The sequence below is a fragment of the Streptomyces sp. NPDC101132 genome, from assembly GCF_044759225.1.
Taxonomy (GTDB): Bacteria; Actinomycetota; Actinomycetes; order Streptomycetales; family Streptomycetaceae; genus Streptomyces.
Genome location: NZ_JBIVYX010000004.1, coordinates 314885 through 371344 on the forward strand (window position 1 = coordinate 314885; position 56460 = coordinate 371344).

Here is a 56460-nt window from a genome sequence, read left to right on the forward strand (position 1 = left end):
GAGGGAATTCACTGGATCCGGAATCTGATGAAAGGTCTGGCGGCCGAAGGAAGGACGATCTTCGTTTCCAGCCATCTGATGAGTGAAATGGCACTTACGGCCGACCATTTGATCGTGATCGGACAGGGCCGGCTGCTCGCGGACACGAGCATGGCCGATTTCATCCGGCAGAACTCGCGCAGTTATGTCCGGGTCCGCTCTCCGCAGCAGGAACGGCTCCGGGACGTACTGGCCGGTAACGGAATTGCCGCCGTGAGCGCCGGCTCCGGCGCGCTGGAGATCGACGCGGTTTCGGCCGAGGATCTCGGAGAACTTGCGGCCAAACACCAGATCGTGCTGCACGAACTGAGCCCGCAGCGCGCGTCCCTGGAGGAGGCCTTCATGCGGATGACGGCGGGCACGGTCGAGTACCACGCCCACTCCCCCGGCGAGGACGCCTCGGGCCTGCCGGGGCCGGTGCCGCCCCTCCCGCCCGGCGGGGCGCCGGGTGCGGGCGGCGGATCCGGCTGGGGCGGCGACTGGACGTCCGCCAAGAAGAAGGGGGCCTGAGCCGTGGCCGCCGCACCCGCCGTGCTGAAGTCCGAGTGGACCAAGATCCGTACGGTCTCCTCGACCACCTGGACCCTGATCACCGCCCTCGTCGTGACCGTGGCGCTCAGCGCCGCCCTGTCGGCGCTGATGAAGTCGCAGTTCGAGAACCTGTCCGACCTGGAGCGGGCCACCTTCGACCCCACCCTGATCAGCTTCTCGGGCATGGTGCTCGGCCAGCTCGCCATGGTCGTCTTCGGCGTGATGGTCGTCGGCACCGAGTACAGCTCCGGCATGATCCGCACCTCGCTCGCCGCCGTGCCCCGGCGCGCCACCTTCCTCTTCAGCAAGATCGCGGTGGCCGGGGTGCTGGCCCTCGTGGTGGGCCTGGCCACCAGCTTCCTGTCGTTCTTCCTGGGGCAGGCACTGCTCGGCACGCACCACACCTCGATCGGCGAGCCCAACGTGCTGCGCGCGGTGATCGGCGCCGGGATCTACATGGCGCTGATCGCGGTCTTCTCGATGGGCGTGACCGCGATGCTGCGCAGCTCGATGCTCTCGCTGGGCATCCTGGTGCCGTTCTTCTTCCTGATCTCGCAGATCCTGTCGGCCGTGCCGAAGGCCAAGGAGGTCGCCCGGTACTTCCCCGACCAGGCCGGCGCCAAGATCATGCAGGTGGTGCCCAACGCCATGGGCGGCGACGAGGCGCCGTACGGACCCTGGGGCGGCCTCGGCATCATGCTGGTCTGGGTCGCGGCCGCCCTCCTCGGCGGCTACCTCGTGCTCAAGCGCCGGGACGCGTAGCCGCAGGTCGCCGGGGCCCGGGGCCGGGTGGGACAGGGGTCCCGGGGCCTAGGGGTTGTCCCTGATTCCTCCCTGAACCGGGGCCTCCGGAGCACCGAGGGCCCCGGGAACCGTCAACGCGCCGATATCCTCTTACTTCCTGCGGCGGGCGAGAGCCGTCCCGGCGGACGAGGGCGAGAGAGCATGATCGAGGCAGTCGGACTGACCAAGCGCTACGGCGCCAAGACCGCCGTCGACCAGCTCTCCTTCCAGGTCAGGCCCGGTGCCGTGACCGGATTCCTGGGCCCCAACGGCTCCGGCAAGTCCACCACCATGCGCATGATCGTCGGCCTGGACCGCCCCACGGCGGGCCGCGTGACGATCAACGGCCTGCCGTACGGCTCGCTGCCCAACGCCCAGCGGCTGGTCGGCGCCCTGCTCGACGCCAAGGCCCTGCACGGCGGCCGGCGCGCCCGGAACCACCTGCTCGCCCTCGCCCAGCTCTCCGGCATCCCCGAGCGCCGGGTGGACGAGGTGCTCGGCGTGGTCGGCCTCCAGGACGTGGCCGAGCAGCGTACGAAGGGCTTCTCGCTCGGCATGGGCCAGCGGCTCGGCATCGCCGCGGCCCTGCTCGGCGACCCCCAGGTGCTGCTCTTCGACGAGCCGGTCAACGGCCTGGACCCCGAGGGCATCCTCTGGGTGCGGAACCTCATGAAGCAGCTGGCCGCGGAGGGGCGTACGGTCTTCGTCTCCTCGCACCTCATGAGCGAGATGGCCCTGACCGCCGACCACCTCATCGTGATCGGCCGGGGCCGGCTGCTGGCGGACATGGGCGTCCAGGACTTCATCTCGCACAACTCGTCCGGATTCGCCCGCGTGCGCACGGCCGACACCGAGCCCGGCGCCGACGGCACCCTCGCCGCCGCCCTCTCCCGTGCCGGCGCCCGCGTCCTGCACGAGCCGGACGGCGCCCTGCGCGTGACCGGCCTGCCGCTCCCCCGCATCAGCGACCTGGCCCACGAGGCCGGCGTACGCCTGTGGGAGCTCTCGCCGCACCGGGCCTCGCTGGAGGAGGCGTACATGCGGATGACCCAGAGTTCGCTGGAGTTCACCTCCACCGACGACCCCAGGGCGGAGCTGCGCACCCCGGACCCGCACCCCGCGGACCCGTGGGCGGAGGCCGAGCCGGAGCGGATCCCCTCCGAGGGCTGGTACGCCCCGCCGCCGCCGGACGCGGGAGGCGCGCCCTTCCTGATGCCGGCCCAGCCCGCGGACCTCGCGACGGGGTGCGCGGACGGCCGGGAGTCCGGCCGCCGGCCGGGCTCCCCGGCCGGCCCGCAGCCGCAGAAGACGGAGGAGGCGCGATGAGCGGGACCCAGGCCCCGCAGGGGTACGTCTCCGACATCCCGATCGTCCGGCCGACCCTGGTCCACGCGCTCCAGTCGGAGTGGACCAAGGTGAAGACGGTCCGCTCGACGGTCTGGTCGCTGATCGCCACGGTCGGCGTGACGGTCGGCATCGGCCTGCTGATCGCGGCCAACACCGACGACACCGACTACTCGATGAACCCGTTCACGCTGCCCTCGCTGTTCGGGATCATGCTCGGCCAGGTCGGCGTGATCACGCTGGGCGTCCTGATGGTGGCCTCGGAGCACGGCACCGGGCTGATCCGCACCACCTTCACCGCCGCTCCCGAGCGGTACCGCGTGCTCACCGCGAAGTACCTGGTCTTCTCGGCACTGGCGTTCACCGTGACCTTCGGTTCCGTGACGCTGGTGACCCTGATGACGATGGTGCTGCGCGGCGGGCCGGGGGCCGGGCCGCACTCGCTGGGCTTCGCCGCGCGGGGCCTGCTCGGCGGCAGCCTGTACGTCACGCTGCTCGGCGTCCTGGCGCTGGCCGCCGGGGCGCTGCTGCGGCACTCGGTGGGCGCGGTGACCGCGATGCTGGGTGTGGTCACCATCCCCACGATCATGCCGACGATCCTGCTGATGTGGGAGACCACCACGGGCCTCGGCCGCTGGCTGATCGGGTACAGCGCGCCGGTCGCCATCTCCACGCTGTACGGCATGCCGACCGACGAGCTGAGCGCCTCGGGCCCCTGGCAGCTGCTGGTGCTGGTGGTGGTCACCGCGGCCGCGGTGTTCGCCTCGTACCGGACGGTCCGCAGCCGGGACGTCTGAGACCGGGCCGGCCCCGAGGCCGTGCGCCGGCGCCGCGGCCGGCTCAGTGCCGGGGAGCGTTGCGGGACCGCTGCACCCGCGAGGTGCGGCGGTCCTTCGCGTTCCAGCAGGCCTTGTGCCAGTGGCGCCGGTCGTCCACGCCGCCGTAGTCAGGCCAGGCCACCACGTGCGGGACGCCGGACGGGATCTCCTGGTCGCAGCCGGGGCAGCGGTACCGCTTGCCCTGCGCGCTCGCGCCGGCGACGTGGCGGACCCGCCACTCCTCGCCCTGCCATTCCTCGGTGCGCTCCAGGCCGTAGCGGTCGTACCCGGCGCTGGGGCGCTCGGCCGGACTCTCGCCGCCCCTGGGGCGGTTGTGGCGCGGTGACACGTATACCTCACGAAGCGGCGGGCGGACGGGACTTTCCCCCAGCCTACGCGCCGCGCCTGAGGGTACCCGCATGGTTGCGGACAGGGACCGGCGCGAACCCGGCTTCCACGGGAGTGATTCCCCGACAATCTCAATAACTTCTGTTCCTGCCCGTGCCTTTGGCACGTGTCAGACGTTGTTGCCATGGGGGAAGCCGCGTCAGCCGCAAGGAGGCAGAGGGCGATGCGTGTTGGAGCGTTTGTACTGGCGGCCCAGTTCCCGGGCCAGGGGCAGGGGGAGGCACTGCACCGGGCGGTGCGGACCGCCGAGGTGTCGGAGGAGGCAGGGCTCGATGCCGTCTGGCTCGCCGAGCACCACTTCGTGCCGTACGGGGTCTGCCCGTCGGCGGTGACCCTGGCGGCCGTGCTGCTGGGGCGGACCCGGCGGATCCGGGTGGGGACGGCGGTGAGCGTGCTCCCGAGCACCCACCCGGTGGCCCTCGGGGAGCAGGCCGCCCTGCTGCACATCACCTCGGGCGGGCGGTTCTCGCTCGGCGTGGGCAGGGGCGGCCCCTGGGTGGACCTGGAGGTGTTCGGCTCCGGACTGGAGGCGTACGAGCAGGGCTTCCCGGAGGCGCTCGACCTGCTGCGGCGCTGGCTGCGGGAGTCGCGGGTCGGGGCCGCCGGGGAGCGGTACGCGTTCCGCGAGGTGGCCGTCGTACCGCGGCCGGCGGAGACCCTGGAGGGCGATCCCGGCGGGCCCGAGGTGATCGTGGCGTGCACCTCGCCCGCCTCGGTGCGGCTGGCCGCGGAGCGGGGGCTGCCGATGCTGCTGGGCATGCACTGCGGGGACGAGGACAAGGCCGCGATGGTCGAGCTGTGGCGGCGCACGGCGCTGGAGGCCGGGCACGACGCGGACGCGGTGGCGGCGGCCGGCCACGTGTCGGCAGGAGTGGCGCAGCTGGCGGACCGCACCGAGGACGCGGCCGAGACGCTGGTGAAGGCGATGCCCGGCTGGCTGAAGCAGGGGCTGGACGCCCATGTGACGGTCGACGGGCGGACGCGGACCATGCGGGACCCCGTCGCGTACACGGAGCTGCTGTGCTCCCTGCACCCGGTGGGGACGCCCCGGCTGGCCGCGGACCGGCTGGCGGCGACGGCCGAGCGCACGGGCATCAGGCGCTTCGCGCTGCTCGTCGAGGGCTCCGGGGATCTCGCGGCGACCGAGGAGAACGTCCGCAGGCTCGGTGCCGAGGTCCTGCCCCACCTCGGGTGACCGTGCGCGCGTACGCCGCGTGCGCCGTGGACGACGCGTGGGGCTGCCGCTCCGGTATCAGTTGCACCTCCCGCGATACGGAGCGGCAGCGGAGCACTAGCAGTCCCGCAGCTCCGGCGACTGGTTGAGCAGCTGCCCCCTGATGGAGGTGAAGCGGGCCAGGCGCTCATCGGACGCGGGGTCGAGCGGGAAGACCGCCACACGGTGGCAGTTCTGGAACGCGAGGCGGACGCCGAAGTGCCGCTGGAGCGCACCCCGTATCGCGTCGCTCGCGAGGGCGCGGAGCAGCTGGCCACGCGCCTGCTCGTCCGGCGGCGGCGTCTGGTTGTCGGCGAACTCCCCGCCGTCCACCTTCAGCTGGGCCACCAGAGAGCTGATCATCTCCCATGCGTAGGGCAGGGAGGTCCGGACGCAGTCGACGAAAGCGGCTTCGTCGACCTCGCCTCGCTCGGCCTGTTCCAGTAGGGCCGGTGAGACGTCGAGCGACATGGGTTCTCCTCTCGCGACCCCGGGTGACCGAGGTCTTACGGGCAGGGAAGGAGGCCGCGACGCAGCGTGCACGTTCCGCAACCTCCCGCTAACACGGTAGGCGCCCACTGGGTAGCGCACCAGGAGAATGCGCATACAACGAGCCACTAACGAAGGGGGCTTTCGGGGGCGAATCGCGTACGGGCGCCCCGGTCGAGTAGCGTTGCGGACCATGCGTCTCGTCATCGCCCGCTGCTCCGTCGACTACGCGGGCCGGCTCACCGCCCACCTGCCCTCCGCACCCCGTCTGATCCTCGTGAAGGCCGACGGCAGTGTCTCGATCCACGCGGACGACCGGGCGTACAAACCCCTCAACTGGATGTCTCCCCCCTGCACCCTCAAGGAGGGGAGCGGTGATGAGACGGGCGTCTGGACCGTCATCAACAAGGCGGGCGAGAAGCTCATCATCACCATGGAAGAAGTCCTGCACGACTCCTCGCACGAGCTCGGCGTCGACCCCGGCCTCATCAAGGACGGCGTGGAAGCCCACCTCCAGGAGCTGCTCGCCGACCGGATCGAGACGCTCGGCGAGGGCTACAGCCTGATCCGCCGCGAGTACATGACCGCGATCGGGCCCGTGGACATCCTGTGCCGGGACGCCGACGGCGGCACCGTGGCGGTGGAGATCAAGCGGCGCGGTGAGATCGACGGCGTCGAGCAGCTGACCCGCTACCTGGAGCTGCTCAACCGCGACCCGCACCTGGCGCCGGTGAAGGGCGTGTTCGCCGCCCAGGAGATCAAGCCCCAGGCCCGGGTGCTCGCGACGGACCGCGGCATGGAGTGCGTGGTGCTGGACTACGACGCGCTGCGCGGCATCGAGGACGACAAGCTGCGGCTGTTCTGAGCCGGCCGGGGTACCCCGGGCCGGACATGACGGAGGGGCTGGATTTCTCCAGCCCCTCCGTCATGTCCGGGCCCGGTGCGGTGTGTCCGGATGTCCCGTGTGATCTAGCCCACGTCCCCGGGGGTGGTGCCGGTGGAACTCGCGTTGTTCGTGCCGCTGGTGGCCCCGCCCGTGGGCGTGGTCCCGGTGGGCGCGGTGGCCGTGGGTCCGGTCGGCGCCGTCTTGGTGGGCTCGGGCTCGCCCGTCGGGCCCGGCGAGCGGGTGGGCCGGGTGGGCGCCGGCGAGGAGGCCGGCGGGCGCGAGGCGGTCGGCTTGCGGGTGGCGGTGGGCGCGGGGGCCGACGGCGAGACCGTGGGGTCGGCGCTGCGGGTGCGGCCGGGCGTGGGTCCGCCGGTGGCCCCGGGGGCGCGCGTCCCGGGGGTGGTGCCGGGGTCCTGCGGGTCGGCCGACGCGCCCGGGTCCCCGTCCTCGGTGGGACCGCCGGGCTCGGCGTCGTCACCGGTGATCGACTGTTCCGTACGCGTCCGCTTCGCCGGGTCGTCCTCGGTGTTCGAGGTCAGGCCGAGGGTGACGACGGTGCCGAGCACGGCGACGAGTACGGCGCCGGCCGCGGCGGCCACGACGTTGCGCCGGGCACCGGTCAGCACGGCGCGCCGCGCGTCCCGGGCCGCCGGGCGCCGGGCCTGGTGCGGGCCCGTGGGCACGGACGGGGTCAGCGGGGGCAGCGGCACCGGCGGGGTGGCCGCGACGTCGCCGCGCGGCGGGGCGAGGGTCGGGAAGGCGGACTTGACCACTTCCGGCTCGGGTTCGGCGTCCGCCGTGGGGCGGAGCACCTCGGTGAGCGCCTCCGAGGCGGGGGTGGCGGCGGCCGCGGGTGCCGGGGCCTCCAGGACCAGCGGCGGCGAGACGGGCCCGCCGTCGCGGTCGGCGACCAGCGCCAGCGAGCGGCGGCCCGCCACGGTGCCCCGCTTGTCCGCGAGGGCGCCGCGCAGCCCGATCGAGGCCTCCAGCTCGGCGCGGGCCCGGTCGAGGTGACCGCGGCAGAGCGCGAGGATGCCGAGCTCGTGGTGGAAGTACGCCTCTTCCGCGACCTCCCCGGCGATCCGGGCGGCCTCCTGGCCGGCCCGCAGCACCCGCTCCCAGGCGCTCCAGTGCATCCCGCCCGCGAAGGCGGGGGCGGCCGTACGGGCGAGCAGCACGGCCGCGCTCTGCTGGCCGTCCCGCGCGCCGGAGGACACCAGCGCGGCCAGGGCGGCCAGTACGGCGTCGGCCTCGGCGGCGGCGCGCTCGGGGCTGACCGAGGGGTGCCCGGTCCACCAGGCGTAGTGCTGGGCGGCCGTCAGGGCGTGCGTGGCGGCCTCGTCCGCGTACCCGGCCTGCTCCAGCTGGCGCTGGACGCCGGGGGCCAGCCGGTAGCGGGCTCCCGTGACGCTGAGCAGGCCGCAGGCCAGCAGCTCGCCGACGGCGGTGTCGGCGTGGGTGTCGCCCACGAGGGCCGGCAGGTGGGCCTGGTGGGGCATCTCGCCGCCGAGCGCCACCGCGAAGCGGAGGGCGGCCCGGGCGGACTCGCCGAGGCGGGAGGCCAGCAGTTCGGCGGGGGCGGCGCTCTCGGCGAGACCCGGCAGTGCGATCTTCCGGGCCCGCTCCTCGAAGACCCCGGGCTCCTCGTCGGACTCCTCGGTGACCTCGGGGGCGGCGGTGGCACCGCTCAGCTCGTCCCGCTGGCGCAGCAGGGCGCCGGCCTGGACGAAGCGCAGGGGCAGGCCCTCGGAGGCGAACCAGAGGTCGCCGGCCCAGGCGGTCTCCTCGTCGCTGAGGCTGCGTCCGACGGCCGCGGCGAGCAGCATGGCGCAGGCGGTGCGGCCGAGTCCGCCGAGGGTGACCTCTTCGAGGTGGGACTCCTCGGCCGGGGCGGGGGCGTCGGGGACGGCGGCGAGCAGGAAGGCGCACTCGGGGGTGGCGCCGAGCAGCTCGTCGAGCGCGGTGCCGCCGAACTCCAGGTCGTCGAGGAGGACGACGGCGCCGATCTCGCGGACCCGGGCGAGGAGTTCGGTGCGGTCCGGCCGGTGGCCGGCGGTGTCGTACACCGCGGCGTGCAGCGCGTACAGCAGGTCGGTGGGGCTCTGGCGGTGGCCGGAGAGGCGGACCACGCCGTCGGGGGCGAGGTCGGCGCAGGCGTCGGCGACGGCGTCGAGGAGGGCGGACCGGCCGGAGCCGGCGGGGCCGGTGAGGCGTACGGAGCGGCCTCGGCTCAGCAGCCGGACGAGGCGGTCGCGCTCCTCCTCGCGCTCCAGCAGCGGCAGGATGGGGGCGGGCGGGCCGGAGGGGACGGGCGGCTGGGCCGCCTTGCGTATCGCGGCGCGGGACCTGGCGTCCCGCTTCGTACGGGCCGGGGCCTCGGCGTCGGGGCGGCGGGCCTCTATCTCGCTGCCGTCGACGGGGTTGACGGTGAGCACGAAGTCGCCGGTGACGAGCCGGGTGATGCGGGCCGGGCCCGACTTCGTGGATCCCTTGACCAGCGAGTGGCGCACCGCGCCGGTGGCGTCCGCGCCCGTCTCCTGGGCGGCGTCGCCGGTCTCCTCCGGTCCGCCGTGTATCCGGTCCATTGGCCTGACCCCCCGATCGCGGCGTGCGCCGTCGTCCCTCCCGGCCTTCGCACACTCCGCTGTAGCTTCTGGTCCGGCGTCCGCCCCGCGGATGGACGGGGGCCGACGGCCGAAACCCTAGACGTTGGGCCAGTATCCAGGAACAGCCGGGGTGGTTTCCCCACCGGTTCATCACGTTCCGGCCTCAACACGGGGCACGGACCGCGGGGGGCAGGTGAACGGCGGGGGCGGCGGCGGTGGGAGCGCGGGGGCGCAGGTGACGGGGGTCCGGCGGGCGGGCGGCGGGTGTCCGGCGGCCGGCGGGCGTCCGGCGGCCGGCGGGCCTCAGACGCGCGGCAGCGACTCGGCGGCGAGGCCGCCCTCGATGGCCAGGATCCGGTGCAGCCGGGTGGCGACGAGCAGGCGCTGCATCTGCGGCGGCACCCCGCGCAGGACGAGCCGGCGGCCGGTGCGGCCGGCCCGGCGGTGGGCGCCCATGATCACGCCGAGACCGGTGGCGTCCCAGGAGTCCAGGCCCGTGAGGTCGAGGACGAGGTCGCCGGCGCCGTCGTCGAGCGCGCTGTGCAGGGCGGTGCGGGCGTCCGCCGCGCTGCGCACGTCGAGGCGGCCGCCGACTGCGAGTTCGGTGTGGTCGCCCCTGATGTGCATGTGTGCTCCCCGGCAGAACTGCGTGCGTGCGTATGGTCGGCAACTCTCACCGCTACTGACTGCCTCAGGTGGGGTGAAGTTGCCGACCGTGAGCGAACCGATACCGAATTCACCCTCAGGGGTGAGTCCGGTCGGTCGAACGGACCGGCGTGCGCCGGTCGTGCCCGGTGCGGCCGACGCCGGCCGCGGTCCGCGGACCGCTCAGTGCTTGTAGAAGCCCTGTCCGCTCTTGCGGCCGATGTCGCCCGCGTCGACCATGCGGCGCATGAGCTCCGGCGGCGCGAACTTCTCGTCCTGGCACTCGGTGTAGATGTTGCTGGTGGCGTGCAGCAGGATGTCGACGCCCGTCAGGTCGGCGGTCGCCAGCGGTCCCATCGCGTGCCCGAATCCCAGCTTGCAGGCGATGTCGATGTCCTCGGCGGACGCCACGCCCGATTCGTACAGCTTCGCCGCCTCGACGACGAGGGCGGAGATCAGACGGGTCGTCACGAAGCCGGCCACGTCGCGGTTGACGACGATGCAGGTCTTGCCGACCGACTCGGCGAACGCGCGGGTCGCGGCCAGGGTCTCGTCGCTCGTCTTGTAGCCGCGGACCAGCTCGCAGAGCTGCATCATCGGGACGGGGGAGAAGAAGTGGGCGCCGACGACGCGCTCGGGGCGCTTCGTCACCGCGGCGATCTTGGTGATCGGGATGGCGGAGGTATTGGAGGCCAGGACGGTGTCCTCGCGCACGATCTCGTCGAGGCTCCGGAAGATCTCGTGCTTGACCTCGAGCTTCTCGAAGACGGCCTCGACCACGATGTCGGCGTCGGCCACGTCGCCCAGGTCGGTGGTCGTGGTGATGCGGCCCAGGGCCGCCTCCGCGTCCTCCGCGGACAGCTTGCCCTTCGAGACGAACTTGTCGTACGAGGCCTTGATGCCGTCGGTGCCACGGGTCAGGGCCGCGTCGGTGACGTCACGCAGTACGACGTCCCAGCCCGCCTGAGCGGACACCTGCGCGATACCGGAACCCATGAGTCCGGCACCGATGACGGCGAGCTTCCCAGCCACTGCACACCCCTTGTTCTCTTGACGCAGGCACGCGTTCCACAACTGCTCTCCGGCGGAGATTAGCGCCCGTGAGGGGCCGTGTGACCCGGAAGTAATACGCGTCACGTCTCAAATGACGGACATCACACCGGGATGCCCCAGCGCGCGCCGGAGGCCCCGCAGTTGGGGCCCGGCGGCCGTCGCGCGCGGCCCGGGCGCGTCTACGCTGGCCGCATGGTGAATCTGACGCGCATCTACACCCGTACCGGCGACAAGGGCACCACCGCCCTCGGCGACATGAGCCGCACCGCCAAGACGGACCTGCGGATCTCGGCGTACGCGGACGCCAACGAGGCGAACGCCGTCATCGGCACCGCGATCGCCCTGGGGCAGCTGCCCGAGGAGGTGGTCGGCGTCCTGGTCCGCGTCCAGAACGACCTCTTCGACGTCGGCGCCGACCTGGCCACCCCGGTCGTGCCGGACCCGGAGTACCCGCCGCTGCGGGTCGAGCAGTTCTACGTGGACAAGCTGGAGGCGGACTGCGACCGCTTCAACGAGGAGCTGGAGAAGCTGCGCAGCTTCATCCTCCCCGGCGGCACGCCGGGCGCCGCCCTGCTGCACCAGGCCTGCACGGTGGTCCGGCGGGCCGAGCGGTCCACCTGGGCCGCGATGGAGGTGCACGGCGAGACGATGAACCCGCTCACCGCCACCTACCTGAACCGGCTCTCCGACCTGCTCTTCATCCTGGCCAGGACGGCCAACAAGGAGGTCGGCGACGTGCTGTGGGTGCCCGGCGGCGAGCGCTAGCACCCGGCTCCGGCCGCGGTTGCGGCCGGAGCGGGCGCGGGCTCAGTGGCGCGGCCGGGTCCCGGCCCGGTCCGCCTCCACCGCCCCGGTCCGCCCCGCTTCCGCCGCGGCCCCGTCGGTCCCCCCGGCCGCCGGCCCGGCGGGCTTCTTGGGGAAGAGGGTGTACGACAGGGCGATCACCAGGTTGATGCCGATCACCCAGAGCATCTTCTGCTGCCACATGCGCAGCGTCCCGGTCGCCGCGTCCCCGCCGACGTACCAGACGGCGGCCTGGAGCAGGGCGATGGCGACGCCCGCGGCGAGGACCCAGCGGCCGGCCGTCCGCCACTCGTGCACGGCGCGCTCGCGGGCGCCGGCCGGGGGCTTCGGCGGCTTCGGGCCGCCGGCGAAGCGGTGGGCGACGTGGGCGTCGACCCAGCGGATGGTGGCGCGGCCCAGGCCGACCGTGTAGCCGATGTAGACGGCCGCCAGCCCGTGCCTCCAGTCGGGCTCGGCGCCGTTCTTCAGGTCGACGGCGGTGGCCACCAGCAGCACCAGTTCCAGCACCGGCTCACACAGCAGTACGGCGGCCCCGGCCCTCGGCATCTTCGCGAGGTAGCGCAGGGCGAGCCCGCCGGCCAGCAGCAGCCAGAACGCGACCTCGCAGACGACGATCAGCGTGACGATCACGGTTGTCCCCTCTCAACTCCCTTCCAATCTGCGGCACGTTCCGGCCCGGATCGTCATCGCAGCAGGTGAATCCCGACTGCATCCTTCGATGTACTCGGTCTCCGCCATGGCGCCGAGGACGCCCGGCCCCGGACCCTGTTGGATGGCGGGGTGAGAATCCCGCGCCCCCACCGCCACGACGTCGTGATCGCCGTCGCCGGACTGCTGTGCGGCCTCGGCCTCTACGGCCTGGACCTGCACGTCAACGCGCGCCGCGACCTGCTGCCCGAGTGGGCGGTGCTGGTCCCCCTCGTCGTGACCGCCGGGCTGGAGCTGCTGCGGCGGACCGCGCCGCGGCCGGCGCTGATCGCCGGCACGGTGGCCGTCGTCGCGAACGAGTTCACGGTCGGCAGCCTGGTCACCATCGTGATGTTCACCGACCTGATGTACGCGGCCGTGGTGTACGGCAGGCCGGCGATGGCCCGGCGGCTGCCGTTCGTCACCGGAGCGCTCACGATCGCGGCGACCGTGGCCGCCGTGCTCTGGTGGCGCGACGCAGAGGCACTGATGGCGGGCGTGCTGGTCGGCATCGTCTGCTTCGGCCCGGCGGTCACCGGAGCCGCGGTGCGCAATCACCGGGAGGCCGCCGAGACCGCCCGGCTGCGGGCCGAGCAGACGGCGCTGCTGGCGGAGATGGACCGGGTGCAGGCCGTCACGGCGGAGCGCGCCCGGATGGCCAGGGAGCTGCACGACATGGTGGCCAACCACCTGTCGGCCATCGCGATCCACTCCACCGCCGCCCTGTCGATCGGCTCGGCGGACACCAGCCGCGAGGCGCTGACCGTGATCCGGGAGAACAGCGTGCAGGGGCTCGCCGAGATGCGGCGGCTGATCGGGCTGCTGCGGGCGACCACGGGGGACGCGGCGCCGGTGGCGGCACCCACGCTGGACGGCCTGGGGGCGCTGGTGGAGCAGGCGCGGGTGAACGGCGCGGCGAGCGGGCTGGAGGTCGTACTGGAGGACGCGCGGCCGGCGGACGGGCCGCGGCTGCCCGCCCCGGTCGGGCTGGCCGCGTACCGGATCGTCCAGGAGTCCCTGACCAACGCGGTGAAGCACGCCGCGCCGGGACGGGTGCGCGTGCGGTTGTCGCTGGACGGAGGGGTGCTCACGGTCGAGATCGACAGTCCGTACGGTGAGCAGCGCTCCGGTCCGAGAGCACCGGGCTCGGGAGCGGGCCTGGTCGGCATGCGGGAGCGGGTCGCCCTGCTGGGCGGGGAGTTCTCCGCGGGCGCGGAGACGGACGGAACGGCGGGCCGGGAGGCCCCCCGATGGCGGGTGCGGGCCCTGCTGCCCGCCGACGAGAAGGCGGTACGGGAATGACGATCCGGGTCCTGGTGGCCGAGGACCAGTCCGCCGTGCGCGCGGGTCTGGTGCTGATCCTGCGCAGCGCGGGCGACATCGAGGTGGCCGGCGAGGCCGCCGACGGGGAGGAGGCGGTGCGGCTGGCCCGCGAGCTGCGGCCCGACCTGGTCCTCATGGACGTGCAGATGCCGAAGCTGGACGGGGTGTCGGCCACCCGCCAGGTCGTCTCCGAGGGCCTGGCCGACGTCCTCGTGCTGACCACCTTCGACCTCGACGAGTACGTCTTCGGCGCCCTGCGCGCCGGCGCCGCGGGCTTCCTGCTGAAGAACGCGGAGGCTGCCGAGCTGATCGAGGCGGTGCGCACCGTCGCCCGCGGCGAGGGCCTGATCGCGCCGGCCGTCACCCGCCGCCTCATCGCCGAGTTCGCCTCGCCGGCCACGCCGGTACGCAGCGTGACCGGCCCCGAGCCGGACGGCCTGGACACCCTCACCCGCCGGGAGCGCGAGGTGCTGGGCTGCCTGGGCGAGGGACTGTCCAACGCGGAGATCGCCGTACGGCTGGACATGGCGGAGGCCACGGTGAAGACGCACGTCAGCCGACTGCTCGGGAAGCTCGGGCTGCGCAGCCGGGTGCAGGCGGCCGTGCTGGCCCAGGAGCGGGGCCTCTAGAGCACCGCTCGCACGAAGGTCTGGACCTCTTGACGCTTGGTCCAGACCTTTCTACGCTCGCCGCAACTGTGGTGAGCGTGCCATGACAAAGCGTGCTCACGGGCGGCGCAGGTCCCACCCCCATGTCGATGCCGTGCCCCGGCCCGACGGACCTACGGAGGAGCACCCTTGAGCACAGCACCCCCACGCAAGCGCCTGATGTCGAGAATCGCGGCCACGGTCGCCGCGTTCGCCCTCCCCCTCGCCGGCCTCGTCGGCCTCGCCTCCCCGGCGCAGGCCGCCACCTCGGCGACCGCGACGTACCAGAAGGTCTCGGACTGGGGCACCGGCTTCGAGGGCAAGTGGACGGTCAAGAACACCGGCACCACCACCATCACCAGCTGGACCGTGGAGTGGGACTACCCCACGGGCACCCGCGTCACCTCCGCCTGGGACGCCACCGTCACCAACTCCGGCAACCACTGGACCGGCAAGAACGTCGGCTGGAACGGCACCCTCTCCCCCGGCGCCAGCGTCAGCTTCGGCTTCAACGGCACCGGGGCCGGCGCCCCGAGCGGCTGCAAGATCAACGGCGCCTCCTGTGACGGCAGCCAGCCCGGCGACACCCCGCCCTCGGCCCCCGGCACCCCCACCGCGAGCAACGTCCAGGAGACCTCCCTCACCCTCTCCTGGGCCGCGGCCACGGACGACAAGGGCGTCAAGAACTACGACGTCTACCGCAACGGGTCGAAGATCGCGACGGTCACCGGGACGAGCCACCCCGACACCGGCCTGACCAAGGGCACCACGTACACCTACAGCGTCACCGCGCGCGACACCGCCGACCAGACCGGCCCCTCCTCCGGCGAGCTGTCCGTCACCACCCCCGGCGGCACGAACCCGCCCGACCCCGGCGGCAAGGTCAAGCTGGGCTACTTCACCGACTGGGGCGTCTACCAGCGCAACTACCACGTGAAGAACCTGGTCACCTCCGGTACGGCGGCCAAGATCACGCACATCAACTTCGCCTTCGGCAACGTCCAGGGCGGCCGGTGCACCGTCGGTGACTCGTACGCCGACTACGAGAAGGCCTACACCGCCGACCAGAGCGTCGACGGCGTCGCCGACACCTGGGACCAGCCCCTGCGCGGCAGCTTCAACCAGCTCCGCAAGCTGAAGAAGCAGTACCCGAACATCAAGGTGCTGTGGTCCTTCGGCGGCTGGACCTGGTCCGGCGGCTTCGGCCAGGCAGCCGCCAGCCCGGCCGCCTTCGCGGACTCCTGCTACGCCCTGGTCGAGGACCCCCGCTGGGCGGACGTCTTCGACGGCATCGACCTCGACTGGGAGTACCCGAACGCCTGCGGCCTGTCCTGCGACACCTCGGGTCCCGCCGCGTTCAAGAACCTGATGCAGGCGGTACGGGCCAAGTTCGGCTCGAACAACCTGGTCACCGCGGCCATCACCGCCGACGCCTCCAACGGCGGCAAGATCGACAAGGCCGACTACGCGGGCGCCGCCCAGTACGTCGACTTCTACAACGTGATGACGTACGACTTCTTCGGCGCCTGGGCCGCCCAGGGTCCGACCGCGCCGCACTCCCCGCTCACCGCGTACGCCGGCATCCCGCAGGAGGGCTTCAACTCCGAGGCCGCCATCACCAAGCTCAAGGGCAAGGGCGTCCCCGGCTCCAAGCTCAACCTCGGCATCGGCTTCTACGGCCGCGGCTGGACCGGCGTCACCCAGGCCGCCCCCGGCGGCACGGCCACCGGCCCGGCCCCCGGCACGTACGAGCAGGGCATCGAGGACTACAAGGTCCTCAAGGGCAGCTGCCCGGTCACCGGAACGGTCGCCGGCACCGCCTACGCCAAGTGCGGCAGCAACTGGTGGAGCTACGACACCCCGTCCACCATCGCCGGGAAGATGACCTGGGCCAAGCAGCAGGGCCTCAAGGGCGCGTTCTTCTGGGAGTTCAGCGGCGACACCGCCAACGGCGAGCTCGCCAACGCCATCCACACCGGGCTCCAGTAACCCCACGCACGGGGTCCCGGACAGACCGAAGCCGGGGAGAGGGGTCCGCCCCCCTCTCCCCGGCTTCTCCACGTCGTGGGAGCGGCCTCAGGCCACGTCCGGCCTCAGGCCACGTTCACCCGCTGCCCGGGCGGAGCCGCCTCCAGCCAGGCCAGGAAGCCCGTCAGCGCGTCCTCGCTCATCGCCAGCTCCAGGCGCGTCTTCTGGTGGAGACAGCCGAGCACGACGGCGTCGGACAGCAGCGCCAGCTCCTCCTCGCCCTCCGGGGCGCGGCGGGCCAGCACCTCGATGGAGGCCCGCTCCAGCAGCCGGCGCGGCCGGGGCGAGTACGAGAAGACGCGGAACCACTCCACGCGGTCACCGCTGTAGCGGGCCACGCCGTACACCCAGCCCTTGCCGGAGGCGTCGCCCTCCTCGGGCACGTCCCAGCGCAGGCTGCAGTCGAAGGTGCCGCCGGAACGCTGGATGAGGCGGCGGCGCAGGCCGAAGACGAAGAGCCCGATCACCACCAGGGCGACTACCAGGCCGCTCACAAGCAGAGCGAGGAGCATGTTCACCGACCTCCTCGCTCATCCACGTGAAGCAACGAATACAGCACAACGCACCTGCATCGCCTCAGCCGCGACCCGCTCCGGAAAATTCCGGTCGGGCCGCGGCTGAGGGGTAAAGCTCTGTCGGCGCGGGACTCAGTGTCCCGCGACCGCGCGCAGCCGGACATCGGCACGCCGCTCGGCGGCCGCGTCGGCCTCCGTCTTGGCGCGCTCCAGTGCCCGCTCCGCACGCTGGACATCGATCTCGTCCGCGAGCTCGGCGATCTCGGCGAGCAGGGAGAGCTTGTTGTCCGCGAAGGAAATGAATCCGCCGTGCACCGCGGCGACGACGGTTCCACCCTCGCTGGTACGGATGGTCACCGGGCCCGACTCCAGCACACCGAGCAGCGGCTGGTGACCGGGCATGACGCCGATGTCGCCGGACGTGGTGCGCGCGACAACGAGAGTGGCCTCGCCGGACCAGACACTGCGGTCCGCGGCGACCAGCTCGACGTGCAGCTCAGCAGCCAAGGTGGCTCCTCGGGTCTCCACCCGGCGGGTCGGCCGGGTGTTGGGTCAAATTCTAATGGGCGTGGGGAGGGGGACGGGACGCGCCCGTCCCCCTCCGTCAGGCAGCTGTGCTCAGTGAAGAGCCCGGCTTCAGGAGACGCCCAGCTCCTTGGCGTTGGCCTTCAGGTCCTCGAGGCCACCGCACATGAAGAACGCCTGCTCGGGGAAGTGGTCGTACTCACCGTCGCAGATCGCGTTGAACGCGGCGATCGACTCGTCGAGCGGGACGTCCGAACCGTCGACGCCGGTGAACTGCTTGGCGACGTGCGTGTTCTGCGACAGGAAGCGCTCGACGCGACGGGCACGGTGGACAACGAGCTTGTCCTCCTCGCCCAGCTCGTCGATACCGAGGATCGCGATGATGTCCTGGAGGTCCTTGTACTTCTGCAGGATTCCCTTGACGCGCATCGCGGCGTTGTAGTGGTCCTGCGCGATGTAGCGCGGGTCCAGGATCCGGGACGTGGAGTCCAGCGGGTCCACGGCCGGGTAGATGCCCTTCTCGGAGATCGGACGGGAGAGAACCGTCGTCGCGTCGAGGTGGGCGAAGGTGGTGGCCGGCGCCGGGTCGGTCAGGTCGTCCGCGGGGACGTAGATCGCCTGCATCGAGGTGATCGAGTGACCACGGGTCGAGGTGATGCGCTCCTGCAGCAGACCCATCTCGTCAGCCAGGTTCGGCTGGTAACCCACGGCGGACGGCATGCGGCCCAGAAGGGTCGACACCTCGGAACCGGCCTGGGTGTAACGGAAGATGTTGTCGATGAAGAAGAGCACGTCCTGCTTCTGAACATCGCGGAAGTACTCCGCCATGGTCAGACCCGCCAGGGCGACGCGCAGACGGGTGCCCGGGGGCTCGTCCATCTGGCCGAAGACCAGCGCGGTCTTGTCGATGACGCCGGAGTCCGTCATCTCCTCGATGAGGTCGTTGCCCTCACGGGTGCGCTCACCGACGCCCGCGAACACCGACACACCGTCGTGGTTGTTGGCGACGCGGTAGATCATCTCCTGGATCAGAACGGTCTTGCCGACACCGGCACCACCGAACAGACCGATCTTTCCACCCTTGACGTACGGGGTGAGGAGGTCGATGACCTTGACGCCCGTCTCGAACATCTCGGTCTTGGACTCGAGCTCGTCGAAGTTCGGGGCCTTGCGGTGGATCGCCCAGCGCTCGGTCACCTCGGAGTTGGCCTCCGGGTAGTTGAGCACCTCACCCAGGGTGTTGAAGACCTTGCCCTTGGTGAAGTCGCCGACCGGGACGGTGATGCCCGCGCCCGTGTCGGTCACCGCGGCCTGGCGGACCAGACCGTCGGTGGGCTGCATGGAGATGGTGCGGACCAGGCCGTCACCGAGGTGCTGCGCGACCTCGAGGGTCAGCGTCTTCAGCGCGCCGTCCTCGGCCGGGTCGGCGACCTGCACGGTCAGCGCGTTGTAGATGTCGGGCATCGCGTCGACGGGGAACTCCACGTCGACGACCGGGCCGATGACCCGGGCGACGCGGCCCGTGGCGGCGGCCGTCTCAACAGAGGTCGTCATTACTTGTCACTCCCCGCGGTCGCGTCGGCCAGGGCGCTGGCGCCACCGACGATCTCGCTGATTTCCTGGGTGATTTCGGCCTGGCGGGCCGCGTTGGCAAGCCGGGAGAGGCTCTTGATGAGCTCACCGGCATTGTCGGTCGCCGACTTCATCGCGCGGCGGCGGGCAGCGTGCTCGGAAGCAGCGGCCTGCAGCAGCGCGTTGTAGATGCGGCTCTCGACGTAGCGCGGCAGCAGGGCGTCGAGGACGTCCTCCGCCGACGGCTCGAAGTCGAACAGGGGAAGGATCTCGCCCTTCGTCCCCGCCTCCTCCACAGCCTTGTCGAGGCTGAGCGGCAGCATCCGGTCGTCCACCGGGTTCTGCGTCATCATCGACACGAACTCCGTGTAGACGATGTGCAGCTCGTCGACCCCGCCCTCGGCCGTCTCCGTGGAGACGGCCTCGATCAGGGGCGCCGCGACCGCCTTGGCGTTCGCGTAGGCGGGGCTGTCGGTGAACCCGGTCCAGCTGTCCGCGACCTTGCGCTCGCGGAAGCCGTAGTAGGACACACCCTTGCGGCCGACGATGTAGGTGTCGACCTCCTTGCCCTCGCCACGCAGCCGCTCGGTGAGGCGCTCCGCGGCCTTGATGGCGTTGGAGGAGTAGCCGCCGGCCAGACCGCGGTCGCTCGTGATGAGCAGGATCGCGGCGCGGGCCGGGGCGTCAGCCTCGGTGGTCAGCGGGTGCTTGGTGTTGGATCCGGTCGCCACCGCGGTCACCGCGCGGGTGAGCTCGGTCGCGTACGGCGTGGAGGCCGCCACCTGGCGCTGCGCCTTGACGATGCGCGAGGCGGCGATCATCTCCATCGCCTTGGTGATCTTCTTGGTCGCGGTGACGGATCGGATGCGACGCTTGTAGACCCGGAGCTGAGCTCCCATGAGTCAGGTCCCTTCCGTCGTCACTTCGAGACGTTGACGGCCGCCGGAGCGTCCTCGCCCAGGAGCTTGCCGTCCGAGGTCTCGAACTGCTTCTTGAAGCCGGCGATGGCGTCGGCCACGGACTGCAGGGTGTCGTCGGACATCTTGCCGCCCTCGCGGATCGAGGTGAGGAGGTCCTTGCGCTCGCGGCGAAGGTGCTCCAGCAGCTCGGACTCGAAGCGACGGATGTCGGCGACCGGGACGTCGTCCATCTTGCCGGTGGTGCCGGCCCAGACGGAGACGACCTGCTCCTCGACGGGCATGGGCTGGTACTGGCCCTGCTTCAGCAGCTCGACCATGCGCTTGCCACGCTCCAGCGAGGCCTTCGACGCGGCGTCCAGGTCGGAACCGAAGGCGGCGAACGCCTCCAGCTCGCGGTACTGGGCCAGGTCGACGCGGAGGCGGCCGGAGACCTGCTTCATGGCCTTGTGCTGGGCCGAACCACCGACGCGGGAGACCGAGATACCGACGTTCAGGGCCGGGCGCTGACCGGCGTTGAACAGGTCGGACTCCAGGAAGCACTGGCCGTCGGTGATGGAGATGACGTTGGTCGGGATGAACGCCGAGACGTCGTTGGCCTTGGTCTCGACGATCGGCAGACCGGTCATCGAGCCGGCGCCCATGTCGTCGGAGAGCTTGGCGCAGCGCTCCAGCAGACGCGAGTGCAGGTAGAAGACGTCACCCGGGTAGGCCTCACGGCCCGGCGGGCGGCGCAGCAGCAGCGACACGGCGCGGTAGGCGTCGGCCTGCTTCGACAGGTCGTCGAAGATGATCAGGACGTGCTTGCCCTGGTACATCCAGTGCTGGCCGATGGCGGAGCCGGTGTACGGCGCCAGGTACTTGAAGCCGGCCGGGTCGGACGCCGGGGCGGCGACGATCGTCGTGTACTCGAGCGCGCCGGCCTCCTCCAGGGCGCCGCGCACGGACGCGATGGTGGAGCCCTTCTGGCCGATGGCGACGTAGATGCAGCGGACCTGCTTGTTCACGTCGCCCGAGCGCCAGTTGTCGCGCTGGTTGATGATCGTGTCGACGGCCAGAGCGGTCTTGCCGGTCTGACGGTCACCAATGATCAGCTGACGCTGGCCGCGGCCGATCGGCACCATGGCGTCGACGGCCTTGTAGCCGGTCTGCATGGGCTCGTGCACCGACTTACGGACCATGACGCCCGGGGCCTGCAGCTCGAGGGCGCGGCGGCCGTCGGTCGCGATCTCGCCGAGACCGTCGATCGGGTTGCCGAGCGGGTCGACAACGCGGCCGAGGTAGCCCTCGCCGACGGCGACGGAGAGAACCTCACCGGTGCGCTGCACCGGCTGGCCCTCCTCGATGCCGCTGAACTCGCCGAGGACGATCGCACCGATCTCGCGCTCCTCGAGGTTGAGGGCGAGACCGAGGGTGCCGTCCTCGAACTTCAGCAGCTCGTTCGCCATGGTGGAGGGCAGGCCCTCCACCTTCGCGATGCCGTCGCCGGCAACGCTGACCGTTCCGACCTCCTCGCGCGAGGCCGCGTCCGGCTTGTACGACTGGACAAAGTTCTCCAGCGCGTCCCGGATCTCCTCCGGCCGGATCGTGAGCTCCGCCATCTGGGTTCCCTGCTCTCCTTGTTGGGCCCGAAGTTTCTTAGGGGTCTGGGGGCGACCCCCAGGAATCTTCTGCAAGTTCTGCACGGCCCAACCGGGCCGCTGGAAATGCTTCTTGAGTTGGTGGCTTGGTCAGCCGGCCATACGGCGGGACGCCTCTGCCAGGCGCTCCGCGATGCTGCCGTCGATGAGCTCGTCACCGACGCGCACCGAGATCCCGCCGAGGACCGCGGGGTCCACGTCGAGGTTCAGGTGCATCTGGCGGCCGTACAGCTTGGCCAGGACCGCACCGAGGCGCTGCTTCTGCACGTCGCTGAGCGGAACCGCGGTGGTCACGGTGGCGACCATGCGGTCACGGCGCTCGGCGGCGAGCTTGGAGAGGGACTCGAGTCCCGCTTCCAGGCTACGTCCACGCGGAACCGTCACCAGACGCGTCACCAGACGCTCGGTGACGGGGTTCGCCTTGCCGCCGAGCAGGCTGCGGAGCAGCTCGCCCTTGGCGGAGACGGCGGCCGTGCGGTCGGTCAGCGCGGCGCGCAGCTCGGTGTTCGAGGAGACGATCCGGCCGAACCGGAACAGCTCGTCCTCGACGTCGTCGAGCGCGTCACCCTGCTGAGCGGCGGTGAGGTCGGCGGTGTTCGCCAGCTCCTCCAGCGCGTCCACCAGGTCACGCGACTGCGACCAGCGGGAGCGCACCATGCCGGACACCAGGTCGACGGTCTCGCCGCTCACCTGGCCGCCCAGCAGGCGCCCGGCCAGCTCGGCCTTGGCCTCGCCGGACTGCGCCGGGTCGGTGATGACCCGACGCAGCGACACCTCGCGGTCGAGCAGCGCGGTGACGGCGGCCAGCTCACCGGCGAGCTTCGCCGCGTCGACGGACGTGTTGTCCGTCAGCGCGTCGAGACGCTCACGTGCGGCGGCCAGCGCCTCGCGGCTCGCTCCGTTCATCGCGCGGCCTCGGCCTTCTCCTCGAGCTCGTCGAGGAAGCGGTCGATGGTCCGGCTCTGCCGGGCGTGGTCCTCGAGGGACTCACCGACGAGCTTGCCGGCCAGGTCGGTGGCCAGCTTGCCGACGTCCTGGCGCAGCGCCTGGGACGCAGCGCGGCGGTCGGCCTCGATCTGGGCGTGACCGGCAGCGATGATCTCCTCACGCTGCCGCTGGCCCTCTGCGCGCAGCTCTTCCTTGAGCGCAGTGCCCTGCTCGAGCGCTTCCTGGCGCAGGCGCGCGGCCTCGTGACGGGCCTCGGCGAGCTGGGCCTTGTACTGCTCCAGCACGCTCTGGGCCTCGGTCTGAGCGGCCTCAGCCTTCTCGATACCGCCCTCGATGGCCGCGCGACGCTCGTCCAGAACCTTGTTGATGTTCGGGAGGAGCTTCTTCGCGAGGAAACCGAAGACGATGACGAAGGCGATCAGGCCGATGACCAGCTCGGGCCACGGCGGAATGAGGGGGTTTTCCTTACCCTCGGATGCGAGAACCAGGAGGTTCACATCAGTGCCTTTCGTCGAATCGGACTAGTGGTCGCGGTTCGTCAGCTGTAGACGAACGGCATAACCAGACCGATGAGGGCGAGCGCCTCACAGAAGGCGAAGCCGAGGATCTGGTTGGCGCGGATCAGACCGGCGGCCTCGGGCTGGCGGGCCAGGGCCTGGGTGCCGTTGCCGAAGATGATGCCGACGCCGACGCCGGGGCCGATGGCCGCGAGACCGTAGCCAACGGAGCTGAGGGAGCCGGTGACGGCGGCAAGGGTCTGGGACATGCCAGTTCTTCCTTCTCTTTCACGGACCGGTGGGGGTTGGCCACCGGACGAATCGGGGGGCTGAGCGGAGCGGGCCTGGCTCAGTGGTGCTCGGCGAGCGCGCCCTGGATGAAGCTGCAGGCCAGGAGCACGAAGACGTACGCCTGGACGGCCTGGATGAAGAGCTCGAAGGCGGTCATCACGATGACCATCACGAACGAGACGCCCGCGTAGGCGATGCCGATGCCGTTCAGCAGGTACCAGCTGGCGATCGTGAAGAGCAGCAGCAGGGTGTGACCCGCGAACATGTTGGCGAAGAGTCGGACCGCGTGGGTGAAGGGGCGGACCAGGACGTTCGAGAAGAACTCGATGACCATGACCAGCGGAAGGACGCCACCGAGCGACTTGTCGTAGCCGGTGAGGTTCTTCAGGCCGCCGACGAAGCCGTGGCGCTTGAAGGTGACCGACATCCAGATGAAGTAGACGATCGCGGCCAGCACGGCGGGGTACGCGATGATCGAGGTCACCGGGAACTGGGCGACCGGGATGATCGACCAGAGGTTCAGCATCCAGACGAAGAAGAACGTCGCGACCATGAAGGGGACGTACTTCTCGCCCTCCTTCTTGCCCAGCGTCTCGTAGACGATGCCGCGGCGGACGAAGTCGTAGCCGGCCTCGGCGACCATCTGGAGCTTGCCGGGGACGACCTTCGGCTTGCGGAAGGCGGCCCAGAAGAAGCCCACGATGATGACGGAGCCCAGGAGCGCCAGCAGCATCGGCTTGTTGAAGTACGCGCCGTTACCGTCGGCGTTTCCCCACAGCGGCTCGAAGAGGAACGAGTGCAGGCCCGGGCCGGGGAAGCCACATCCGTCGAAGATGTGACAGTCGGTCTCGAAAGCGAGCACCTGCGTCAGGTCAGCACTCACCGCGGGCTCCTTCAGCGTGGCGCATAGGTACGGCAACCTCGTTGTGTCGGCGCGGCGCGCAGCCGCGGTTCGGCACTGGACTGGTGTTACGGATGTGGGGGCGGCTGTCAGGCATTGAGCCTCGCGAATGAGCAGGCGTCAGCTCAGATGCCCGCGCCCGCAGTGCCGCAGTTGGCACCGGACGATAGCAGGATCCCGAACGCGCGCTTATCCCGGCCCTACCTTTCACGGCTTCGACCCCGAGTTTCCGGGCTTGTCAGCGTCGGAATCGGGTTCGACGTAAAGGATCTTGGCCTTCATGTGCGCCCGGGTCTGCGCGCCGATCCACACCAGGGTCGTGACCACCAGCGTGATCGCGAAGGCCTTGGGATGGAACAGCGTGGTGTTCTTGAACACGGCGACGAAGATGAACAGCAGCAGAATCTGGGCCGTGTAGAGCATGAGCCCCATGGCCTGGAAAAGGTGCGGCAGAGAACGTGCCGTGCGCTGGAGTACGACCAGCCCGAGACCCATGAACAGGATCACCACCAGGGTGGCGACGACGGCGCCGACCGCACCCTTGCCGCCGGCGACCACGCCGCTGACGATCGCGGCGATGGCGCCGGCGACAGCGGTGGGTACGGCGGCGTGCAGGAGAGATCGGGCGTCATTCGACCGCATGACGGGTTACTCCGCGTGGTGGTGGGGGTGGTGCACAGGGGGTCTCGTACAGGCACGAGCGTAAGCCCGGACCGAGGTCGAGCCTCGGGCCGATGGACCGTCGCACTACGGTCCTTCGGCTCTGTCGCCGGGTTTAGTGAACGGTATCACAAACTATTTGATGAGGTCTTTACCTGCTGGGTGTGCCGACTGTCACACATGAGAGTTAATCCGCGCGTCTGTGCAAGACAGGCCTTTGGTTTGTCTGGTATAGGGCGCGGATGTCCCTTACGTCAGCGCGCCGAACCGGCCTTACGCCGGTCGGGGAAGCGCGAACGGGGGCCCACGGCGGTCGCTCCGTTGACGCCCGAGACCCCGGCGACGACCGGCGTACGGACCGGCTCCTCGCCCGTGGTGTCCAGCGCGGCGGCCTCGGCGGCCGCCTCGGCCGCCCGCGCCGAGTGCCGGTAGCGGGGCGGGACCAGGCTCTCCGCCCAGCGCGGTGCACGCGGCGTGAAGCGCGGCAGGAGCAGCAGGACCAGGCCGACGGCACTCAGCGCGACGATCAGCAGCACGATCCACATCGAGGCGGAGTGCACCGAGTACGCCACCGCACCGAAGGCGATCAGCGCCGACCAGAAGTACATGATCAGCACCGCGCGGCTGTGCGAATGACCGATTTCCAGCAGCCGGTGGTGCAGGTGGCCGCGGTCGGCCGCGAAGGGCGACTGGCCGTTCCAGGTCCGCCGCACGATGGCCAGGATCAGGTCGGCCATCGGGATCGCGATGATGGTCAGCGGCAGCACCAGCGGGATGAAGACGGGCAGCATCGCGTGGGTCGCGTTCCGCTCGCCGCCGGCCCAGAGGGCCATGGCGTCGGGGTCGACCTGGCCGGTGATGGAGATGGCCGCCGCCGCCAGCACCAGGCCGATCAGCATCGACCCCGAGTCGCCCATGAAGATCCGGGCGGGGTGCATGTTGTGCGGCAGGAAGCCCAGGCACATGCCCATCAGGATGGCCGCGAAGAGGGTCGCGGGGGCCGCCGCCTCGATGCCGTAGCCGAACCAGATGCGGTATGCGTACAGGAAGAACGCCGCCGAGGCGATGCACACCATGCCGGCCGCGAGGCCGTCCAGGCCGTCCACGAAGTTCACCGCGTTGATGGTGATGACCACCAGCGCGACCGTCAGCAGGTTGCCCTGCCACTGGGTGAGCGAGACCGTCCCGACGAACGGGATGGGCAGCCACAGGATGGTCAGGCCCTGCATGACCATCACGCCCGCCGAGATCATCTGCGCGCCGAGCTTGATCAGCGCGTCGATCTCGAACTTGTCGTCGAGGACGCCCACCAGCCAGATCAGCGCCGCCCCGGAGAGCAGCGCCCGTGGTTCGTTCGACAGCTCGAAGACGCCGTTGAGGTTCTCCAGGTGGTCCGCCACCAGCAGACCCGCGCACAGCCCGCCGAACATGGCGATGCCGCCGAGGCGCGGAGTCGGTTCGCGGTGCACGTCGCGCGCCCGGATCTCCGGCATCGCCCCGGCCGCGATCGCGAACTTCCGCACGGGTCCGGTCAGCAGGTAGGTCACCGCGACCGTGACGCACAGCGTCAGCAGGTATTCACGCACGGGCTGCCCCAGATGTATCGCCGGCCATCTCAGCCCCACACATTAGCTGCGATGCCCCCCGAGGTGAGGACACACGTTCACCCCTGCCCGGTTGCGGACGGCTCAGTGCCCCTCCGGGACGGGATACGGGGGGAACGCCCCGGCCAGCTCCGCCGCCTCCTCGGGGCCGGTGCTCTCGCCCCGTACGGCCGCGCCGAAGAGGGCCGCGATCCGCTCCATCTCGGCCTCCGCCATCCCCTGGGTGGTGACCGCCGCCGTGCCGAGCCGGATGCCCCGCTGGTTCCCGTACGGCAGCGCGCAGGTGTCGAGGACCATCCCCGCGGCGGCCAGCCGGCCCCGGGCCGTCGGCCCGTCGACGCCCAGCGGCGCGGGATCCGCGGTGATCAGGTGGGTGTCGGTGCCGCCGGTGACGACCGACAGCCCCTCCCGCTCCAGGGCCGCCGCGAGAACCCTCGCATTGGTGACCACCTGATGGGCGTACGTGGCGAACGCGGGCGCCCCGGCCTCTCCGAACGCCACCGCCTTGGCCGCGATCGTGTGCATCTGCGCGCCGCCCTGCGTGAAGGGGAACACCGCGCGGTCGACCCGCTCCGCCAGGTTCGCGCCGCACAGGATCATGCCGCCGCGGGGGCCGCGCAGCACCTTGTGCGTGGTGGCGCAGACGACGTCGGCGTACGGGACGGGGCTGGGGGCCGCTCCGCCGGCCACCAGTCCGATCGGGTGCGCGGCGTCGGCGACCAGGTAGGCGCCCACCTCGTCGGCGATCTCGCGGAAGGCGAGGTAGTCCGGGTGCCGCGGGTACGAGATCGAGCCGACCACGATGGCCTTGGGGCGGTGCTTGTCGGCCAGCGCCCACACCTGCTCGTAGTCGATCAGCCCGGTCTCGGCGTCGACGCCGTACGGGACGAAGGAGAACCAGCGGCCGGAGAAGTTGGCGGGCGAGCCGTGGGTGAGGTGTCCGCCGAACGGGAGGCCCATCGCCAGCACGGTGTCCCCCGGCCGCAGCAGCGCGGCGTACACGGCCAGCACGGCCGCCGACCCGGAGTGCGGCTGGACGTTCGCGTGCTCGGCGCCGAACAGGGCGGTGGCCCGGTCGCAGGCGATGCGCTCGGCCACGTCCACGTACTCGCACCCGCCGTGGTGGCGCTTGCCGGGGTAGCCCTCGGCGTACTTGTTCGCCAGGGGCGAGCCCAGAGCGGCCAGCACCGCGGGGGAGTTGAAGTTCTCGGCGGCGATCAGCTGGAGCCCGCGCGCCTGCCGGCGGGTCTCCCCCAGCAGGACGTCGGCCAGCTCGGGATCCTGCCGGCGCAGGGCGTCGAAGTCGGCTGCCCAGGGGCGGTGAACCTGTGTGACGGTCATGGCGCGGCTCCGGCGCGTGGGGGTGCAGTACGGCCACTGTAGGCCGCACCCCTCCCAAACGCACCGGAAACGGACGGATTGCCCGCGAGCCGTGCCGTCCGGCCGGCGCCTCGGCAGCCCTCGGTGGCAGCGCCTCGGCGGCGGCGCCTCAGTGGCGGGCGCCGACCCCGGTCAGGGCGGTGACCACCGGATCGAGGGCCTGCTGGATCTCGTCGCCGATGGAGCGGAAGAACGAGATGGGTGCGCCGTACGGGTCGTACACCTCGTCCGCCTCCGCGCTGGGGGCCAGCAGCCACCCGCGCAGGGCCGCGGCGGCCCGTACGAGGGCCCTGGCGCGCTCCACCATGCCGTCGGTCCCCTCGTCCAGGGGCGGCAGCGTGGCGGGGTCTATGGCCCGCACCAGACGGGTGAACTCCTTCAGCGTGAAGGTGCGCAGACCCGCCGAGTGGCCCATGGAGATGACCTGCGCCCGGTGGTCCCGGGTGGCGGTCAGCACCAGGTCCGCCCGGATGACGTGTTCGTCCAGCAGCTCGCGCCCGGTGAACCCGGAGGCGTCGGCGCCGAAGTCGGCCAGGACCTCGGCGGCGTTGGCCTCCATCGGAGCACCCTCGTGCCCCCAGGTGCCCGCGCTCTCGACGATGAGGCCCCCGATGCGGTGGGCGCCGTCGGCGCCCGGGAGCGGCTCGCCGAGGCGCTCCACCAGGGCGTGCCGGGTCAGCCGCTCGGTGATCGGGGACCGGCAGACGTTGCCGGTGCTGACATGGAGGATGCGGAAGGCGGTCCCATCTATGCCACGGCCCTCAGGGCTCACGGCGCCACCTCGAGGTCGGGTACGACCTCCCGCAGCTGCTGCGCCGTCAGGGCGCCTTCCCGCAGCAGGACGGGCACCTTGCCGGTGACGTCGACGATCGAGGACGGCTGGATGCCGGGGGTCGGGCCGCCGTCGAGGTAGACGGAGACGGAGTCGCCGAGCATCTCGCGGGCCGCGTCGCAGTCCTCGGGCGCCGGGTGGCCGGAGAGGTTGGCCGAGGAGACCGCCATCGGGCCGACCTCGGTCAGCAGCTCGATCGCCACCGGGTGCAGCGGCATGCGCACGGCCACCGTGCCGCCGGTCTCGCCGAGGTCCCACTGGAGGGAGGGCTGGTGCCGCGCGACCAGCGTGAGGGCGCCCGGCCAGAAGGCGTCGACCAGCTCCCAGGCCTGCTCGGAGAAGTCCGTGACGAGGCCGTGGAGGGTGTTCGGGGAGCCGATCAGCACGGGGGTGGGCATGCTGCGGCCGCGGCCCTTGGCACGCAGCAGGTCGGCGACGGCCTCGGAGCTGAAGGCGTCGGCGCCGATCCCGTACAGGGTGTCCGTGGGGAGGACCACGAGCTCGCCGCGGCGCACGGCGGACGCGGCTTCGCGCAGGCCCGTCTTGCGGTCCGTCGCGTCGTTGCAGTCGTATCGCCGGGCCATCAGCGGGCCTCCTCGTGGAACGTGGTCGGGGCGGGGTCGGGGGTGATCACGGCAGCGCCTTGCGGGCGGTGGCGAAGCGCGGCCGGTTGTTCAGGTCCGGGTGGTCGGCGGCGTCGGCCCAGCCCCGCTCCTCGGCGAAGATCCACGGGACCTGGCCGCCCTGGGTGTCGGCGTGCTCGATCACGACGACGCCGCCGGGACGCAGCAGCCGGTGCGCGGTGCGCTCCAGGCCCCGGATGGTGTCGAGGCCGTCCTCGCCCGAGAACAGCGCCATCTCCGGGTCGTGGTCCCGGGCCTCGGGGGCGACGTACTCCCACTCGGTGAGCGGGATGTACGGCGGGTTGGAGATCACCAGGTCCACCTGGCCGTCCAGCTCGGGCAGCGCGGTGAGCGCGTCGCCCTGGTGGACGGTGACGCGCGAGCCGTCCGCGTTCTTGCGCGTCCAGACCAGGGCGTCCTCGGACAGCTCGACGGCGTGCACCCGGGAGCGCGGCACCTCCTGCGCCATGGCCAGCGCGATGGCGCCGGAGCCGGTGCACAGGTCCACGATCAGCGGCTCGACCACGTCCATCGCCCGTACGGCGTGTATGGCCCAGTCCACGACCGACTCGGTCTCGGGCCGCGGCACGAAGACGCCCGGCCCCACCTGGAGCTCCAGGTAGCGGAAGAAGGCGCGCCCGGTGATGTGCTGCAGCGGCTCGCGGGCCTCGCGGCGCGCCACGGCTTCCCAGTAGCGCGCGTCGAAGTCGGCGTCCTTGACGGTGTGCAGCTCTCCCCGTTTGACGCCGTGGACGAAGGCGGCGAGCTCCTCCGCGTCGAAGCGCGGTGAGGGCACGCCCGCGGCGGCCAGCCGCTGGGTGGCCTGGGCCACCTCCGCGAGCAGCAGGTTCACGCTTCCTCCAGCGAGTCCGTACGAGGTGTTACCGCGCGGTGTTACGGCGCGTCTTGCGTCTTACTGCGCGGCCGCGAGCTTCGCGGCGGAGTCGGCGTCGACGCAGGCCTGGATGACCGCGTCGAGGTCGCCGTCGAGGACCTGGTCCAGGTTGTACGCCTTGAACCCGACCCGGTGGTCCGAGATCCGGTTCTCCGGGAAGTTGTACGTACGGATCTTCTCGGACCGGTCGACGGTGCGCACCTGGCTGCGGCGGGCGTCGGCGGCCTCCTGCTCGGCGGCCTCCTGCGCGGCGGCCAGCAGCCGCGAGCGGAGGATGCGCATGGCCTGCTCCTTGTTCTGGAGCTGGCTCTTCTCGTTCTGGCAGGACGCCACGACGCCGGTCGGGAGGTGCGTGATGCGCACGGCGGAGTCGGTGGTGTTGACGGACTGGCCGCCGGGGCCGGAGGAGCGGTACACGTCGATGCGGAGGTCGTTCATGTTGATCTCGACGTCGACCTCCTCGGCCTCCGGGGTCACGAGGACGCCGGCGGCGGAGGTGTGGATCCGGCCCTGGGACTCGGTGGCCGGCACGCGCTGCACGCGGTGCACGCCGCCCTCGTACTTCAGGCGGGCCCAGACGCCCTGGCCGGGCTCGGTCGCGCCCTGGCCGCCCTTGGTCTTCACGGCGACCTGGACGTCCTTGTAGCCGCCGAGCTCGGACTCGGTGGAGTCGATGATCTCGGTCTTCCAGCCCACGCGCTCGGCGTAGCGCAGGTACATGCGCAGCAGGTCGCCGGCGAACAGGGCGGACTCGTCGCCGCCCGCGCCCGCCTTGATCTCCAGGAGGACGTCCTTGTCGTCGCTCGGGTCGCGCGGCACCAGCAGCAGGCGGAGCTTCTCGGTGAGCTCCTCGCGCTGCGCGGTGAGCTCCTTGACCTCGGCCGCGAAGTCCGGGTCGTCGGCCGCGAGCTCCTTGGCGGTGTCGATGTCGTCGCCGGTCTGCTTCCAGGCGCGGAAGGTGCCCACGATGGGGGTCAGCTCCGCGTAGCGCTTGTTCAGCTTGCGCGCGTTGGCCTGGTCGGAGTGGACCGACGGGTCGGCGAGCTGCTTCTCGAGGTCGGCGTGCTCGCCGACCAGTTCCTCGACCGCCTCGAACATCGGGGGACTCCTGGAGTGAATGAGCGAAAGGGCTGCGGGGGTGCGGGGGCCGCCGGCCGCCGGGGCGGCGTACGGGGCCACGCCCGCGGGACGACAAAGGCGCCGGTCGGGCCGCCCCCGGGAGACCGGGGGCAGCCGGCGACCGGCGCCGTGGCTCGCTACTTCTTGGAGCCGGCAGCCTTGCCGAAGCGGGCCTCGAAGCGGGCCACGCGGCCACCGGTGTCGAGGATCTTCTGCTTGCCCGTGTAGAACGGGTGGCACTCGGAGCAGACCTCGGCACGGATGGTGCCCTCGGTCAGGGTGCTGCGGGTGGTGAACGACGCGCCACAGGTGCAGCTGACCTGGGTCTCGACGTACTCGGGGTGGATCTCGCGCTTCAAGGTGTCTCCTAGTTTCGGGAGGGCGCCGGGTCGCAGGGGCGGAATTGCGCGCTGCGTGAACCGGGGCCGACGTACCAGTCTGCCAGGACCGGGACGCCTGTCAAAATTGCGGGACGCTGTGGTCAACCGACCCGGGTGCCGGTCTATTCCGGGGGCCTCCGGGTGCTACTTCAGGATCCCCTCGGCCTGGCCCTTCGCGCCCGTCTCCAGCGCCGCGGCCGGCAGCGGCCGGTCCCTGAGGAGCGCGGCCCAGATGAGCCCGGTCTCCTTCTCCAGCGGGACGACGCGGTTGGGGTCGGCGGCGTCGGCGCCCACCGGGAGGGTGACCATCTGCATCCCGGAGGGCTCGATGCCCTCCAGTCCGGCGGCGAAGCCCATCAGCGACTTCACGTCCCCGAGCTTGCGGTCGGTGGTGATGGCCTTGGTGGCGGTGTCCGCCACGTCGAGCAGGCGCTTGGGGTCGTCGAACACCCCGATGCTCTTGACCTGCTTGATGAGCGCCTTGATGAAGGCCTGCTGGAGCTGGATGCGGCCGAGGTCGCTGCCGTCGCCCACGCTCTTGCGGGTGCGGACCAGGCCCAGGGACTGCTCGCCGTCGAGCTTGTGGGTGCCGGCGGCGAGGTCGAGGTGGCTGGCCCCGTCCTTGATCGGCTTGGTGGTGGTGACCTCGACGCCGCCCAGCTTGTCGATGATCTTCTTGAAGCCGGTGAAGTCGACCTCGAGGTAGTGGTCCATGCGGATGCCGGACATCTTCTCGACGGTCTTCACCGCGCAGGCCGGGCCGCCCACGGTGAAGGACTCGTTGAACATCTGCCGCCGGCCGCCCGGGTCCGTGCCGCCGCCGTCGGTGGCGCAGGAGGGCCTCGTGACCAGGGTGTCCCGGGGTATGGATATGACCGCGGCCTTCTTGTGGCCCTCGTAGAGGTGGACGATCATCGCCGTGTCCGAGCGGGCGGAGCCGCCGTCGTCGGCGCCGTACTCCCCGTTGGCGCCGGAGCGGGAGTCGGAGCCCAGGACCAGGATGTCCATCGAGCCGTTGTCGACGTCGGCCGGGCGGTCGTCGCCGAGGGCCGCGTCGATGTCGACGCTCTTGAGGTTGCCGTTGAACTTCACGTACACGTAGCCGAGGCCCACGCCGCCGAGCGCCACCACGCCGGCGGCCGTCCACGCGGCGACGCCGAGCGCCCTGCGTCGCGTCGGCGGGCGCTTGCGCCGTCGGCCCTTGCCGTTCCCCGCACGCGTGCTCTGCTCGGTCATGCTCTCCTCGTCTCCGCGATCATCCCCGGGTCTGCCGCTTCCCCTCCCGCGTTCCGCCAGGAGAGACGGGGGATCCCGCCGAAGGGTTGCACGACGCGCCGTGCCCACCGCGTGGAGACGGTGGGCACGGCGTGACGGTGCGGAGGAGGTGGCGCCGGCCTGTCGTCCGGCGCTCACCTGGGCTTTAACCGAGCAGGTCGTATCCGCCGAAACCGGTTCCGAATGCGACACGTGTGGCGAACGTCGCACTCGGGGTGGCCGAACCGGTGCCCTTGTAGAGCCACAGGGCGCCGGCCGCGTCGCGGGCCAGCAGGTCGGCCCGGCCGTCGGTGTTCACGTCGCCGACGGCGACGATCCGGTTGTACGTGTTCCAGCCGCCGCCGATCTTGACGCGGGCGGCGAAGGCGGAGGTCCCGGCGGTGCCGGTGCCCTTGTACAGCCACAGGGCGCCGGCCGCGTCGCGGGCCACCAGGTCGGCCTTGCCGTCGCCGGTGAAGTCGCCGTGGCCGCGGACCATGCCGTACGCCTGCCAGCCGGGACCGACCAGGACCGAGGCGGCGAAGGTGCCGTCGCCCTTGCCCGGGTAGACGTAGAGGTTGCCGGACTCGGTGACGCTGAGCAGGTCCGGCACGTCGTCGCCGGTCACGTCGCCGGGGGCGACGATCTGGCGGCGGGTGCTCCAGTCGCTCACGACCTTGGTGTGCACCCAGCCGGTGCCGGAGACGTAGTGCGACCAGTACACGGCCCCGCCGGTGTCACGGCGGACGACGTCCTGGCGGCCGTCGCGGTCGAGGTCGGTCTGGGTGATCAGGTTGGCCGAGGCCAGCGTGGTCCAGGCGCTCTGCCGGCTGTAGCCGGAGACCCGGGAGTGGAAGGGGTACACCGACTTGCTGGAGCTGCCGCGGGCGAGCAGGTCGGCCGTGGAGTCACCGCTCCAGTTGGCGTCGTACACGCGGGCGCGGATCGGGCCGGCGTACGCGGTGACCTTGGCGTACACCCCGTACGAGCCCTCGTTCACGCAGGTGACGGAGCCCCAGGAGACGATGCCGATCAGCCGGCCGCTGCGGACCAGCGGGCCGCCGGAGTCGCCCATGCAGGACGAGGTGGTGCCGGCGTCCTTGCCGGAGGCCGGGGTGCCGGCGCAGAGCATGTGGCCCTTGACCAGCTGGTCTCCCCAGTAGTCGTCGCAGGTGGTGTCGGCGACGAGCGGGAGGTCGGCGCGCTTGAGGTACGGGGAGATGTCCTCGCTCGTCGAGCTGTAGCGGCCCCAGCCGTACACGCTGGCCGTGGCCCCCGTCTGGTAGAGCGAGGTGTCCGTGGAGCGGGCGATCGGCAGGTTCTTGACGGTCACCGGCGAGCTGAGCGTGAGGACGGCCACGTCGTTGTCGGTGGTGGCGACGTCGTACGACGGGTGCTTCCACTGGCGCTTCACGAAGCGGTACGTGCCGCCGTGCCAGTCGACCGAGTCGTCGTCGTTGACGGTCGGCAGCCGGCTGGTGCCGACGACGACGAAGCTGTCGAGGGTCCAGTCGAGGCCGTCGACGCAGTGGGCGGCAGTGACGATCTTCGTCGGGGTGACGACGGTGCCGCCGCAGAAGAACCCGAGGTCGTCCTCGGGGTCCTCGGTGTCCTGGTCGTCGAAGAAGTGGAGCTGTGCCATCCACGGGGCGTTGGCGATGCTCTCCGCGCCGCCGCCGATGATCATCGGCGCCGAGGGCTTCGCCCCCGACTCGGCGGCCTTGCGCCGGCGCGCGTCGAGGGAGCCGGCGACGCGCTCGGCGATGTCCCGGTCGTCCGTTACGGTCCCGGCCGCGGAGGTGCCGGCCGCCGGGGTGCCGGCCGTGTCCACCTCGGTGACGAGCGGGGACTCCACGGCCGCGGGCGCCGCCGCCTGGGCCGCGGTGGCGGTCAGTCCCGTACCGATCAGGGCGGTGACGGCCAGGGCCACGGAGACCACTGTTCCGGGCCTGCGCCACGGCCGGGCGGCACGAGTGCGTATCTGCACGCGCATTCCTTCGGTTCGGGCGGCGGCGGGGGCCGCCGCAGGGCAGGGGCAGCCGGTGGGCGACTGCCGCGCAACGATGTTCGCGTACGGGCCGTGCACCGCGTACACCGGGTGGAAGCCCGGCGTCCGCAACGGGGCGGGCCGGCGCGGCCGCGGGACCGTACCGGTGCCGAACTCCTCGGCGGTGTCGGGTGGTTCGGCCCCGCGCGCGCCTCGGGGAGCGATCCCCCGCAGACGCAGAACACCGCCCCCGTCACCGAAGTGACGAGGGCGGTGTCCTAGACGCCGGAGAAGCCCGTTCCGGTTCCGGCCGGGCCGCTCGTTCCGCGTCAGTCGTCGTTCTTGCCGGACGACGGGGTCGTCTTGGCGATCTGCATCAGGAACTCGGCGTTCGACTTCGTCTGCTTCATCTTGTCGAGCAGCAGCTCGATCGCCTGCTGCGAGTCGAGCGCGTGCAGCACCCGGCGCAGCTTCCAGACGATGCTGAGCTCCTCGCTGTTGAGGAGGATCTCCTCCTTGCGGGTGCCCGACGGGTCGACGTCGACGGCCGGGAAGATGCGCTTGTCGGCGAGCTTCCGGTCGAGCTTGAGCTCCATGTTGCCGGTGCCCTTGAACTCCTCGAAGATCACCTCGTCCATGCGCGAGCCGGTCTCGACCAGCGCGGTGGCCAGGATGGTCAGCGAGCCGCCGTCCTCGATGTTGCGCGCGGCACCGAAGAAGCGCTTCGGCGGGTAGAGCGCGGTCGAGTCGACACCACCGGACAGGATGCGGCCGGAGGCGGGCGCCGCGAGGTTGTACGCGCGGCCCAGACGGGTGATCGAGTCCAGCAGGACGACCACGTCGTGACCCAGCTCGACGAGGCGCTTGGCGCGCTCGATGGCCAGCTCGGCGACCGTGGTGTGGTCCTCGGCCGGGCGGTCGAAGGTCGAGGAGATGACCTCGCCCTTGACCGACCGCTGCATGTCGGTGACCTCTTCCGGACGCTCGTCGACCAGGACGACCATCAGGTGGCACTCGGGGTTGTTGCGGGTGATCGCGTTGGCGATCGCCTGCATGATCATGGTCTTACCGGTCTTCGGCGGGGCCACGATCAGACCGCGCTGGCCCTTTCCGATCGGCGACACGAGGTCGATGATGCGGGTGGTCAGCACGCCCGGGTCGGTCTCCAGACGGAGCCGGTCCTGCGGGTAGAGCGGGGTGAGCTTGTTGAACTCGGGGCGGCCGCGGCCGGACTCCGGCGCCATGCCGTTGACCGAGTCCAGGCGCACCAGCGCGTTGAACTTCTCGCGGCGCTCGCCCTCCTTCGGCTGGCGCACGGCACCGGTGACGTGGTCGCCCTTGCGCAGGCCGCTCTTGCGGACCTGGGCGAGGGAGACGTACACGTCGTTCGGGCCGGGCAGGTAGCCGGAGGTCCGGATGAAGGCGTAGTTGTCGAGGATGTCGAGGATGCCCGCGACGGGGATCAGCACGTCGTCGTCGGCGACCTGCGGCTCGCTCGCACCGAACTCGTCGCGGCCACGGCGGCCACGGCGGTCGCGGTAGCGGCCGCGACGGCCACGGCGGCCGCCCTCGTCGTCGAAGTCGTCCTGCGGCCCGGTGTTCTGCTGGCCGCGGCCGGCCTGCTGCTGGCGCTGGCCGCCCTGACCCTGCTGGCCACCCTGCTCGTCGCCCTTGCCGCGCTCGCGGCGGTCGCGCTGACCGCGCTCGCCACGCTCGCCGCGGTCACGGCGGTCCCGGCGGCCACGGCCCTCGGCACCGTCCTGCGGGGCGGAGACAGCGGTGGCCGCTTCGGCCTTGCCGTCGGTCTGGGCCTCGGCCTTGGCCTCGGCCTGCGCCGGCGCCTCGGCACCGGCGGGGCTGCCGGCGGCGGCGGTGGCACGGCGGCGGCGGCGCTCGCCGGCCGGGGCGTCGTCCGCCCCGCGCTCGGCGTCGCCCGTACGGGCGGTGCCCCCGGCCGGCTGGCCCGGGATGTCGATCTGCTGCTGGGCGGCCGGCTTCTCGGCACGCGCGGCGGCGGGGGCCTCGGCCGGCGCCTCGGCGGTCTCGCCGGTGCGGGCCTTGGAGGTGGCGCGGCGCTTGGGCTTGGTCTCGGCGGTCTCGCCGGCGCTCTTGGCGGGGGCGGCGCTGCCGCCTCCGGCCTGCGCCTCCTTGATGACCTCGATCAGCTGGCTCTTGCGCATGCGCGCGGTGCCCCTGATCCCGAGGCCCGAGGCGACCTGCTGGAGCTCGGCCAGGACCATGCCCTCGAGGCCGGTGCCGGCGCGGCGGCGCTTGGGGGTAGCAGCACCCGCGGGCGCGCTGGTGTCGACACTGGTGTCGGCAGCGCCCATCAGATCGGTGGTGTCGCTCACGAAGGGTCCTTCCCTGGAGCGGACGTCGGCCTGTCTGGCTCGGCGACCGGTTGTGCTGTCCGACCTCGGTCCCTGGTGTGCGGTCCGAGTCGGGGCGGTGGTCCGCCGGTAGAGGTACGGCGGAGGAATACGTGCATGGGTTCCGGCGAGAAGCCCCCCAGCTGGAAGCGTGGGAATGTCACGCCGATTCCGGAGCGTGCTCGAAACTGCCTGGCAGTGATCAAAGCAGTTGGGGAGGCTCCCGGAAGAAGGGTGGTCCCTGAAGGGGACACTGAGCACCGAGCCACGACGGCTTTGGATGCGTACTTGAGGTTAACACTACCGGATCCAACAGACATTCCCCCTCTCACTCACCGGCAATCGCGCCCTTCCGACAAGGGCGGTACCAGCAGGACCTAGCCAGCGAGCGGCAGCACGCTCGCACCCGCGGAGTCGAGGGCCAGCCGGTTGGCCGCCCATCCCTCGCCCGCGAGCAGCGCGACCTTGTCGGCCGTGCCGTTCTCGGCCAGCGCGAGGACGGTGGGTCCCGCGCCGGAGATGACCGCGGGGACTCCGTCCGCGCGCAGCCGGTTGACCAGTGCGACGCTCTCCGGCATCGCAGGGGCCCGGTATTCCTGGTGCAGCCGGTCCTCGGTGGCGGGCAGCAGCAGCTCGGGGCGCCTGGTGAGGGCCTCGACGAGCAGCGCGGCGCGGCCGGCGTTGACGGCGGCGTCGACGTGCGGGACGTTGCGCGGCAGCAGGCCGCGGGCGGTCTCGGTCAGCACGGGCTTGGAGGGGACGAAGACCACCGGAACGATGGAATCCGAGGGGTCCATCCTGATGGCCCTGGCGGCGCCCCCGTCCATCCAGGCCAGGGTGAAACCGCCGAGGAGGCAGGCCGCGACGTTGTCGGGGTGGCCCTCGATCTCGGTGGCCAGTTCCAGCAGCGCGGCGTCGTCGAGCTTGTTCTCCCCGCCTATGGTCACGGCGCGGGCGGCGACGATGCCGGCGCAGATGGCCGCGGAGGACGAGCCGAGGCCCCGGCCGTGGGGGATGCGGTTGGCGCAGACGACCTCCAGGCCGCGCGGCTGGCCGCCCAGCAGGTCGAAGGCGGTGCGCATGGAGCGTACGAGCAGGTGGCTCTCGTCGCGGGGCAGGCTGTCGGCGCCCTCTCCCGCGATGTCGATGTTCAGGCCGGAGTCGGCCACCCGGACGACCACGTCGTCGTAGAGCCCCAGGGCCAGGCCGAGGGCGTCGAAGCCCGGGCCGAGGTTGGCGCTGGAGGCGGGGACGCGCACCCGTACGGCGGCGGCGCGGAACGCTGGACCGGCCATCGCTCGATGACACTCCTTGTGACTGTGCGAGATGTTCGCGGTGAATGTACTTGACTTCGTACGACATCCGAAGGCCCCGGGGGCAGCACCATGGGCATATGCGGCGGGTCGGATGTAAGTACAGCCTATCGAAGGAAGGTTCTGTCGCGACATAGGGCGCACAGGAGGCGCACGATGCGTGTCGCGGCGACCCTCGCCCGTTTGTCTGCGTACGGCCCGTCTTGCCGGTTTGCGCCGTCCGGCGCGGCGACCCGTTCACGGTTCTGGCCAACGGCCGAACCGGGGGTCCGGTTACGCGGGAGCCTCCCGTACGGGCGTACGGGAGGCCCCTCCGGCGTCCTAGACCAGGCCCAGCCGCACCGCGGCGGCCTCGGCGTCGACCGGGACGGTGACCGGCTGCGGGGCGCCGGCGATCGCCCAGTCGGGGTCCTTCAGGCCGTTGCCGGTGACGGTGCACACGATCTTCTGGCCCGGGTCGACCTTGCCCTGCTCGGCGGCCTTCAGCAGGCCGGCCACGGAGGCGGCGGAGGCGGGCTCCACGAAGACGCCCTCCTGCGAGGCCAACAGGCGGTAGGCGGCCAGGATCTGACGGTCAGTCACCTCGTCGATGAAGCCGCCCGACTCGTCGCGGGCCGCGAGGGCGTAGTCCCAGGAGGCCGGGTTGCCGATGCGGATCGCGGTGGCGATGGTGTGCGGCTCCTTCACCGGCTCGCCGCGCACGATGGGCGCCGAGCCGGAGGCCTGGAAGCCCCAGACCCGCGGGGTGCGGGTGGCGAGGCCGTCGGCCGCGTACTCCTTGAAGCCCTTCCAGTACGCGGTGATGTTGCCCGCGTTGCCGACCGGCAGGACGTGGATGTCGGGGGCGTCGCCGAGCGCGTCGACGATCTCGAACGCGGCCGTCTTCTGGCCCTCGATGCGCACCGGGTTCACCGAATTGACCAGCGCCACCGGGTAGTTGTCGGAGAGCCGGCGGGCGAGGGTGAGGCAGTCGTCGAAGTTGCCGTCCACCTGGAGGATCTTGGCGCCGTGCACCAGCGCCTGACCCATCTTGCCCAGCGCGATCTTGCCCTGCGGTACGAGGACGGCGCTGACCATCCCGGCGCGCACCGCGTACGCGGCGGCGGAGGCGGAGGTGTTGCCGGTGGAGGCGCAGATGACCGCCTTGGCGCCCTCCTCCTTCGCCTTCGTGATCGCCATGGTCATGCCGCGGTCCTTGAAGGAACCCGTCGGGTTCGCGCCCTCCACCTTGAGGTGGACCTCACAGCCCGTGCGCTCGGAGAGGACCTGGGCCGGGACGAGCGGGGTGCCACCCTCGCGGAGAGTGACCACGGGAGTCGTCTCCGTGACCGGAAGCCGGTCCCGGTACTCCTCGATGATCCCTCGCCACTGATGGGTGCGATTGCTGCTCATGGGTCCTTTACTCCCCTTCAACACGCATGATGCTGGCGACACCGCGCACGGTGTCGAGCTTGCGCAGCGCCTCGACGGTCCCCGAGAGGGCCGCGTCGGCCGCGCGGTGGGTGACGACGACGAGGCTGGCCTCGCCGTCCTTGCCCTGCTGGCGGACGGTGTCGATGGACACGCCGTGCTCCGAGAACACCGTGGCCACCTGCGCGAGGACACCCGGCTTGTCCGCCACATCGAGGCTGATGTGGTAGCGGGTGACGACCTCGCCCATCGGGCTGACCGGCAGCTGGGTGTACGCCGACTCGCCCGGCCCCGTTGCCTCGGCGAGCTTGTTCCGGCAGACGGCGACCAGGTCGCCGAGGACCGCGGAGGCGGTCGGCGAGCCGCCCGCGCCGGGCCCGTAGAACATCAGCCGGCCGGCCGCCTCCGCCTCGACGAAGACGGCGTTGTACGCCTCGCGGACGGAGGCGAGCGGGTGGCTGAGCGGGATCATCGCCGGGTGGACACGGGCGGTGACGGACTGGCCGTCCGCCGCGCGCTCCAGGATGGCGAGGAGCTTGATGGTGCACCCCATCCGCTTGGCGGATGCGAAGTCCGCGGCGCTGACCTCGGTCATGCCCTCGCGGTACACGTCGTCGAGGCGGACGCGGGTGTGGAAGGCGATGCCGGCGAGGATCGCGGCCTTGGCGGCGGCGTCGTACCCCTCGACGTCGGCGGTCGGGTCGGCCTCCGCGTAACCGAGGGCGGTGGCCTCGTCGAGGGCCTCCTGGTACCCGGCGCCGGTGGAGTCCATCTTGTCGAGGATGAAGTTCGTCGTGCCGTTGACGATGCCCATCACGCGGTTGATCTTGTCGCCCGCGAGGGACTCGCGCATCGGGCGGACCAGCGGGATGGCGCCGGCCACGGCGGCCTCGTAGTACAGGTCGAGCCCCGCCTGCTCGGCGGCCGCGTGCAGCGCGGCGCCGTCCTGGGCCAGCAGCGCCTTGTTCGCCGAGACGACGGAGATGCCGTGCTCGAAGGCGGTGGTGATCAGGGTGCGGGCGGGCTCGATGCCGCCGATGACCTCGATGGCCACGTCGATGTCACCGCGTTTGAGCAGCGCGGTGGCGTCGGTGGTGATCAGCGCGGGGTCGATGCCCTCGCGCACCTTGGAGGGACGGCGCACGGCGACGCCCGCGAGTTCCACGGGCGCGCCGATCCTGGCTGTGAGGTCGTCGGCGTGCGTCGTCATGATGCGCGCCACCTCTGAGCCGACCACTCCACAGCCCAGCAGCGCCACCTTCAGCGGACGCGTACGCATCATTTCGACCTACGCCTTTCGTCATGACCCGGCTTGCTCGTGCAAGCACGGTGTGAACCAGTCTCACGCACTGGACAGGACTTTCCATCCCCTGTCCAGATCGCGAGATGTCTATTTCATTTATCCGAGGTCGAGACGCAGGAGATCCTCCTCCGTCTCGCGCCGGACGATCACGCGCGCCTCCCCGTCGCCGACCGCGACGACGGGCGGGCGCAGCGCGTGGTTGTAGTTGCTCGCCATGGAGCGGCAGTACGCCCCGGTCGCCGGTACGGCGATCAGGTCGCCCGGCGCCAGGTCGGCGGGCAGGAACGCGTCCCGGACCACGATGTCACCGCTCTCGCAGTGCTTGCCGACCACACGGGACAGCATGGGTTCCGCGTCGGAGCGGCGCGAGACGAGCGCCACGCTGTACTCGGCGTCGTACAGGGCGGTGCGGATGTTGTCCGACATGCCGCCGTCGACGCTCACGTACGTCCGCAGGCCCTCCAGCGGCTTGACCGTGCCCACCTCGTACAGCGTGAAGGCGGTGGGGCCGACGATCGCCCGGCCGGGCTCGACGGAGATGCGCGGGGTGCGCAGCCCGGCGGACTCGCACTCGCGGGTGACGATCTCGCCGAGGGCCTTCGCGATCTCGTGCGGCTCGCGGGGGTCGTCCTCGGGGGTGTAGGCGATGCCGAGGCCGCCGCCGAGGTCGATCTCGGGCAGCTCGACGCCGTGCTCGTCGCGGACGGCCGCGAGCAGCTGGACGACGCGGCGGGCCGAGACCTCGAAGCCCGCCATGTCGAAGATCTGCGAGCCGATGTGGGAGTGGATGCCGATGAGCTCCAGGCTCTCGTGGCCCAGCGCGCGGCGCACGGCCTCGGCGGCCTGGCCGCCGGCCACGGCGATGCCGAACTTCTGGTCCTCGTGGGCGGTGGCGATGAACTCGTGGGTGTGCGCCTCGACGCCGACGGTGACGCGGATCTGGACGCGCTGGCGCCTGCCCAGCTCGGCGGCGACGTGGGCGACGCGGGCGATCTCCTGGAAGGAGTCGAGCACGATCCGGCCGACGCCGGCCTCGATGGCGCGGCGGATCTCGGCGACGGACTTGTTGTTGCCGTGGTACGCGATCCGCTCGGCGGGCATCTCGGCGGCGAGCGCGGTGGTCAGCTCGCCGGCGGAGCACACGTCGAGGTTGAGCCCCTCTTCCTTGAGCCAGCGCACGACGGCCTTGGAGAGGAAGGCCTTTCCGGCGTAGAAGACGTCGGCGTCGGCGCCGAAGGCGTGGGCCCAGGCGCGGCAGCGAGCGCGGAAGTCGGTCTCGTCGAGGAAGTAGGCCGGGGTGCCGAACTCCTCGGCGAGGCGCGTCACTTCGAGGCCGCCGACGGACACGACGCCGTCGTCGTTGCGGCGCACGGTCCGCGACCAGACCTTCTCGTCCAGGGCATTGAGGTCGGCCGGCGGCGCGGTGTAGTGGCTCTCGGGCAGCACGTCACCGTGGCGGGGGCCTGCGGGGTGTGCGGAACGGCTCATGACGGCGTGGCTCTTTTCTGGGTCTGCGTCTACGAAGTCTCGGGTGCGTCGATGCCGAGCAGGGACAGGCCGCCCGCGAGCACCGTCCCGGCGGCCTCGACGAGGGCCAGACGGGAACGGTGGGCGGCCGAGGGTTTCTCGTCGCCGAGGGGCAGCACCGTGTGCTGGAGGTCGAGCAGGGCATCCCCGAGGGTGACGAGATGCCTGGCCAGCCGGTCGGGCGCGCGGTGGTGGGCGGCCGCTTCCAGTACGAGGGGGTACTCGGCGAGGGCGCGGAGCACCGGGTGGTGGTCGGGGGTGGCGCCGGCCTCGGGCGCGAAACCGAGCTGGGCGGCGTTGCGGAGCAGGGCGCGGGCGCGGGAGTGGGCGTACCGGACGAGGAAGAAGGGGTTGCCCTCGGTCTGCGCGAGCAGGGTCGCGGGGAAGGCGGGTGCCTCGGCGGGCGGCACGCTGAGCATGGCCCACCGGGCGGCCTGGTCGCCGTACCGCGCGCCGGCGTCGGCGTCGCGGCGGGCGAGGGGGGCGACGTCCAGCCCGTCGTACGGGTCGGCGATGCCCCGGGCCCGGAGCAGCCGGACGACGACCTCGCGGACGACGCGGCGGCGGAGGTCGGTGGGGGTGCCGGTATCGGTATCAGCGTCGGCATCGGCGTCGACGGGCCCGACGGGCTGGACCGGCTCGACCGGCTCCACGGGCAGGGGCGCGGGGGCGAACCCGTAGGCGGCGCCCTTCTCGGCCACCTCGCGCACCAGCTCGCCCGCGGAAGCCGGAAGCAGCTCGAAATTGAGGAACCCGCCACCGGTGACGACGACGCTCCGGATCTCGGGCTCGCGGGACAGGGAGCCGGCCAGCACCTCGGCGACCCGCCGGGGCCCGCCCTCGGCACCCTTGCCGACCCGGAAGGCGACGGGGGTGGCGTACTCCCCCACCCCACCGGGGCGGGTGCGCTCGACGACCACCCGGTCGGGCACGGTCACCCCGCACAGCTCACCCCGCGCGACGGCACTGCGCACGGCACGCGCCACGGTGCGGGAGAGGTCGGCGGGGGTCACGGGACAAGCGTATGGGAGAGGCCCCCCCTCCCCGCGAACCGATTCCGGCATGTGAACGCCAAGCCGCCGGAATCAGCCCACGCCGCACCCAGGGGGCACGCCCGTACACGCCGAGCACCCACACACGGACCGCCACGGACCGAACGCGGACCGCACCGCCCGCACCACACCGCACAGAACCGGAGAGGACCGGACAGGAGTGAACCGGACGGGAGTGAACCGGAGTGAACCGGACCGGAGTGAACAGTGAACCGGACTGGAGTGGACCGGACTGGCGTGAACCGGAGAACGACTCAACGAATGACTGACCCGGTCATCGAATGACGGACCCGGCCCCCATCCGCCCCTCACCGCTCTCGTCCTCACCCTCCGGGCGCTCGTCGGCACCCGGCCGCGTGTCGATCAGCCGCCGTACGAGCCGCACCAGCTCCGCCGGCTCGAAGGGCTTCGCGAGGAAGGCGTCCACCCCGGCCGCGACCCCGGTCTCGGCGTCGTACTGGGTGCACGCGCTGACGATGGCGACGGGCAGGTGGCGGGTCCGCGGATCCGACCGCAGCCGGGCCGCGGCGTTGATCCCGTCCAGGCGCGGCATGACGACGTCCATGGTCACGACATCGGGCCGCACCTCATGGACCACGTCCAGGCATTCGGCACCATCGCTCGCGGTCACGACCTCGAAGCCCTCCAGCTCGAGGTTGACCTTGATCAGCTGCCGGATGACCTTGTTGTCGTCGACAACAAGCACCCGGCCCGACGCGCCTGGCACAACTTGAGAGTAGGTCCGCTCCGGGTTCCGCGTCCGGGTTTTCCCCACTTCCACCCCCTGCGGGCGACCCGCCCCCACAGACCTGCGAAACCCGTTCCTGATCACCCCTCCGGAGCTGGTAGTGTTCTTCCCGTCGCCGCAAGGCAACACCCCGCCCCCGTAGCTCAGGGGATAGAGCAACGGCCTCCGGAGCCGTGTGCGCAGGTTCGAATCCTGCCGGGGGCACTTCGCACGAAGTGCCAAAGGACCCCGCCAACAGCAGAGATGCTGAGGGCGGGGTTTCTTCGTAGGTGCAGCCAAGTGTTGCTCCGAGGAGCCGTAGGCGCCCCCTGCGGCCTATTCACGGCCTGGACCGCGCCGCATCCGTGCAGGTCAGCCCGGGCCGCGCGGGCAAAGCAATCGTTGCCGGGATAGACCGGCCCTGACAAGCGCCTGGAACCGGGACCGCGCCGGGGATCTGTGACCGCCGGGCTTGTTCAGAGCCATGCACGAAGCGGACAGCACAGCCCAGCCCGGGCCAAGTGAAGCGGCGAGCATCCCAGTGTCAGAGGTCGATGACACGCTGGAGAGGGTGCCCACGTAGCGAGGGGGAGAGATGACCACGATTCCAAGTGGGCGGCGGATGGAGCAGGCGGCCGTGAACGCCCTGCGCACACTCCTCCAGAGTCACGACCACGTGGTGGAGGAGATCTCCGGCCAGAACGACTACGGCGAAGATCTTTTCGTTACGTTCGCCGACGCCGGTCGCGTGACCAATGACGTAATCAAAGTTCAAGTCAAGGGCGGCACATCGTGGCGGCGGTCCTACGGCTACGGGGTGCCCGTGCGACAACACGCCGAGACATGGGCAAACGGGAACGTACCCGTGTTCTGTGTCGTCTTCGATCCTGACACGGAACAGCTCTACTGGGCGAACGCCACCGAGCAGCTTCGTCGCGCCGGGCATGAGCGCCGCCAGCTGCGGACCATCAGGCTGCCCGAGGCCGCAGTGCTGGACGACGCCACCTTGGCGGCGTTCGTCGACAAGGCCCGTGCGTACGTCGGCGGGTACCGGGGGCGGAACGCCGTGCTCGCCCATCTCGGAGAGATGGCCGGCGTCACCTTTGACCGCTCGGACCACGTCCTGCACTGGGTCAACGAGTACGACGAGCAGTTGATCTTCTGGCAGCGCCCAGGAGAGTTCTACGCCACTCTCCTTCACAGTGACCTCGACTGGGAGCCGACCCGGATCACTCCCGCCGGCTTGCTGATACCCGGTGGCGCATCGTTCGGCGCGTTCGGACAGAACTATCCCGAGGAAATCCGGCAGCTGATTCCGTTCCCCTGCATTGGCGGCATCATCCTCAACATGCCCGAGGCCCTCTGGCTCGCCTCGTGCTTCGCCTCTACAGAGTGGGCTCGACAAGGGTCCGAAGTGGGATAACTGCCGAGGGTTTCGTTCATCGCGAGAACCCGCAGGGATGAAGGAAACGGGACGACCGACAGGTCGTTCGCAGCCCTATGCCCAGACTCGACCCTGCCGGCAAATGCGATGGCCCCCGGGGAATCCCCGGGGCCATAAGGCGCGCTGATCCATTTCTCAGTCGTACTCGCTCAAGAGCTGGTCGATCCGGCGGTTGCCCACCTCCTGCCGGCCGTCGAGGCACTTCGCGTACCGGCTCGGCAGGACCTCCACGCTGTTGCCCGCCCGCGCCGCCACCTGCCGGTTCTTCAACCCGCGGTCGTCGTGGCTCTCCCCCGAGTCGGTCCACTGCGTGCCGACGCTGGGCCGGAACCGGTGAAGCACCGCCTCGCCCCACCCGGCGGCGGGGAGGGTGAGGTCCGGCAGGGCCAGCCCGACCGCTTCCGCCGGCCCGAAGCCACCGAAGTACAGCCGAGGGTGGCCCCGTCGTCGCAGTGATCGACGAGTTCCCCTTCCTCGCCAAGTCCTCCCCCGCACTCCCAGTCGATCATCCAGCGCGCCCTCGACCCGGCCGCCCAGCACACCAACACCCCGGTACGTCTGCTGCTGTGCGGCTCCGCCCTGTCCTTGATGGGCAAACTGCTGGCCGGCAACGCGCCGCTGCGCGGTCGCGCCGGCCTCGAACTACTTCGCAGAGGCAGCAGACGGGGGCAGGGCCCGGACCGCGCTCGCGGTCCGGGCCCTGCCCCGTGCGGTGCCGCCCTGCGGCGGCGGTGCGTCAGTTCTGTGCGGTGTCGTCGCCCGCCTGTTCGGCGGCCTCGGCCGTGCCCGTCTTCTCGCGCATCTTGCGGAGGAGTTCCGCCTTCTTGTCGGCGGCGCCCTGGCGGTCGAGGTTGCGGTGCGGGCCGTTGTTCGCGCGTTCCGCGCGGGACAGCCGCTTGCGCTGGCCGCCGCCCTGGCCGATGGGGTTGTTGATGTTCTTGCTCTTGGTCACGGGTTCTCCCGGCGGTGGTGTGGAGCGATCTGTGGATTCAGTGGCTGGGTGACGGGCGGAAGCGTCCGAGGACGTGCGTCGGGCCCGTCACGCTCTCACTCGTAAACCGGTGTCTGGAAGAACATGGCGACGAGGTTACCTGCTTCCTTTCGGCTGTCGCACCAGGCTTTTTGCCGCCCGGGGGACGCGGGGCCCCTTGAGGACGTAGGTCGTGGTGGCGGCTGCCGTGAGGGCCGCGGCGATCGGCCAGGGGTGGGGGGCGTGGGCGGGGAGGAGGAGTACGGCCCAGGGTTCCACCTCTGCCTGGGGTTTGGTGCCGAGGAGCCACATGAGGATCGGGATGGCCACGGGCGGGGTCCAGGCCGCGGGGGGTGGGAGGCAGCAGGCGCCGGCGAAGGCCAGGCCGGTGAGGAGGAGGGTGTTGCGGAAGGCGACGGCCGGGTCGTTGAGGGCGCCCGTGAGGGCCAAGGCGAGGGCCAGGGCCGCGACGAGGGTGGTGGTGAGGGCGCGGACGCGGTTGGCGGTGGGGGTGATGCGTTCCTGGGTGTCGGCCGCCGTGGCCAGGACCGCCGGGAGGGTGGCGGCGAAGAGGGCCGGGACCAGGGGCCAGAGGGCGCCCTGTACGCCGTCCCGGGCGGGTACGTCGTACAGGCGCAGCGGCGTCGCGAGCCAGAGGAAGGCGCAGGTCAGGGTGACGAGGGCCTGGCGGCGGAGGTGCCAGCGCCTGGCGTAGGCCGAGAGGGCGGCGGCGTCAGTGGGCACGGCAGGCCTTCAGGCCCTGGAGGGCGGTGCGGGCGATGGCGGCGCGTTCCGACGGCGTGCCGGTGCGGAGGCGGGGGTCGAGGGCCGGGTCCTCGAAGGGGGTTGCTCCGGCTGCGCCGGCCAGCCAGAAGCGGGCGTTGACGTAGTTCTTATCCATCGCGGTGCCGGGGCCGATGTCGCAGGTCGAGCCGTAGTACGTGCCCAGGAACATGTCCAGGAGGAGGTCCGGGTCGTTGCCGGTGACCGTGTCGACTGACAGCTGGCCGAGGTCGGTCGAGGTCGAGAGGCCGTCCTGGCGGAAGGATTCGGGGGCGGGGAGCGGGAGGGATGCGACCGCTTTCACCATGGGGGCGAGGGCTGCTCGCAGCTGGGGTTCGTGCTTCGTGTAGCCGTGGCCCAGGCAGATCTCGGGGTGGCTGCCGTAGCAGCGGACGTCGCCCGGGCGGGCCTCCAGGTAGAGGGGGTCGACCGATGCCAGGTTCAGGGCGGCCAGGGTGGCGACGAGCGCGGAGCCCGCGACGGCGAGGACGCGCGGGCGGCGCCTGCCCGTGCCCCAGGCCGTCGCGCACAGGGTGAGGAGCGTGGCGGCGAGGTAGAAGGCGAGCTGGGCGAGCTGGGTGTCCGCTTTGGGGCGGAGACCCACGAGGGAGCTGGTGGCGCCGCCGACCATGACGAATTCCGACAGGTCCCCGGCGTAGAGGAGCAGGAAGGCCAGGAAGACGCTCACGGCGGCCATGGGCGCGGCGAGTTTGCCGCGGCCGAGCCAGCCGGCGGCGAGGCCCGTGGCGCAGGCGAGGCCGAGGAGGCCGAGGGCCGGGAGGGGGGTGAGGAGTTCGGGCACGCCGATGGAGAGGGGGGTGCCTGACCGGATGACGATGCCGATCACGACGGCGAGGCCGGTGAGGAAGGCTGCGGAGCACCAGGCGAGGAGGGCGACCCAGGCGGTGGCGAGGACGGTGAGGGGGCGGTGGTGCGCGGCGAGGAACGTCTCCGCGCGGGACAGGCGGTAGCCCTCCCAGCCTGCGACGCCGGCGAGGAGCGGGCCGAGGAGCATCACCGAGAAGTTGTACTGGTACACGGCCCACATGGGTTCGTGCTTCCAGGTCATCGAGCGCAGGACCGTGTTGAGCACGACCAGGAGGAGGAAGAAGGGGGCTGCCGTCCGGCCGGCGGAGCGGTTCAGGTGGAGGAGCGCCGTTGTACTGGGGGGCGTGATCCGGCCGGTGCGCGGTCGGTGTGTCTGGCGCGGGTGGGTCGTCGTCATGTGTTCGCTCCCCCGAGGTCGTGGAGGGCGCGTTCGATGGAGCGGGCGGCGGGCGTGCCGTTGGAGGCCCGTGCCATGAGCTGTTCCGGGGTGCCGTCGAAGACCACCTGACCGTCCCGGAGTGAGACGACGCGGTCGGCGAGGAGTTCGACGTCCTCGGTGTGATGGGTGCTCATCACGATGCAGCGGGTCTGTCCGGCGCGGGCGAGGTGCTCCCGCAGGGCGATGCGGTGCTCGATGTCGATGCCGGTCGTCGGTTCGTCGAGGAGGACGACCGACGGGTCGTGCACGAGTGCCTGCGCGATGTGGGCTCGTTGGCGGTTGCCGCCTGAGAGGGCGCGGAGGGGGGTGGTGGCTGCCGCGGTGAGGTTCAGGTCCTCTACGACGCGGTGGACGGCTTCCGCGCGGCGGGCCCGGGGGATGCCGCGGAGCCAGGCCGAGTACGTGACGGCGTCGCGGACGGTGAAGTGGCCCGGGAACTCCGGGGCCTGGGGCAGGAAGCCGACGGCCGCGCGGTGACGGCGTAATGCGGTCCGGGGGCCGGGGGCGCCACCGTCCTGCTCCAGTTCGACCGTGCCGGTGGTCGGGCGGATCAGCAGGGCCAGGGTCTTGAGGAGGGTGGTTTTGCCGGATCCGTTGGCGCCGGTGAGGGCGGTGATGCCGGTCCCCAGGGACAGGGCTGGGATGTCCAGCACGGTGCGGGAGCCGTAGGCGACGACGAGTCCGTGGATGCGGAGGTGGGCCGGGGCGTTGCCGGCCCGGTCGCCGGAACTTCCCTGTTCGGGGCTCCGAGGAGGGTGGGTCACGGGAGGTCCTCGGAGCTTCAGTAGGAGAACGTGGGGAGGACTTCTTCCGAGCACGTGTCGGGTACGGGCCATCCCAGTTGGACGCAGGCACGCGTTCCGCCCCGTACGGACTTGGCCTTGGCGTCCAGGGGGTGGGTCTTGTAGTGCGTGGTGTAGTACGTGTGGTTGTGCTCGGGGGTGTTCAGGGGGAACACCTCCCCGGCCCCCTCGTAGTACCAGTGACCCGCGGTGTAGACCGTGTTGCCGTCCGGTGCCAGGTCCTTGGACATCACCTTGTTCCTCGCGTGGGTGTCACGGTCGTTGAAGAAGTTCCCGTGGGCGACCGCCCGGGGCTTCCCGTCGTACTTGACGGTGACGCTTCCCCAGGCGACAGCCGAGGCCGATTCCGCCACCGCGGTGAAGAGGAGAACTCCGCCGAGGGCCGTGACGAGGTGCTTGCGGGATACGGTGCGCGACATGGGTGCCTCTCAACTCGCTTGCGCCGGGCTGGCGTTTACGCGGGGCATCGAGGATGTCACGCTCCGTGGCCGCCCCGGTCCGTGAGACGGGGTTGAGGGGTGATCACCGCCTGAACGGGTGATGCCGCGGGCGTGGTGCGCCGGTGCCGCTGCGGCGTCGCCCGCGTACGTCCGTCAACCCCGGTGTCCCGGATGCCGCGGGGATACCTCCCGTCCCGTCAGGCGGCGGTGTTCAGGGCTATCGCCGCCGCGTAGGGGGGTGGGGCTTTGAGGTCGAGGACGGTGAAGTGCCTTACCGGGGCCGGGGTTTCGGCTATGCCCACGTACGGGTGGGTGAAGCCGTAGGCGAGGCCCTGGCCGGTGGCCTTGAGGTAGGCCTCCTTGCGGGTCCAGAGGCGGGCCAGGGCCTGGGGGCGGCCGGCGTCCGGGAGGGCGCGGAGGGCCGTGTGTTCGTCCGGGTGGAGGGAGGGGAGGAGTTCGTTGACGATGGCCTGTTTGCGGATGCCCTCCACGTCGGCGCCGATGCGGACCCCGGATACGGCGATCAGGGCCAGGTCGTCGCTGTGCGAGAGGGAGAAGTGCAGGTTGGCGGTGCCGGCCAGGGCGGGGCGGCCGTGGGCGTCGCCGCAGCAGGGGCAGGGTTCGCGGGAGAGCGTCACGGCCTCGGGGGCCTGGCCGGTGTAGCCGCCCAGGACCAGGCGCAGGGCGATGTGGGCGGCCCGGTGGCGGTGGCCGTCGCCGGGGCGGCGGAGGCGGGAGGCGCGGGTGCGTTCCTCCGCCGAGAGGGGCGCGTCGTCCCCGTCCACTGGGTGGCCGCCGACGACGTCGGAGCGGGTGTCCAGCCACCAGAGCGCCACGTCGTCGCCCTGCGGGGGCGGGCCCGTGTGGAGCGGGGCGGCGGTGATCTCGTACTCACGCATCGGTGTCCGTCCCGGCCAGTTCGCGGATCGTGGGGGTGCGGAAGAGCTCGCGGAGCGGGACCGGCGGGAGGCCGCGGGCCTTCAGGGCGGCGCTGATGCGGACGGCCAGCAGGCTGTTGCCGCCGAGTTCGAAGAAGTCGTCGTCCGGGCCCACCGGGGTGCCGAGGATGTTCGTCCAGATCTCCTGGAGTACGGCCGTACGGTCCCCCGCGGCGGCGGCGACGGGCGGGGCGGGCTCGGCGCGCGTCGGGAGCGGGAGGCGGGTCGCGTCCAGCTTGCCGTTCGTGGTGAGCGGGAGGGTGTCGAGGGCCGTGACGGTGGCCGGGAGCATGTACGCCGGGAGGACGGTCGCCGCGCGCTTGCGAACGCCGGTCGTGTCCAGGTCGGCGGGGACGACGTACGCGTCCAGGCGCGCCGATGCCGGGTCGTCCGGGTCCTCGCGGCGCACGACGACGGCCGCGGCGCGTACGTCCGGGTCCTCCAGGAGGACCGCGCGGATCTCGTCCAGTTCGATGCGGAACCCGCGGATCTTGACCTGGCTGTCGATGCGGCCGAGGTGTTCCAGGGCGCCGTCCGGGCGGAGGCGGCCGAGGTCGCCGCTGTGGTACTGGATGCCGTCCGGGGTGGCCGGGGTGTGCGGGTCCTCGGTGAACCTCGCTGCCGTGAGGTCCGGTTGGCCCAGGTAGCCGAGGGCCACCCCCGCGCCGCCGACGCGGATCTCGCCGGTCACGCCGGGCGGTACGAGACGGCCGCGCGCGTCGGCCACGTACAGGTGCCAGCCGGGCAGGGCGGGGCCCACGGACCGCGAGCCGGCGAGGGCGAGTTCGCGGGTGAGGGTCTGGTGGGTGACGTGCACGGTGGTCTCGGTGATGCCGAACATGTTGACCATGCGGCACTCGTGCTCCGGGTGCCGGTCGAACCAGCGGAGCAGCATCCGCGCGTCGAGCGGCTCGCCGCCGAAGACGACGAGGCGGACGGGGACTTGGGCGTGGTCCGTCTCCAGGAGCTGGGAGAAGGCGGAGGGGGTCTGGCTGAGTACGGTCACCCGCTCCCGGACCAGGAGGTCCCGGAACTCCTCCGGCTCGCGCGAGACGAGGTACGGGACGACGACGAGGCGGCCGCCGGTCAGGAGGCAGCCCCAGATCTCCCAGACGGAGAAGTCGAAGGCACCGGAGTGGAAGAAGGTCCAGACGTCGGAGGAGGAGAGGGCGTACTCGTCGCGGGTGGCGTCGATCAGGGCGACGACGTTGCGGTGGGGCACGACCACGCCCTTGGGGCGGCCGGTCGAGCCCGAGGTGTAGATGACGTACGCCGGGTCGTCGGCGGTGCCGGGGGCGGGGGCGGGGAGGTCCGCCGCCGGGCCGGTGAGGAGGTCGTCCGGGGTGACCGGGGTGCCGGCCTCGGCGGGGTACTCGGCGAGGCGGGTGACGACGACGTCGAGGCCGGCGTCGCGGGCGGTGTGGGCCAGGCGGTCGGCCGGATAGGCGGGGTCGGTGGGCACGTAGGCCGCGCCGGCCTTGAGCACGCCGAGCATCGCGACGACGAGTTCGGTGGTGCGGTCGAGGCAGATGCCGACGCGGTCGCCGGGGGCGACGCCGCGGGCGGCGAGGCCGCGGGCGAGGCGGGTGGCGCGGTCGTCGAGCTCGCGGTACGTGAGGGCCGGGCCCGTGCCGTCGCCGACGGCGGGGGCGTCCGGGGTGGCCGCGACGATCCGGGCGAAGGCTTCGGTGAGGCGGGTGGGGGTGGTGGTGAGGGGTGTGGCGGGGCGGCCGAGGGCGGCGACGCGGGCGCGCTCGGCGGGGTCGAGGAGCTCGGCGTCGGCGGCGGGGAGGTGGGGGGTGGCCGCGAACTGGGCGTAGACGTGGGCGAGATGGCGGAGGAAGGCGGTGACGGTGGCGTCGGAGAAGTGGCTGCGGCGGTAGGCGGCCCATAGGCGTCCGCCGGTGGTGGGGGTGGGGGTGGCGGCGGTGGGGGTGCCGGTCCGGGCGGTGCCGGTGGGGATCGTGCCGGTCCGGGTGGTGGGGGTGTTGGTGGCGCCGGTCCGGGTGGTGCCGGTGGGGGTGGTGCCGGTGGGGGTGGTGCCGGTGGGGGTGGGTCCCTCGGTGGCGGGGGCGGTCTGGTGGGGCGTGCCGGGGGCGGCGGCCTGGGGTGTGCCGGGCGTGGTCGCGGCGCTGCCGGGCGCGTGGAGGGTGCCGCTGGCGGTGGCGTTGCCGGGGGCGCTGGCGGCCTCGTGGAGGGGGCCGGGCGTGGTGCCGATGCCGAGGGCGGTGCCGGTGCCGATGCCGATGCCGATGCCGGTGCCGGCGGCGGTGCCGGTGCCGGTGCCGGTGTTCGCCTCCTGGAGGAGACCGGCCGTCGTCGCGGCGCCGCCAGGGGTGGCCTCGTGGGGCGTGCCGCCTGCGTTCGCCGCCGGGGCCGTGCCCGGCAGGATCGCGAGGGTCAGCGGGTACGGGGGTGCCAGGCACGGGAGGTACGAGGTGGCCGGCGCCGCTCCGGTCCCGGTGAGGGAGCGCGGCTCCGTGTCCAGGAGGCCCGCGACGACCGGGCGGTCGGTGCCGGTCAGGGCCGCGGTACGGAGGTCCGCGAGGGTGGCTCCGTCCGGTACGGGGAACTCCACCGCGCCCCGGGCCCCGGTGGCCACCGCCACGGTGCCGGTCGCGCCGTGGCCCTCGTACCGGTCGAGGGTGAGGGCGAGGGCGGCCAGCAGACCGGCCGGGTCCGTGGTGGCCGCCTCCGCGAGGGCATCGGGGAGGTCGAGGGCAGTGCTCGCCCAGGAGGCGTCCCCGCGCACTCCCCCGCCCCAGTCGGGCGCCGGCGCGGCGGTGACCGCGGCGAGCGGTGCCCCGGTGGCCGGCGGCGCGGCGGCCGTGCCGGCCCGCAGGCCGGCGGCGTGACCGTACGGGGCCGTACCGGCGTCGGCCGCCCGTACGGCGCCCGCGCCCACCCCTGCCGAGTCAGCCGTGTTCGCGGCGGCGGCGCCTCCGGCACCGGCGAACGGGATCGCGCTGCCGGACGCCGCGACCCCCGAGCCCGCACCGGCGCCCCCGGCCGGCAGCCCGGTTGCCGTGAGAGGGGCCGCTCCGGTCCCCGCGAGCGGGGTCACGCTTCCCGGTACGGCCGAGCCGTGGCCCGTACCGGCCCCGCCCGCCAGCAGTTCCGCCAGGTCGCGGAGTTCCGCCGGGCCCAGGAGGCTTCGGTGGGCCACCAGGACCAGGTGGGACACGCCGTCGGTGTGCCGCAGGAGGACGCAGCGGAGCGACGCGGTGGGGCGGGTCAGCTCCGCGGTACGACGGCGGAGGGCGGCCGGCCCGTGGGAGTCCCACGGCACGTCCTCCACCCACACCCGCCAGGGCCCGTCGCCCGCCACGGCGTGGCCGGTCCGGGCCGGTCCCACGGCGGAAGCGGAAGCGGAGCCGGAGCCGACACGCGACCCGCCGGCGTCGGCGCCGGAACGGGCCCCCGGTCCGGAGGACGGCCGGCTCAGCGCGGGGGCCCCGGAGCCGGAGCGCGACGCCGCGCGGCCCGCCCCGGCGGTGCCCGAGCGGACTGCCGTAGCGGCCGAGGCCGCCGGGTCCTGGGCCGGGTCCTGGGCCTCGGCCCCGAGCGCGGGGGCAGCCGTGCCCGACCCCGCGACGGGTCGCTCCGCCGCGCGCGCCGCGCCCTCGGCGCCCCCCGCCACTGCCGGGCGCCGATACGCGGAGAGCGCGGACGCGAGGCGGGCGGTCAGGGACGCTTCGGTGGGCCGGGTCTTCAGACGGACCTGTACGGCGTGGCACTGCTCACCCAGCACTGGGTGTCCTCCCTTACTCAAGTACCGATCACAGGAACGGCCTCAGCGGGCCGTGAAGCCGCCGTCGACGGTCAGCACCGAGCCGGTCACCTGGCGCGCGTCGTCGGAGACGAGGTAGACGACGGCCGCGGCCACGTCCTCCGGCTCGATCAGCGCGTTCATCGGCTGGGCCTCGGTGAAGGTCTGCTCGTGCTCGCCCACCTGCACCTCGAGGGCGCGGGCGATCTCGGCGAGCATCCGCCCCTCGGCGGTCGGGTCGTCGCGCACCGAGCCGGGGCACACGGCGTTGACCCGGACCTTGGTCGGGGCGTAGTCGAGGGCGGCGGCCTTGGTGAGGCCGATCAGGCCGTGCTTGGCGGCGACGTACCCGGCGAAGTGCCGGTAGCCGACCAGGCCGGCGGTCGAGGCGATGTTGACGATCGAGCCCGAGCGGCGGGCGCTCATCGCCTTGCCGACCGTACGGATCACCCGCCACGCCCCCGAGAGGTCGACGTCGATCATCAGCGCCCACTCCTCCTCGCCGATCTCGTGCGCCGGCTTGCCGGAAGGGGCCGCGATGCCCGCGTTGTTGACCACCGCGTCGATCCGGCCGAAGCGGTCCTCGGCCTGGGCCACGGCGGCCTCCACGGAGGCGAGCTCGCGCACGTCGCAGGGGGCGGTGAGCACCGCGGCCCCGGCCGCGCGGCACAGGGCCGCGGTGTGTTCCAGCTGCCCCTGCGTGCCCAGCGGGTACGGCACCCCGGCGAGGTCCCCGCACAGGTCGAGCAGCACCAGGTCGGCGCCCTCGGCGGCGCAGGCCACGGCCGTGGCGCGGCCCAGGCCGCGGGCCGCCCCGGTGATCAGGACGGTCTTCCCGGTCAGACGCACAGTTCCTCCGCCGAGAGGGCCAGGTCGACGGCCACGGTCCGGATCAGTTCCGGCGCCGAGTCGGTCAGGTACATGTGGCCGCCGGCCAGCTCCGCCTCGTGGTACCCGCCGGTGGTGGTGCGGGCCCAGGCGGCCGCCTCCTCCCGGCTGACCAGCGTGTCCGCGGTGCCGCGGAGGCTGGTGACGGGTACCGGCAGCACCTGCTCGGCGTCGGGCACGTACGACTCGTGCATCTCGACGTCCGCGCGCAGCGTGGGGAGGATCAGCTCCCGCATCTCGGGGTCCTGGAGGGCCTCGTGGGTGTAGCCCGCGAACTCGTTGACCCGCTCCAGGAAGGCGTCGTCGTCGAGGCCGGTGGCGCGGCGGGCGCGCTGCTCGGCGGGGTGCGGGGAGCCGCTGGCGAAGAGCCGTACGAGGGTCACGCCGGGGGTGCCGACGAGCCGGCGGGCCAGCTCGTACGCGAGGACGGCGCCCAGGCTGTGGCCGAACAGGGCGATCCGGCGCGGCTCGGGCGAATCGCCGAGCGCGGCGAGGAGGTCGGCGAGGAGTCCGTCGGCGGCGGTGGAGGCGTCGCGGTACGGCTCCTGGTCGATCAGCCGCTCGCGGCCGGGGAGCTGGAGGGGGAGCACGTCGAAGCCGTACGGCTCGGCGA

The 56460-nt window shown here is 71.9% G+C and carries 52 protein-coding genes, 1 tRNA gene and 2 pseudogenes (2 of these 55 only partly in view); 13 read left to right on the forward strand and 42 right to left on the reverse strand.

Translation table 11 applies throughout. The features are described 5' to 3' along the window. The 4 genes from ACIQUR_RS11840 to ACIQUR_RS11855 all read left to right on the forward strand — a co-directional run. Positions 1-549: the 3' portion of an ABC transporter ATP-binding protein gene (locus ACIQUR_RS11840; protein WP_403662144.1), read on the forward strand. Its footprint begins 480 nt before the window's first position; 549 of the gene's 1029 nt are visible here — the last part of the coding sequence; the start codon falls outside the window, past its left edge; its stop codon occupies positions 547-549. 3 nt (positions 550-552) lie between these two features. Then, positions 553-1332, forward strand: a complete 780-nt coding sequence (locus tag ACIQUR_RS11845) for an ABC transporter permease (RefSeq protein WP_403662147.1) — start codon at positions 553-555, stop codon at positions 1330-1332. Positions 1333-1515: 183 nt separating this feature from the next. After that, on the forward strand, positions 1516-2679 hold the full coding sequence (locus ACIQUR_RS11850) for an ABC transporter ATP-binding protein (protein ID WP_403662150.1): 1164 nt from the start codon (positions 1516-1518) through the stop codon (positions 2677-2679). Continuing rightward, entirely contained in the window at positions 2676-3494 is an 819-nt protein-coding gene (locus ACIQUR_RS11855) for an ABC transporter permease (protein ID WP_403662153.1), read from the forward strand. Before ACIQUR_RS11850 ends, ACIQUR_RS11855 begins: the two co-directional genes overlap by 4 nt. 43 nt (positions 3495-3537) lie before the next feature. On the opposite strand, the gene ACIQUR_RS11860 is transcribed toward ACIQUR_RS11855, so the two are convergent. Then, positions 3538-3864: an ATP/GTP-binding protein gene (locus tag ACIQUR_RS11860; RefSeq protein WP_403662156.1), complete on the reverse strand. Its 327-nt coding sequence runs from the start codon at positions 3862-3864 to the stop codon at positions 3538-3540. Between the two features lie 222 nt (positions 3865-4086). Between ACIQUR_RS11860 and ACIQUR_RS11865 the strand changes: the two genes are divergently transcribed. Beyond that, positions 4087-5118 carry an LLM class flavin-dependent oxidoreductase gene (locus ACIQUR_RS11865; RefSeq protein ID WP_403662159.1) on the forward strand — a complete coding sequence of 344 codons (1032 nt, stop codon included), beginning with the start codon at positions 4087-4089 and terminating at the stop codon, positions 5116-5118. A gap of 96 nt (positions 5119-5214) precedes the next feature. Here ACIQUR_RS11865 and ACIQUR_RS11870 read toward each other — a convergent pair whose 3' ends face one another. Beyond that, positions 5215-5607 (reverse strand): SCO5389 family protein, encoded by a 393-nt coding sequence (locus tag ACIQUR_RS11870; RefSeq protein ID WP_403662162.1) that lies wholly within the window; start codon positions 5605-5607, stop codon positions 5215-5217. Between the two features lie 211 nt (positions 5608-5818). Here ACIQUR_RS11870 and nucS point away from each other — a divergent pair, with 211 nt between their 5' ends. Further along, positions 5819-6490 (forward strand): endonuclease NucS, encoded by a 672-nt coding sequence (gene nucS, locus ACIQUR_RS11875; protein ID WP_403662165.1) that lies wholly within the window; start codon positions 5819-5821, stop codon positions 6488-6490. Positions 6491-6594: 104 nt separating this feature from the next. Here the strand turns inward: nucS and ACIQUR_RS11880 are convergent, their stop codons facing one another. From ACIQUR_RS11880 to ACIQUR_RS11890, 3 genes are all read right to left on the reverse strand, one after another. After that, positions 6595-9096 carry an ATP-binding protein gene (locus tag ACIQUR_RS11880; RefSeq protein WP_403662168.1) on the reverse strand — a complete coding sequence of 834 codons (2502 nt, stop codon included), beginning with the start codon at positions 9094-9096 and terminating at the stop codon, positions 6595-6597. 324 nt (positions 9097-9420) lie between these two features. Further along, on the reverse strand, positions 9421-9744 hold the full coding sequence (locus ACIQUR_RS11885) for an STAS domain-containing protein (protein WP_399948643.1): 324 nt from the start codon (positions 9742-9744) through the stop codon (positions 9421-9423). A 201-nt stretch (positions 9745-9945) separates the two neighbouring features. After that, a complete protein-coding gene (locus ACIQUR_RS11890; RefSeq protein WP_399948641.1) occupies positions 9946-10794 on the reverse strand; it encodes a 3-hydroxyacyl-CoA dehydrogenase family protein in 849 nt (282 codons plus the stop codon). A 213-nt stretch (positions 10795-11007) separates the two neighbouring features. Between ACIQUR_RS11890 and ACIQUR_RS11895 the strand changes: the two genes are divergently transcribed. Then, on the forward strand, positions 11008-11580 hold the full coding sequence (locus ACIQUR_RS11895; protein ID WP_399948639.1) for a cob(I)yrinic acid a,c-diamide adenosyltransferase: 573 nt from the start codon (positions 11008-11010) through the stop codon (positions 11578-11580). Positions 11581-11622: 42 nt separating this feature from the next. Here ACIQUR_RS11895 and ACIQUR_RS11900 read toward each other — a convergent pair whose 3' ends face one another. Then, on the reverse strand, positions 11623-12249 hold the full coding sequence (locus ACIQUR_RS11900; protein WP_403662173.1) for a hypothetical protein: 627 nt from the start codon (positions 12247-12249) through the stop codon (positions 11623-11625). 150 nt (positions 12250-12399) lie between these two features. On the opposite strand from ACIQUR_RS11900, the gene ACIQUR_RS11905 reads away from it, so the two are divergent. From ACIQUR_RS11905 to ACIQUR_RS11915, 3 genes are all read left to right on the forward strand, one after another. Then, positions 12400-13608 carry a sensor histidine kinase gene (locus ACIQUR_RS11905; RefSeq protein WP_403662177.1) on the forward strand — a complete coding sequence of 403 codons (1209 nt, stop codon included), beginning with the start codon at positions 12400-12402 and terminating at the stop codon, positions 13606-13608. After that, entirely contained in the window at positions 13605-14258 is a 654-nt protein-coding gene (locus ACIQUR_RS11910; RefSeq protein WP_403662180.1) for a response regulator, read from the forward strand. Before ACIQUR_RS11905 ends, ACIQUR_RS11910 begins: the two co-directional genes overlap by 4 nt. 198 nt (positions 14259-14456) lie before the next feature. After that, positions 14457-16265: a glycosyl hydrolase family 18 protein gene (locus ACIQUR_RS11915; protein ID WP_403662694.1), complete on the forward strand. Its 1809-nt coding sequence runs from the start codon at positions 14457-14459 to the stop codon at positions 16263-16265. Positions 16266-16369: 104 nt separating this feature from the next. Here ACIQUR_RS11915 and ACIQUR_RS11920 read toward each other — a convergent pair whose 3' ends face one another. The 26 genes from ACIQUR_RS11920 to ACIQUR_RS12045 all read right to left on the reverse strand — a co-directional run bounded on the left by ACIQUR_RS11920 (position 16370) and on the right by ACIQUR_RS12045 (position 44593). Next, the gene (locus ACIQUR_RS11920; protein WP_399948631.1) at positions 16370-16816 is read right to left on the reverse strand and encodes a DUF2550 domain-containing protein; all 447 of its coding nucleotides are present in this window, start codon (positions 16814-16816) and stop codon (positions 16370-16372) included. A 135-nt stretch (positions 16817-16951) separates the two neighbouring features. Beyond that, positions 16952-17326, reverse strand: a complete 375-nt coding sequence (locus ACIQUR_RS11925) for a F0F1 ATP synthase subunit epsilon (protein ID WP_399948629.1) — start codon at positions 17324-17326, stop codon at positions 16952-16954. Between the two features lie 129 nt (positions 17327-17455). Next, positions 17456-18898: a F0F1 ATP synthase subunit beta gene (atpD, locus tag ACIQUR_RS11930; RefSeq protein WP_403662184.1), complete on the reverse strand. Its 1443-nt coding sequence runs from the start codon at positions 18896-18898 to the stop codon at positions 17456-17458. Next, complete coding sequence (locus ACIQUR_RS11935) at positions 18898-19815, reverse strand: F0F1 ATP synthase subunit gamma (RefSeq protein WP_403662187.1); 918 nt, start codon at positions 19813-19815, stop codon at positions 18898-18900. The genes atpD and ACIQUR_RS11935 overlap by 1 nt, the downstream gene beginning before the upstream one ends. Positions 19816-19835: 20 nt before the next feature. Continuing rightward, complete coding sequence (gene atpA, locus ACIQUR_RS11940; protein WP_399948623.1) at positions 19836-21434, reverse strand: F0F1 ATP synthase subunit alpha; 1599 nt, start codon at positions 21432-21434, stop codon at positions 19836-19838. A gap of 129 nt (positions 21435-21563) precedes the next feature. Next, positions 21564-22379, reverse strand: coding sequence for a F0F1 ATP synthase subunit delta (locus ACIQUR_RS11945; protein ID WP_403662190.1), 816 nt, complete (start codon positions 22377-22379; stop codon positions 21564-21566). Beyond that, complete coding sequence (locus tag ACIQUR_RS11950) at positions 22376-22918, reverse strand: F0F1 ATP synthase subunit B (RefSeq protein WP_399948619.1); 543 nt, start codon at positions 22916-22918, stop codon at positions 22376-22378. The genes ACIQUR_RS11945 and ACIQUR_RS11950 overlap by 4 nt, the downstream gene beginning before the upstream one ends. Positions 22919-22959: 41 nt before the next feature. Then, positions 22960-23187: an ATP synthase F0 subunit C gene (gene atpE, locus ACIQUR_RS11955; protein WP_030386954.1), complete on the reverse strand. Its 228-nt coding sequence runs from the start codon at positions 23185-23187 to the stop codon at positions 22960-22962. Positions 23188-23267: 80 nt separating this feature from the next. After that, complete coding sequence (gene atpB, locus ACIQUR_RS11960; protein ID WP_403662194.1) at positions 23268-24092, reverse strand: F0F1 ATP synthase subunit A; 825 nt, start codon at positions 24090-24092, stop codon at positions 23268-23270. A gap of 225 nt (positions 24093-24317) precedes the next feature. Further along, positions 24318-24752 (reverse strand): hypothetical protein, encoded by a 435-nt coding sequence (locus ACIQUR_RS11965; RefSeq protein WP_403662197.1) that lies wholly within the window; start codon positions 24750-24752, stop codon positions 24318-24320. Between the two features lie 272 nt (positions 24753-25024). Continuing rightward, a complete protein-coding gene (locus tag ACIQUR_RS11970; protein ID WP_403662697.1) occupies positions 25025-26368 on the reverse strand; it encodes an MraY family glycosyltransferase in 1344 nt (447 codons plus the stop codon). A 90-nt stretch (positions 26369-26458) separates the two neighbouring features. Continuing rightward, positions 26459-27715, reverse strand: coding sequence for a serine hydroxymethyltransferase (gene glyA / locus ACIQUR_RS11975; protein ID WP_403662200.1), 1257 nt, complete (start codon positions 27713-27715; stop codon positions 26459-26461). A gap of 148 nt (positions 27716-27863) precedes the next feature. After that, positions 27864-28526 carry a protein-tyrosine-phosphatase gene (locus ACIQUR_RS11980; RefSeq protein ID WP_403662203.1) on the reverse strand — a complete coding sequence of 221 codons (663 nt, stop codon included), beginning with the start codon at positions 28524-28526 and terminating at the stop codon, positions 27864-27866. Further along, positions 28523-29170: an L-threonylcarbamoyladenylate synthase gene (locus ACIQUR_RS11985; RefSeq protein WP_403662206.1), complete on the reverse strand. Its 648-nt coding sequence runs from the start codon at positions 29168-29170 to the stop codon at positions 28523-28525. The genes ACIQUR_RS11980 and ACIQUR_RS11985 overlap by 4 nt, the downstream gene beginning before the upstream one ends. 46 nt (positions 29171-29216) lie before the next feature. Beyond that, complete coding sequence (gene prmC / locus ACIQUR_RS11990; protein ID WP_399948604.1) at positions 29217-30062, reverse strand: peptide chain release factor N(5)-glutamine methyltransferase; 846 nt, start codon at positions 30060-30062, stop codon at positions 29217-29219. A 60-nt stretch (positions 30063-30122) separates the two neighbouring features. Further along, entirely contained in the window at positions 30123-31202 is a 1080-nt protein-coding gene (prfA, locus tag ACIQUR_RS11995; protein ID WP_403662209.1) for a peptide chain release factor 1, read from the reverse strand. A gap of 158 nt (positions 31203-31360) precedes the next feature. Further along, positions 31361-31582, reverse strand: a complete 222-nt coding sequence (gene rpmE / locus ACIQUR_RS12000) for a 50S ribosomal protein L31 (protein WP_030492616.1) — start codon at positions 31580-31582, stop codon at positions 31361-31363. Positions 31583-31747: 165 nt separating this feature from the next. Then, positions 31748-32839, reverse strand: a complete 1092-nt coding sequence (locus ACIQUR_RS12005; protein ID WP_403662213.1) for an LCP family protein — start codon at positions 32837-32839, stop codon at positions 31748-31750. A 184-nt stretch (positions 32840-33023) separates the two neighbouring features. After that, entirely contained in the window at positions 33024-34844 is a 1821-nt protein-coding gene (locus tag ACIQUR_RS12010) for a trypsin-like serine protease (RefSeq protein ID WP_403662216.1), read from the reverse strand. A gap of 329 nt (positions 34845-35173) precedes the next feature. After that, complete coding sequence (gene rho, locus ACIQUR_RS12015) at positions 35174-37195, reverse strand: transcription termination factor Rho (RefSeq protein ID WP_403662219.1); 2022 nt, start codon at positions 37193-37195, stop codon at positions 35174-35176. Between the two features lie 395 nt (positions 37196-37590). Continuing rightward, positions 37591-38508, reverse strand: a complete 918-nt coding sequence (gene thrB / locus ACIQUR_RS12020; protein WP_403662222.1) for a homoserine kinase — start codon at positions 38506-38508, stop codon at positions 37591-37593. 339 nt (positions 38509-38847) lie between these two features. Further along, a complete protein-coding gene (gene thrC / locus ACIQUR_RS12025) occupies positions 38848-39918 on the reverse strand; it encodes a threonine synthase (RefSeq protein ID WP_403662225.1) in 1071 nt (356 codons plus the stop codon). Between the two features lie 7 nt (positions 39919-39925). After that, the gene (locus tag ACIQUR_RS12030) at positions 39926-41218 is read right to left on the reverse strand and encodes a homoserine dehydrogenase (RefSeq protein WP_403662228.1); all 1293 of its coding nucleotides are present in this window, start codon (positions 41216-41218) and stop codon (positions 39926-39928) included. Between the two features lie 117 nt (positions 41219-41335). Then, a complete protein-coding gene (gene lysA, locus ACIQUR_RS12035) occupies positions 41336-42727 on the reverse strand; it encodes a diaminopimelate decarboxylase (protein ID WP_403662231.1) in 1392 nt (463 codons plus the stop codon). Between the two features lie 29 nt (positions 42728-42756). Continuing rightward, entirely contained in the window at positions 42757-43779 is a 1023-nt protein-coding gene (gene nrtL / locus ACIQUR_RS12040) for an ArgS-related anticodon-binding protein NrtL (RefSeq protein WP_403662234.1), read from the reverse strand. Between the two features lie 313 nt (positions 43780-44092). Further along, positions 44093-44593 carry a response regulator gene (locus ACIQUR_RS12045; protein WP_403662237.1) on the reverse strand — a complete coding sequence of 167 codons (501 nt, stop codon included), beginning with the start codon at positions 44591-44593 and terminating at the stop codon, positions 44093-44095. A 105-nt stretch (positions 44594-44698) separates the two neighbouring features. On the opposite strand from ACIQUR_RS12045, the gene ACIQUR_RS12050 reads away from it, so the two are divergent. Then, a tRNA-Arg gene (locus ACIQUR_RS12050) sits at positions 44699-44770 on the forward strand. A 370-nt stretch (positions 44771-45140) separates the two neighbouring features. Next, complete coding sequence (locus ACIQUR_RS12055) at positions 45141-45968, forward strand: DUF4365 domain-containing protein (protein ID WP_403662240.1); 828 nt, start codon at positions 45141-45143, stop codon at positions 45966-45968. Between the two features lie 156 nt (positions 45969-46124). Here the strand turns inward: ACIQUR_RS12055 and ACIQUR_RS12060 are convergent. Then, a pseudogene (locus ACIQUR_RS12060) lies at positions 46125-46418 on the reverse strand (hypothetical protein); the annotation flags it as partial. An 11-nt stretch (positions 46419-46429) separates the two neighbouring features. Here ACIQUR_RS12060 and ACIQUR_RS12065 point away from each other — a divergent pair. Next, positions 46430-46643: pseudogene (locus ACIQUR_RS12065) on the forward strand (ATP-binding protein); the annotation flags it as partial. Positions 46644-46725: 82 nt separating this feature from the next. Here ACIQUR_RS12065 and ACIQUR_RS12070 read toward each other — a convergent pair. The 9 genes from ACIQUR_RS12070 to ACIQUR_RS12110 all read right to left on the reverse strand — a co-directional run. Continuing rightward, positions 46726-46941, reverse strand: coding sequence for a DUF6243 family protein (locus ACIQUR_RS12070; protein WP_403662243.1), 216 nt, complete (start codon positions 46939-46941; stop codon positions 46726-46728). Positions 46942-47076: 135 nt separating this feature from the next. Continuing rightward, the gene (locus ACIQUR_RS12075; RefSeq protein WP_403662246.1) at positions 47077-47703 is read right to left on the reverse strand and encodes a hypothetical protein; all 627 of its coding nucleotides are present in this window, start codon (positions 47701-47703) and stop codon (positions 47077-47079) included. Then, a complete protein-coding gene (locus ACIQUR_RS12080) occupies positions 47693-48967 on the reverse strand; it encodes a hypothetical protein (RefSeq protein WP_403662249.1) in 1275 nt (424 codons plus the stop codon). Before ACIQUR_RS12080 ends, ACIQUR_RS12075 begins: the two co-directional genes overlap by 11 nt. Beyond that, positions 48964-49773, reverse strand: a complete 810-nt coding sequence (locus ACIQUR_RS12085) for an ATP-binding cassette domain-containing protein (protein WP_403662252.1) — start codon at positions 49771-49773, stop codon at positions 48964-48966. The genes ACIQUR_RS12080 and ACIQUR_RS12085 overlap by 4 nt, the downstream gene beginning before the upstream one ends. A 17-nt stretch (positions 49774-49790) precedes the next feature. Then, positions 49791-50231 (reverse strand): hypothetical protein, encoded by a 441-nt coding sequence (locus ACIQUR_RS12090; protein ID WP_403662255.1) that lies wholly within the window; start codon positions 50229-50231, stop codon positions 49791-49793. Positions 50232-50449: 218 nt separating this feature from the next. Then, positions 50450-51151: a 4'-phosphopantetheinyl transferase family protein gene (locus ACIQUR_RS12095; protein ID WP_403662258.1), complete on the reverse strand. Its 702-nt coding sequence runs from the start codon at positions 51149-51151 to the stop codon at positions 50450-50452. Further along, the gene (locus ACIQUR_RS12100; protein WP_403662261.1) at positions 51144-54941 is read right to left on the reverse strand and encodes an amino acid adenylation domain-containing protein; all 3798 of its coding nucleotides are present in this window, start codon (positions 54939-54941) and stop codon (positions 51144-51146) included. Before ACIQUR_RS12100 ends, ACIQUR_RS12095 begins: the two co-directional genes overlap by 8 nt. Positions 54942-54983: 42 nt before the next feature. Further along, positions 54984-55808: an SDR family oxidoreductase gene (locus ACIQUR_RS12105; RefSeq protein WP_403662264.1), complete on the reverse strand. Its 825-nt coding sequence runs from the start codon at positions 55806-55808 to the stop codon at positions 54984-54986. Next, on the reverse strand, positions 55799-56460 hold the 3' portion of the coding sequence (locus tag ACIQUR_RS12110; RefSeq protein WP_403662267.1) for a thioesterase II family protein. 76 nt of this gene lie beyond the right edge of the window; 662 of the gene's 738 nt are visible here — the last part of the coding sequence; its start codon lies off the right edge, out of view; the stop codon is at positions 55799-55801. The genes ACIQUR_RS12105 and ACIQUR_RS12110 overlap by 10 nt, the downstream gene beginning before the upstream one ends.

Excerpts from the sequence above, each read along its gene's own strand:
- ACIQUR_RS11850 (WP_403662150.1), top strand. The coding sequence starts at position 1,516 with ATGATCGAGGCAGTCGGACTGACCAAGCGCTACGGCGCCAAGACCGCC.
- ACIQUR_RS11855 (WP_403662153.1), top strand. The coding sequence starts at position 2,676 with ATGAGCGGGACCCAGGCCCCGCAGGGGTACGTCTCCGACATCCCGATC.
- ACIQUR_RS11865 (WP_403662159.1), top strand. The coding sequence starts at position 4,087 with ATGCGTGTTGGAGCGTTTGTACTGGCGGCCCAGTTCCCGGGCCAGGGG.
- ACIQUR_RS11870 (WP_403662162.1), bottom strand. The coding sequence starts at position 5,607 with ATGTCGCTCGACGTCTCACCGGCCCTACTGGAACAGGCCGAGCGAGGC.
- nucS (WP_403662165.1), top strand. The coding sequence starts at position 5,819 with ATGCGTCTCGTCATCGCCCGCTGCTCCGTCGACTACGCGGGCCGGCTC.
- ACIQUR_RS11880 (WP_403662168.1), bottom strand. The coding sequence starts at position 9,096 with ATGGACCGGATACACGGCGGACCGGAGGAGACCGGCGACGCCGCCCAG.
- ACIQUR_RS11885 (WP_399948643.1), bottom strand. The coding sequence starts at position 9,744 with ATGCACATCAGGGGCGACCACACCGAACTCGCAGTCGGCGGCCGCCTC.
- ACIQUR_RS11895 (WP_399948639.1), top strand. The coding sequence starts at position 11,008 with ATGGTGAATCTGACGCGCATCTACACCCGTACCGGCGACAAGGGCACC.
- ACIQUR_RS11910 (WP_403662180.1), top strand. The coding sequence starts at position 13,605 with ATGACGATCCGGGTCCTGGTGGCCGAGGACCAGTCCGCCGTGCGCGCG.
- ACIQUR_RS11915 (WP_403662694.1), top strand. The coding sequence starts at position 14,457 with ATGTCGAGAATCGCGGCCACGGTCGCCGCGTTCGCCCTCCCCCTCGCC.
- ACIQUR_RS11920 (WP_399948631.1), bottom strand. The coding sequence starts at position 16,816 with ATGCTCCTCGCTCTGCTTGTGAGCGGCCTGGTAGTCGCCCTGGTGGTG.
- atpD (WP_403662184.1), bottom strand. The coding sequence starts at position 18,898 with ATGACGACCTCTGTTGAGACGGCCGCCGCCACGGGCCGCGTCGCCCGG.
- ACIQUR_RS11935 (WP_403662187.1), bottom strand. The coding sequence starts at position 19,815 with ATGGGAGCTCAGCTCCGGGTCTACAAGCGTCGCATCCGATCCGTCACC.
- atpA (WP_399948623.1), bottom strand. The coding sequence starts at position 21,434 with ATGGCGGAGCTCACGATCCGGCCGGAGGAGATCCGGGACGCGCTGGAG.
- ACIQUR_RS11945 (WP_403662190.1), bottom strand. The coding sequence starts at position 22,379 with ATGAACGGAGCGAGCCGCGAGGCGCTGGCCGCCGCACGTGAGCGTCTC.
- atpE (WP_030386954.1), bottom strand. The coding sequence starts at position 23,187 with ATGTCCCAGACCCTTGCCGCCGTCACCGGCTCCCTCAGCTCCGTTGGC.
- ACIQUR_RS11965 (WP_403662197.1), bottom strand. The coding sequence starts at position 24,752 with ATGCGGTCGAATGACGCCCGATCTCTCCTGCACGCCGCCGTACCCACC.
- glyA (WP_403662200.1), bottom strand. The coding sequence starts at position 27,715 with ATGACCGTCACACAGGTTCACCGCCCCTGGGCAGCCGACTTCGACGCC.
- ACIQUR_RS11985 (WP_403662206.1), bottom strand. The coding sequence starts at position 29,170 with ATGGCCCGGCGATACGACTGCAACGACGCGACGGACCGCAAGACGGGC.
- prfA (WP_403662209.1), bottom strand. The coding sequence starts at position 31,202 with ATGTTCGAGGCGGTCGAGGAACTGGTCGGCGAGCACGCCGACCTCGAG.
- ACIQUR_RS12005 (WP_403662213.1), bottom strand. The coding sequence starts at position 32,839 with ATGACCGAGCAGAGCACGCGTGCGGGGAACGGCAAGGGCCGACGGCGC.
- thrB (WP_403662222.1), bottom strand. The coding sequence starts at position 38,508 with ATGGCCGGTCCAGCGTTCCGCGCCGCCGCCGTACGGGTGCGCGTCCCC.
- thrC (WP_403662225.1), bottom strand. The coding sequence starts at position 39,918 with ATGAGCAGCAATCGCACCCATCAGTGGCGAGGGATCATCGAGGAGTAC.
- ACIQUR_RS12030 (WP_403662228.1), bottom strand. The coding sequence starts at position 41,218 with ATGATGCGTACGCGTCCGCTGAAGGTGGCGCTGCTGGGCTGTGGAGTG.
- lysA (WP_403662231.1), bottom strand. The coding sequence starts at position 42,727 with ATGAGCCGTTCCGCACACCCCGCAGGCCCCCGCCACGGTGACGTGCTG.
- ACIQUR_RS12055 (WP_403662240.1), top strand. The coding sequence starts at position 45,141 with ATGACCACGATTCCAAGTGGGCGGCGGATGGAGCAGGCGGCCGTGAAC.
- ACIQUR_RS12080 (WP_403662249.1), bottom strand. The coding sequence starts at position 48,967 with ATGACGACGACCCACCCGCGCCAGACACACCGACCGCGCACCGGCCGG.
- ACIQUR_RS12090 (WP_403662255.1), bottom strand. The coding sequence starts at position 50,231 with ATGTCGCGCACCGTATCCCGCAAGCACCTCGTCACGGCCCTCGGCGGA.
- ACIQUR_RS12095 (WP_403662258.1), bottom strand. The coding sequence starts at position 51,151 with ATGCGTGAGTACGAGATCACCGCCGCCCCGCTCCACACGGGCCCGCCC.